This is a genomic window from Eisenbergiella tayi (genome assembly GCF_001881565.1).
GTDB lineage: Bacteria > Bacillota > Clostridia > Lachnospirales > Lachnospiraceae > Eisenbergiella > Eisenbergiella tayi.
On the sequence record NZ_MPDJ01000005.1, the window covers coordinates 296284 to 353954 of the forward strand.

Here is a 57671-nt window from a genome sequence, read left to right on the forward strand (position 1 = left end):
AACGGTTCTATCCTAATTTTACACTCATTGAGGGAAAAATGCACCCACTTTTTGAAATTTTCTTTACGCAAAGTGGATGTTAATTTCAGAAAGTGGATGTTAGTTTAAATATTGACCTCCCGTATCTGCTATCATCCCCTCTGCGGGTATGTATAGTAACAGCATTCGCGTATTTAAGCCTTCTTCGGCACAGGGCAGCTCCTCACTTTAACGTCTCCGACAGAGTGCTGCAAATAGACGGTACAGCCTGAACAATATCTTGTATCCTCCGCACCAAATCCTCTCTGTCCAGTCTCCCGAAATCGGTTGTATCCAAAATTACCTGCGGACCATTTGCCGTAAAAGAATCCATCCCCCTCTGCGTAATCCCTTCCACAAAACGCTCATAGGATATCTGTACCGGGCTGTTTATTTCTTTGCTGCCCGGGTAACAGTCATTCACCACATGGCCCGGATGCCTCCCGGGATCGCGGTTCCTTTCCAAAAACCTCTGATATATAATCTTATAATCCCCTGTTAAAGTGACCGTAATCGCCTCATATTCATATTTTTCCAGAATGGTGAGCAGACCCTCTTTTGACACATTCTCAAAATTATTTTCCAGGATAAAAGGCCGGGCGCTTTTCATAAGTTCTTCCGCCAAATCATACATGATCTGCATGCTGGCAATCCCCAGCTTCACCTTCTCTTCTCTCGACCGAAAGCCAATCGTATCATACATGCATTCCTTGATCCTGTCCTTCGAAATCACGGGCAGGCCGAAGGCTTCTGCCAGGAACCGGGCCATAGTACTCTTTCCCGAAGCGGGAATGCCTGTTACAAGAATACAGTACATTTTTTAGTCCTCCTTTTCGTCCGCCACATCACAGGCAAGCCCCATCTCCTCCGCCTGTGTCAGAAAATCCTGTGAAACGTCTGCATCGGTTATCAGCAGGTCATAATCCGACGCTTTACAAACGGAATGAATGGAGGTTTTTCCTATTTTTTCCGAAGGATATACGCCGATATTCATGGTGCTGCTCTCCATAACCGCTTTCCCGAATTCCACGCCTGCGCTGTCATGGATAGAAGCTCCGAAGTCCAGGGAAAAGGCTGTATGGGATAAAAATGCTTTGTCGATCCGGATATTTTTTACCATCCGGACGGTGTAATAGTCATGGCAGTGCCCGCGCGAAGACATTTCCCCTCCTAAAAAAATAACCTTACAGCATTCCTTTTTCCGTAAAACATCCGCTATGGTCACTGAATTTGTCAGCACGGTAACCTGCAGGCTGTCCGGTATATTAAGCGCCATATAATAGCCTACGGAGGAGGTTGTGATATATACTACTTCCTGCTGTCCGATATATTCCAATGCCTTTTTTGCCACGATCAGATAATTCTTTCTCACCTCCGGCAGATCTTTTGGGGTATAGGTTTTCTCCGGGTAAATGCCTTTCGGCTCCGCCGGCAGAGCCCCGCCATGGGTCCTCCGGAGCAGTCCTTTTCTTTCCAGTTCCCTTAAATCTCTTCTGGCACAGTCCGCGGATACCCCGTAGATTTCCTGGATTTCAGATACGATAATCCTGCCTGTTTCATTCAGCCTTCGTACAATATCTTTCTGCCTTTCTTCCATAAACATGATGCTTCCCCCTCTTATCTTTTCCTGTTGACCTATATTTTCCTGTTGACCTATATTTTCCTGTTTATCTATGTTTTCTTAATTAACCTGTATTTATCTATTTACATACGTCTTCTTACTCATTTTCTTATTTATTCTTGTTTTTTCTTATCTATAATTTATTGTACTCTTTTTTTATACAAATAACAATCCTCTGTCTCCATTTTCACCGGAAAACAAATGCCTGTTACCATTTATCCCAGCCCTGCAAACCAGCCATATTTTCAATAAAAAACCGGGCGGAACGACTGTTTTCACAGCCATTTCCGCCCGTTCCCTGTTATTTTACTCATATCCAGATTCTGAAGCACTTGATTTCAAAAGGCCCGAAATCCGCATGGATCGTATTTCCTTCTGTCTTTCCGTCATATTCTTCCAGAAGATTGCAGGCCGCGTATGCACGGACTGGATAATCGGAAGTAATCTCAACCGACGCCCGGCCGCCTGTGATCTCATGCATATGAACCACGAAGCCGTCACCGTCCTCCGCCTGTTTCACCGCATCAATTTTCACCGCATCGCTGTTCTTCTTTATGAATCTGCCCACCTGTTCCTTTACGGCACCGGCTATGCACAGCGCCGGCTGGTTCAGCAGAATGCCCTGGGTAAAGGTTTCTTCTCCCAGGCCGCCCGCATGGGGAAGAAGTGCGTAGGTAAAGAAATGCTCGCCCATATCCGCTTCGGTATCCGGGGATTTGGCGCTCTTTTGCAGAGAAAGCCCCATCACATTGTCTTTGATGCCATAGCCATATTTACAGTCATTGAGCAGGCTTACCCCGTAATTGCTCTCAGACAGATCGGCCCACTTATGCCCGCAGACCTCAAACCGTGCCCAATCCCAGCTGGTATTCCAGTGGGTGGGCCGTTCCACGAAGCCATACTGGATATCATAGGAAGCCTTGGTTGCGCGGATATCCACCTCAAACAGTGTCTTCAGCAGACGGTGGTCCTCATGCCAGTCAGCCTTCGTGACAAAATCAATCCGGCGGTTATCGGCATAAACAATCATGTCCTGCTCTATTTCCGATGCGCGGTAACGGTAAACAAAGCGGATTACCATGCGCAGCGGCCCGTCCTCCAGGCAGCGGATATCACATGCCGGAATATCCTCATGCTTCTGTGTATAGTAAATGTCAATATCCCAGGCATCATAGTTCATAGGCTTATCTTCATAGATACGCAGTATATTGCCCTTTCCTTTTAACACCTGCCTGCTGTTTTCTTTATCCCAGAGGCCGGTAAAGGCTCCGCCCTCTTCCCATTCGATTCTGTAATAAGGCGTATCCAGGCAGCGTTTTCCCAAATCCAGGGCAAAGGGGCTGTCCGGTTCCTGTGTCTTTTCCCGGGTAAACCGGATAACGGAAGCGGATAACGGTTTTATTTCCGTTTCCACCAGCCAGCCTTCGGAAATCTTCTGCGCAGGCAGAACCGCACCGTCTTCATCGGTGAAAATACCGTCTCTGTCCTCCGGAATCACCACCGTTTCTTTGCAGTCAATATCCGCAAAGCGCATCAGGCTCCAGCTGTCTTCCGCCGTGCGGCATAAAACATCGGCCGCCTCCTTCTGCATGTCGCCCACTTCGTTCCAGAGCGTTTCGTATTCCCTGGCGGTATCCTCATAAACCTCATGGATGGAAGAACCGGGAATAATATCATGGAACTGATCCCGCAGAACGGTTTCCCAGCAGTCATGCATGCGCTCTGCCTGATACGTTCCGCCGGCAAGGCCGGAAAGCACGGAAAGCCATTCCAGCTGTCCCAGGGCATTTTCCATCTTCCGGTTATTGCGCTTGTTGCGGGCCTGGGAGGTATAGGTCCCCCTGTGGTATTCCAGATAGAGCTCCCCGTCCCAAAGGGGTACATAGCGATCCGTTTTCTCCACGTTTTCATGGATTTTTTCAAAAAATTCCTGGGCATTTGCGGTTTTGATATTCGGCATGCCGGGGATACGGTTAATCGCCCGGATATTTTCAATCATGCTTCTCGTGGTTCCGCCGCCTCCGTCTCCGTGTCCATAGGAAATGAGAACCTCCCGGCTCAGATCTTTATTTTTGAATTTACGCCAGGTGCCGATAATGGTTTCGGGAGTGATTTCTCCATTGTAGGTAGAGCCTCTGCCCGTTACGGACATGCCGGGGGAAGGTACGTCCACAAAATATGTCAGCATTTCCGTCCCGTCGATCCCGCGCCACCGGAACAGGTCGTTGGGTACGGTATTATACTGGTTCCAGCTGATTTTCGTTGTCATAAAGGTATCCAGGCCGCACAGCTTCATAATCTGAGGAAGTGCCCAGCTGTAGCCGAACACGTCAGGCAGCCACAGGAAATGGCATTTTTTTCCGAATTCTTCTTCGATAAAACGGATCCCGTACAGGAACTGACGGGCAAGGCTTTCCCCGGAGGTCACGTTGCAGTCCGCTTCCAGCCACATGCCGCCGTCCGCCTCCCAGCGGCCTTCCTCTACACGCTGCTTAATGCCCTCATATATTTCAGGGCTGTCTTTTTTCAGGAATTTATATAGCTGAGGCTGTGTCTGCAGGAAATGATATTCCGGATACTCCTCCATAAGCCGAAGGACCGTGGCAAAGGAGCGCTGCGCCTTCTCGCGGGTATGCTTTAACCGCCACAGCCAGGACACATCGATATGGGTATGGCCTGTGGCATATACAGTAACCGCGCTGTTTTTGGGCATGCCGTCCAGCGCTGCCTTCAGAAAAGCCAAAGCTTCGGCCCCTGTCTCCGGCAGGCGGTCTTTATCCCAGTCCAGAATAGCCATCGTTGCGTCCAGTGCCCTGGCAAGCTCAGTCCGGTCCGTACTGTCCTCGGCAAGATAGGTAAGGCTTTCCGCAGCGGCGGAGGCCAGATAGTAAAGCTCATCCAGATTGTTATCCAGATAGCCGATCTGTGCTTCCGCAATCCGGTGATACTGGGTACGGACGGGGCCGCCGCCTTCCAGTCCCGACCAGAGCAGGAAGGTCATAAGAACCGTCTGTCCGGCAAAAGGCGTAAGCACCACTTCACGGTGGTTGGTGTCCACTCCCTGAAAGGGCTGCCCGTTTATGTACAGAAGGGCCTCAAAACCGCTGTTTCCGCCTCCTCCTGTCCTGCCGAAATTAAAATACCCCATGACCTTGCAGCCTTCTTTTTCTTCGGGTATTGTAATTTCCCTCTGCAGCCAGATATAGCGGTCGCGGCCTGCAAATTCATCCCCCAGCCGGATTTTATCACCGGCAAAAGCTTCCGGACAGCTTGTATACACTTCATCAGCATCAAGCCCTCCTTCCTTTGTGTAAAACCAGTCTACGCTCTGCATCCCGGTCCATCTGCGCCCTTCCAGTTCTGCGGCGCGCTGTCTGAATTTTTCCTTTTCAAAAAACATGCTTCCTCTCCTTTTTCTTTCCTTTTTATTATTTCTAAGACGGCTGTCCGGCCATATGCCGTACAAGCGCCCTTTTTACCTTTCCTACCACATCTCCCCCGTTTTTCTGCTGCTGCATGATCAGCAGAGTCATCTTTTCCCGCGGATAATTAAAAAAACAGCAGCCAAGCCAGCCATCCCAGCAGTATTCTCCCCTCAGGCCGGGTGAAGCCGCCATGGACGGCTCCTTCAAAACCCGCATAAGCCAGCCGTAGTCATACCCCTTCTGCCCGAACCAGCGCTCAAAAGCCGCCTGCTGCGGCTGTGTCAGCCCCACTGTCATCATCTGTTCCACGGATTCCGGCTTCAGAATCCGGGTTCCGTTACCGCTTCCTTTTTCCAGAAGCATCCCGGCAAAGAGGGCATAATCCTCAATGGTCGATACCAGTCCCGCCCCGCCGGATTCATAGGCGGCGGGTCTGTCCATCCGGTTCCTTATTCCGAGGAAGCTTCCCTCATAGGGCACGAGGCTGTTATCCTCCATCCGTTCATACGCTTTTGCCAGCCGCCGCTGTTTTTCTTCCGGAACAAAAAAACCGGTATCCTTCATTCCCAGAGGGGCAAATATTTTCTCCTCCAGGAATTCCCCGAAGGTTTTATGTGCCGCCTTTTCTATAACAGCTCCCAAAATATCCGCGGAGATCCCATATTTCCAGGATGAGCCCGGCTGAAAAAGCAGGGGAATCTCTCCCGCCCGTTCCGCAAATTCAAGGGTTGTCATGGGGTTATCCCCCTTCAGCCTTTCCTCGGCTTCCGCCAGCAGCTTCCTTGTTGCCAGCTCCGTGACCGTATCGTCGTCCCCATAGGTCAGGCCGGAAGTCATCGTGAGGAGATCGGAAATAAGTATCGGCCTGTACGCCGGTTCCGAATGATCCCCGCACCAGACCCTGGAATTTTTGAAGCCGGGCAGATACTCGCCTACCGGCGTATCCAGCTCCAATTCCCCGCTCTCCGCCAGCAGCATGGCTGCGGCGGCAGTAACAGGCTTCGTCATAGAGTATAAACGGGAAATGGTATCCCTGGCAATTGTTATTTTATTTTCCCGGTCCGCATATCCTTCTCCAAGCCAGCAGACCTCTTTTCCATCCTTCAGAAACAGCAGGCTTACGCCTCCCACTTCCTGCCTGTCTACCGCTTCTTTTAAGATATCGCTCCATTCTTCTGTTAATTTACTCATTGTCTGCCTCTTTCCTTATGTTCTTTTTTATCCCGGCGCTCTTTCGTCCTCCCGCTGCCTTTTCTATTCCTCAACACCGTTTCTGTACTGAGAAGGTGTTATGCCCAGTTCTTTTTTGAATTTTCTCCGAAAGCTGGAGACATTTTCGTATCCTACCTCCAGACAGATTTCCTCGATAGGCTTTGAGGTATTCCGCAGCAGCTCCTTCGACTTATGGACACGCAGATTCCAAAGGTAGTCCGAAAAATTTTCATTGAAATACTTTTTGCATAAATAACTCATATAGGCAATGCTGACATGAAATTTTTCTGCCATCATCGCAATGGATAAATCCGTGGATGTATAGGACTGTTCGATAAATTCCTGCAGTTCACCGCTCTTGATTGTCAGGTTTGACAGCTCATTCTCAAACAGAGTTAACAGCAGCATAAAATGGTTCCGGATATCTTCGCTTTTCTGTTCATACGTAAAGCTTCTGATATAATAAAGCGTCTCAAAATAAATATTATTATAAGCGCTGAATTTGATATTCTGCTGGTTCATGCTGGTTATGATCGTCGTCAACACCTCCGTAAGCACGCTTCGGGAATAAAATGCAGGGAAATCCGACTGATCCAGGGTATGGAAAAATTGCCGGACAGCGGTTCCTGCCTCCTGGAATTTCAGCTGGTTCAGAAGGGAAGCGAAGCTGCTCAGTTCCTGGTACGGATATTTATAGGTACTGTCGCCCTGCACATCCATTTCGTCGAAAAAAGCGATCTCACAGGTTCCCCCGTAATTGCCGGCCTGCATCGCATTCGCATACAGGTTCGGAATGTCCAGCGGCGAGGATGAGCCGTTGCTCAGCGCAATTCTGCAGCCGGAATCTTTATAATAATCATTCAGAAGGTATTTTAATACATTTATCTTATCCTGATCCTGACCGCCGTAATAAATCAGGTAAGAACAGTATTCCGCCGTCATTTCCAGCCGGATGCAGAAGGAATCATTATTGGGAAAGGTCCGCAGGAAGAAGTTCCGGAAGTTCCTGGTTACATAGTCCATCCCTTCTCCGTTTTCCGGAGAAGATATTTTGATTACAAACATTAAGCTGCCCGGTTCCCCGTTGAAAAGTCTGTCCATATTTTCCGATGTTATCTCTTCTCCGTTTTCATTTACAATGGTGTCAAGAACGGACTCCTTCATTATACTGTGGTATTTGTCAATCTTTTCCTGCAGCTTCTTCTGCTCCAGAAGTGCCGATGAGAAAGCGGAATCCAGCTGAGACACCAATCCCCTGCTGTCATTATCCGCACCGATAAACTTCTTGCTCAGCCGATGCAGCGGGGAATAGGTGAGCCGCATACCAAACAGGATAAGCAGCAGCCCCACGCAGCCTGCTGCGGCAAAAACCATATACATGTTGATAAAGGCCTTGCTTGCATATTGAAGCAGGATATCCTTGGAAAAGCATACGGTTAAATATAAATTGGAATGCAGGGGGAGGGTATAGATGATTTCATCCCCTTCGTCGTTTTTCTGCAGGCCGAACAGATTCATCTGCCCCGCAAGCGGGATCACACGCTGTTCACCGGATGCGGAAATGATATTGTTTTCCCCATCCGTGAGATATACCCCTGAAATTTCCTCAGACAGCATGTTATTAAACCTCGTGATGATCTCGTCGGCATCGATTATGTAGAATAATTCATATTTTTTGTTTGATACGCTGGGAAACAGCAGCAACAGGGAAAGATCCTGATTTTTCACATAAACAATGGAGTTCTTATTATCATGGCCGTATCTTCCCACCGGAATTTTCAGTGTTTTCTGGTTCAGAGAAAAATAGTACTCCCCTTTTGACTGGTAGATATAGTTTTTGCAGGCCAGGATATTTCCTCCGTTATTCTGGATATAAACGATATCGGATACGAGAGGATTGGCACTGACAAATTCACGCATGTCACTGATGCTTAAGGAGCTGTACCAGGTGGATCCGGGGGAATGGCGCAGCATTTTCAGATTGGAATTATTGCTGAGGTTGTAATGGATATTGAATACGTGATCCAAATCATTATTGAAGCTCTGCTGAAAAAGGATGAGCTTTTCCTGTATGCTGGTATCCCTGCTTGTGGAGTAGGCTGTCCTCAGCTGGTTTCTGAATGCTATGAAAAAGCAGAGCAGAAGGAAGCTGAGGAGGAAAAAATAGGATAGGAAGTATTTCAATAGGGTGTGGTAGTTGATTTTTTCAAAACGTTTCCTGATTTTCTCCATGCGGCTTCCCTCATTTCATTGATTGTCGGAACTTTTTATTTGTTGTGCGGAGTGCGGCCCGCTGCGGCTGCATCCCTTCTGCCTGGCCCGGTGTTTCCCGGCGCGTAGGTCCGGCCCCTATGGGGACCTTAGAGGGGACGCTTTCGCTCGGATAAACACGCAGCGGTACTAGGGTTGCAAAAAACGCAACCCAAGGACCGGCGAGTTTATGACGCCCCTTACAGGTTCCCCATAGGGGCCGGACCTACGCGCCGGGAAACGCCGGGCGGGCAGAAGGGATGCAGCCGCAGCGGGCCTGGGGGGATGGAAGGCTGTAGTTAGGGCAAAAAAGTGATAGTGGTATAGTGTGATTATAGGTTAGCAGGCAGGGGTTTGTAAAGGAATGGAGGAAGGCGGTTGTCATTTTTTGGGGCTATAATCCGGGGGTAAAGCTTTTGTGGGGGTTAGGGGGTGTATCTGCATGTATAGGTGCCTGGAAGGAGGGGCTTTTGGGGGAAGCCGTCTTCGAATTGCCAGGATTGGGGGAGGCGGATGGTGCCTTTTAGTTGTGGGGGGGGCTGGATGTTTAGTTGGATTGTGTCGGGTGGGGCGGAGGGGTGGGGATTTTGGGGATCTGTTGGGGGTGTTCGGTGCCATTTTATTGTTAGTTTGCCGGAAGGCGCCTGGTAGGCGGCCTGGGCTTGGGTGAGGGGCTGGATGAAGTTGGGGGCCAGGAGGATGTAGTCGGGGTCATCCAGGTGGGGGTTGGGGTTGATTCCTGTTATTGCGCGGATGAACCAGCTGCTGATGTCTCCGAAGAAGTGGTGGTTTTGGGAATGGGGCTGGGCTTCGGGGGGGAGGAAATCTTCCCATAGGGAGGTGGCTCCTCTGGTTATCCAGTTGGCGTAGGACGGGTAGTCTTTTGTGGTAATCATTTGGTAGGCAAGGTCGGCGTGGCCGTGGTCCGAGAGTACGTGAAAGAGGACACGGAGGCCAAGGGCTCCTGCGTTTATGTGGTTGCCGGCCTGGTGGATCAGCTGGAGGAGGCGGGTGAAGGCGGCGGGGCGTTCGGCTTTTTTGAACAGGCCGTAGTGGATCGCCATGGCCTGGGATGTCTGGCAGGCGCCTGCGGCTGTCATGGTGGAGAAGTCAATGAGGTATTTCCGGAAGGACTTTTTGAGTTGGGTCATGAGGGTGTCTGCGTAGTGGTATTCGGGTTTTCTGTTCAGTCGTTTGAACAGGTATTTGGCTTCTTCCAGGAGGTGGACGGCTGTGGCGGTGGAGGTGACTTCAACGGGGGCTTTGTGGCCTCCTCCGCTTTTTCCGGTTTCGCACCAGTCGCCGAGGCCTGTGTCGATGAGTCCTTTTTCATTTCTGATTCCGGAGAGGTAAAAGAGGTAGCGGAAGATAAAAGGGGTGGCTTCTTCGGCTGTTTGCAGGTCTCCGCGGAGTTTCAGCAGGTAAAATGGGATTTCTGTGATGACCTGATCCCAGGCGGGGCCGCAGCCGAAGCCCCAGCCTGCGGTGGGGACGATTCCGGGGAGGCTGCCGTCGGGGGCCTGGGAGAGTTCCACGTTATGAAGCCATTCCCGGAGGGAGTCTTCTGCGGCGAGGTTCATCAGCATGTGTTCGGCCGACAGGGCGGCGTCTCCTGTCCATCCGTTTTTTTCGCGGTGGGGACAGTCTGTGGGGAACCAGAAAAAGTTGGAGATTGTGGCGTTTCTTGTCATTGCCTGCAGTTCGTTGGCTATGGGGTCGGAGCAGGAAAAGCTTCCGATTTCCTGAAAGTCTCCGCCCATGACATGGTATGTCAGGAGATCGGGGAGGGCCTGGTCCTTTTCAATTCCTTTTATATAGGCGTATCGGAAGCCGTAGTAGGTAAAGGAGGGGATGTAGGTCTCTTCCTTGTCTCCGCGGCATATGTAGGTGCTGTTCTGTACCCGGTCGGTGTATGGGAAGTCATATTCGGGGAACATAAGGTTCTTTTTTTCCAGAATGCCGTCATGGTACCATTCGGCATAGGATATCTGTATTTTCTGGCCCGGTTTTCCCTTTATTCTGAGTTCGCATACTCCTGCGGTGTCTGTGCCGAAATCATAGAGGTAACCGTCTTCATAGGGTATGATGGAAATGGCTTTTCTGCGTTCGTAGGTTTTAATGGGTGATGCCTGGCATAAACGCATTTCTCCGCGGGGAGGGGTCACTTTGAGAGCCGGGTTCCATGCCGCATCCGAAAAGGAAGGGGAACACCAGTCGTCAATGGAAAGTCTTGCGTCATAACAGTCGCCGCTTCTGAGTTCATTTTCCAAAAGCGGTGAGGGATGTGTGCGGAAGGTGGTGTCGCTTTCTATGGTAAGGCATTCGCCGTTGTCCAGTGTCATGTCCATGCGCAGGGCCGTCATGGGGGCGCTTCGCCATCTGGCTTTGTCAAAATCCCATACAAAACCGCCATAGGCGTTCTGCATGCCGTTTCCGAGGATGATGCCTATTACATTGTCTCCCCTGGTTAAATAGGGGAGTGTGTCATAGCGATCATAATAGATAACGTCGTCCGGGTTACTGATGTATGGCGCAAGTATGGATTTGGTGATTTCGGTTCCGTTGATAAATACCTGGTAAAAGCCCAGCCCGGTAATGAGCAGCTCCGCCCTCCGGGGCGCTGCGTCCAGGGTAAATTTCTTTCGGATATAGGGTGCGGGTACCTGATGGTCAAAATCCGCGTAATCCGTTGATGCACTGATAAACTGCTGTGGAAAATTCATACTTATACCCCCCTGCATATCGCAGGCCTGTCTGCGATACTGCTCTGATAAATCGTTTGGAAGTGTCTTTCTTCCAAACTTCCAGACATGCCGCCTGCGGCGGCATAAACAATCTGTGAGAAGAATGCCTGTCCTTGGCATTCTTCCGTGTGAAACATAGAAAATCTTAGGCAGCGTATTTTGCCGGCTTAGATTTTCTTTTCACACTTCTCACTTTTCTCTTCCTTCTTATTTATTTACTATGATACATCCTTCCGCATCTCTTTTCCATGAAACGGAAACTGTACCGGCGCTGGTCCGCAGGAAACCTTCCGCCCATGTCAGAGCTTTTATATCCGCCGGATCTACAAAAAGGTCAGTATATCCGCAGCTGCCTTCCTTCTGCCTGATGCCGAGGATTTCGGTAAACAGCAGCTTCACCACGCTCCCGAACATGGGATGATCATGGGAATCACTTCCCTCCCATTTTTCCCATAAGGTGGTTGCGCCGTTTTTCATCATCTCTGCAAAGGAAATCCTGCTGCGGTTGGCAAGCATAGTAAACGCCAGATCCGCTTCTCCCTCCCGGAAAAGCCGTTCCACTAAAACCGGAGTTCCGAAGATACCGGTATCCAGCCTTCCCAGTTCTTTATATTTCGTAATCAGATTTTCCTTTGTCCGGGCCGTTCCAAGTCCCAGATTTAAGGCGAATGCATTGGCGGCCCCGATTCCGCCGCAGAAATCTTCCGTCTGTCTGTCAAAATAAGTATTTACCACCGCATCCCTGGCCTGACGGAGACGTTCCTCCAGCCATTCCGGTTCCTTCTGATGCAGAATCCGCGCGGCTTCTTTCGTTTCCTGCAGTCCCTGTATATAATAATACGTATTTACAAATGCCGCCGGTATCATCTCCGGCTCCGATTCCGGGGCACACCATTCGCCCAGGCACCAGCCGCCTTCCTCTTCCCGGACAACCAGGCCGTTTTCACAGCGGGTATTCATGTATTCCAGCCAGCGGACGATTGCCGGATAGCCTTTCTCCAATAAGCTGCTGTCCCCGTATACCCGGTAATAATTCATGGGGATGACATAGACCGCGCCGCCCCAGCCTCCCGGCCCGCCTCCTCCGCCAAGAAACGGCGCCGTATGCGGGATGTGTCCCGTATCGGCTCCCTGGCTGTCCAGGATGTCCTGATACCATTTTTCATAAAGCTTTCCGCTATCAAGCAGCAGCATGGCGGTTTCCGATGTCAGCTGGCCGTCCCCCGTATACCCCAGCCGCTCCCGGTGCGGACAGTCGGAAGGGATACCGTTATGAAAATTATTGATCTGGGTTCTTATGTAAGCATCATAAAGCCAGTTTAAAACAGGATCCGAGCATCGGAAGGAAGACAGCACCGAAACATCCGAGCACACCACCGACGCGCTTACCGCCTCCCCCGGCCCCTCCACTTCAAAATACCGGAAGCCGTGCCAGCAGAATTTAGGATGTACTGTCATAGAAGAGCCGTTACAGATATAACAATCCTCCTGGATCTGCCTATTCCCTCCTGCAGACAGGAAATCCAGCCCATGCCCGCTCCCGTCAAGCTCCTCACTATACCTTACCCGTATTTTTTCTCCTTCCTTCCCCATACAGCGGATCGAAACCCATCCGGCAATATTTTCCCCGCAATCATACAGCTTCCTGTCACCGTTCTTTTCCAGCAGCACCGGTTCCATACTCCGCAATACCCTGTCCCCGGGACACGTCTGCTCCGTGAGCACCGCCTCCGGTGCATGAGCAGGCCGCGCCGGTTTCCACTCCGATAAATCGGCACCTTCCCTGCACCAGTCCTCCTGCACCAGCCTGAGATCCAGCGTCTCCCCGCAAAACAAATTATTTTCCGTCACTTCCCCCGGCTTCCAAAGAGTTTCCGGATCGCTCTCCAGGAAAATTTCTTCTCCATTCTCCTGAAGCATCGTCAATTCATACCGCAGTTTAGGAAATCCAAAAATAAATTTCCCCTCATCCACCCGTTTCGTCTGATGATACCAGCCATTCCCAAGCTGAACCCCAATAACATTCTCTCCCTTTTTCAAAAAAGGAAGCAAATCAAACGTCACAAACAGACAACGATACCCGGTACGTTCCTCCCACACCGGATAAGTCGTATCACAGCCAAGCACCGAAGAATAATTCGTCACAGCAGGAATAAACTCCTGATCCCCCACCCGTTCCCCATTCACATATAGCAGAAAATACCCCAGCCCGCAGATCTCAATCTTCGCCTCCCCCGGAATCTCCTCCAAAAAGAAACTCCTCCTGAAAAGCGGAGCCTCACACAAATTATCCCCCTGTATCCAATGCTCATTTTTCATCTTTTCTTTCCCTCCTTCTCCAGTACCCCTGCCGCGCCGCCCGGCCCCTGCCTGCTTGCCTCCGGTTCCGTCCTCCGCCATGCCATCCTGCTCTTTGCGTTCCGCACGCGCCGGCTTCGGCCAGGCAGTATCCCCTGAAGGGGCCGTATAAAAACGCCGGTCCTTGTACCGTGTTGTATGAATATTACAGTAATGAGTGCTTGATATTCCTGTCAGCGCAAGGCGGAGAAGGGAGGCGATGCGGTGGCATCGTTGACCGACGACAACGCGGTGCTGGCAGGAATAGCGAGTACTCATTACTGTGATATTCATACAACACGGTACAAGATTGCGTCCTCTGCAATCTTAGTACCGCTGCGTTTTTATCCGAGCGAAAGCGTGCCCCAGAAGGGGATACTGCCTGGCCGAAGCTGAGCGGCACACAAAGGGCCAGGCAATGCGGCGGAGCACGGAACCGGAGGCAAGCAGGCAGGGGCCGGGCGGCGCGGCAGGGGTACGCTCATCCCTTCACCGAGCCAATCATGATTCCTTTGACAAAATGCTTCTGCACCAGCGGATAGAGGCATAAAACCGGAACCGTGGATACAATAATGGAGCTGTACTTCAGCGTCTGCGCCAGCTGCGTCTTCCTCATGATTTCATCCGGACTCATGGAGCTGGTTATCTGCAGAGTCATCTGTGTGGAAAGCAGCAGCTTTCTTAAAATGGACTGCAGCGGCAGAAGCTGCTGGGAATTAATATAAATCAGCGCGGAATAGAAATCATTCCAGTGTCCCACAGCATAAAAAAGCGTGATGACCGCCAGTATGGGCTTTGACAGCGGAAGAACCACCTTCATCAGATACTGCGCCGTGTTGGCCCCGTCCAGCTGCGCCGCCTCCAGCAGTTCATCCGGTATACTGTTTATAAAATAGGTCCTGGTGATAATAATATTGAAAACGGAAACCGCATTGGGAATCACCATCGCCCATATCGTATCTATCAGATGCAGTTTATTCACCACCAGGTAAGTGGGAATCAGCCCTCCGCTGAAATACATGGTCACCATAAAAAGAAGCATGAAAAACTTCTTCGGCACAAAATCCTTCCGTGAAAGCGGATAAGCACCGCACACGGTCAGAACCATATTGATGGCGGTGCCCAGTACTGTATAAAGAATGGTATTCGCATACCCCGTCCAGATCGTTTTATACTTTATGACTTCCTCATAGGCAGCCAGCGTAATTCCCCTGGGAAAAAGAACCACATGCCCCTGCCATACCTCCGAAGGGTCACTGATCGAAGCGATCAGCACAAACCAGAGCGGCCACACAAAAATCACCAGCAGCACCAGCATGATAAGCAGGTTGACAATATCAAATACCTTATCCGGATCTATCTTTCTTTTTTTAACTGATCTTATTTTATCCATACCTGCTCCTTTACCACAAGCTTTCATTGGCAAGTTTTTTTGATAATTGATTCGCCGCGATGACCAGCGCCATATTAATCACGGAATTAAACAGCCCCACCGCCGTGGAATAGCTGTAATTATTCTGAACCAGGCCGACCCGGTACACATAGGTATTGATAACATCGGAGGCGCTCATATTCAAATCGTTCTGCAGCAGGAAGACCTTTTCAAATCCCACGTTCATTAAAGATCCCATCTGCAGAATAAGCAGCATGATAATGGTGGACTTGATACCCGGAAGATCAATGTGCAGAATCCTCTGTACCTTTGTGGCGCCGTCCATAATCGCCGCTTCATGCAAAGCCGGATCCACACCGGATAAGGCCGAAATATATATGATAGAGCTGTACCCCATGCCCTGCCACACACCGCTCCACACATAGATACTCTTAAAATACTGAGGCTTGCTCAGAAAATCCTGGGCTTCCCCTCCCAGCGCAACAATGATCTGATTGAAAATCCCCGTATTTTTATCCATAAAAATAGCGATCATACCGCAGATAACTACCGTGGAAATAAAATAAGGAGCGTAAGAAACCATCTGCAGCGTTTTTTTCAGATGCTTGAGCCTTAAATAATTTAAAAGAAGTGCGAATATAATGGGAATCGGAAAACCAATCAGCAGCGTATACAGACTGATTCCAATTGTATTTTTCAATAACAGGGAAAAATTGAAGCTTCCGAAAAACCTTTCGAAATATTTAAGCCCTACCCAGGGGCTTCCAAAAATACCAAGCTTTACTTTAAAGTCTTTAAATGCCAATATCACGCCGCTCATGGGGGCATATGCAAAAACAATAAAGTACATGAGAACCGGCAGAATCATCAAATACAGAATCCAGTTCTTTTTAAAATCATCTATGAGCCTGAGCCGCAAGGGCCTCACCAGCTCCGGGCGGAGATTTTTCTCCTTCCCTTTCGTGCCTGAGACAGGTAATTTATTCACGTCCGTGCATCCCCTTCCATGTGTTCCGGCTTTTTCAAGCTAAGAGGAAGCCGCGGTGAAACGGCTTTCCTCTTAGCTTCAGCATTTTTATTTACAGCCTGCCTATTTTGCATTGCTGAAAGCATTCTGATAAATTTCAAACAATTCAGATGCTCCCATCGTATTCATTGTGGATACATAATCATCCCAGCTGTCATCCAGATCGATAGCCCCGGTAATTACCTGTGCGCCATACTGGTTGATGTAGCTGTCAAGATCTGCTTTTAAAGATGCTATGGTTTCTGTTTCTTCTGTAGTATAAGTCATGGCAGGAAGTGTGAGCTCGCCATAATCCAGCATTTTCGCACGCTGTGTAATCAGATAGGATTCATCAGGGTCCGTAATTCCGGTAAACCAGAAATCAGGCTGGATACCAGGGAAGGCTGTCTGATATTTCAAGGTTCCTTTTTCACGTACCGTTGCAATATCGTCACCGATAGGTCCCCCGATATTCCAGGACCAGGTTCCGTCCCCATTATCCACATAGGAATTTCCTTCCACACCGAGCCAATATAATTCTCCGCCTTCCTGAGTGTAAAGCTGATCCGCCCAGGCGACCAGTGTTGCCGGATCGTCACAGGCATCCGTAATCATCATGCTGCCGTGCATAATACCTGTGGACTGTGGATAAACCTGACCTGCAAAAGGGGTAAGCGTCTGGTATTCTTCGTCCTGATCGCGGCCTGCAAACTGGAAGGATGCAAGAGCGCTGAAGCATCCCAGCACATCCCCGGAGCTTCCCATTGCCGCAATCTGATCATAATTCTGGGTAAAACTGGCAGGGTCAAGAAGCCCTTCCTTATAAAGGTCAGTAAAATATCTTAAAAATTCTTTGTAGCCTTCCTCTGTAGGGATATATACAAGCTTCCCGTCCTGAATGGCAAGCCAGGTATCCGAATCCAGGTTATATCCAAAATAAGGAAGGTAATTCCTCAGATAAGACATGCCATCCGGTACTGAAAGAGGAATTTCATCATTAGGATCCCCGTTTCCATTGGCATCCTGCTCCTTAAATGCAGTTAACACCTCATGAAATTCATCCAGGTTCTTAGGCTCCGACAATCCCAGATTATCCAGCCACTGATAGTTCAGCCAAATATGGAAACCGGCTTCCAGCTCCGCTCCGGTATTCAGCGCGGGCATTTCATATACATGGCCATCCGGTGCGGTTATGTAAGGCCACAGCTCTCTTTCATCCAGCAGGCTTGTAAGATTGGGCGCATAGGTTCTGATATAATCTTCCAGAGGGACAAACACACCCTCGGCTCCGTACTTATCAATATCATTTTTCTTCAGACTTGAGAAAATAAAGACATCCGGGTAATCTCCTGCGGAAAGGATAAGCCCTTCTTTTTCCGACGCATCCTCCTGAGGAATACTGTTTACATCAAAGGTAATATTGCTCTGTTCATTCAGATGCTTGAATGCATCCACCTCATCCATGGGTGTATCACCATTAATAATACATAACATGGAAAAATTCTTTGTCTCCGCAAGCGGGAAGGTTATCCCTTCTGATTCCCCTGCCGCTTCCTCGGGCACCGCCGCTGCAGAAGCCGTTTCCGTCGTCCCGGCTGATTCCGTAGTGGTGGTTCCCGTAGTTTCCGATGCCTTGTTTCCGCAGCCGGACGCCAGTGACGCCACCATTGCAGAAGCAAGCAGTACTGCCAACACTTTTTTCTTCATAGACCCTTTTCCTCCTATACATTGGAATATCTGGCAAATTTTCTTTGCAAGGTTCATTATAGGAATCCTTTCTATATATAACAAGGACATAACTCTTTTCTTTTATTGGAAATATGTGCCTTCTGAAACCCTTGAAAACAGGGCATTTCTGCGATTCAGGAAAATCGGACAGTACAATATTTCCATCTCTTTATGGAAATATTGCACCCTGCGGGATGGTTTTGAGTAATTATGGAATTGAACGATGTCCTGGCATCCCATGAAAAAAGCCCAGCCGGTTTAAAGGCTGGACTTAAAGTTATATGTTTTATTTTTTCTCTACTGCAATCCATATCTCACAGGTATAGCCGGGATCGTCCACATCAGGAGAGGGATACACTTCAAAATCCGTACCGCCGCAGGGCTGGTATTCGCTCGCCGGAAAAAACTCACTGCTTACCTGATGGTACAGCCTGGTAAACGCCTCCGGCATTTTCCCCTCACACCGGAACACGGCATAGGTATGCGCCGGTATTTCCTCTACGGTCAAATCCGGTTCCGCAACCGGTTCTCCATTATAATAACCGCCAATGGCATAGGGATAATTGCTGTCAGCCGCATCCTTTCCAAAACTGGCGCCGACGATACACTTCCCGAAAATGTTATCCTCCGGGATATATCTGGCCAGCGTCTCAATCGTCCCGTCCGCCCCGCACTGCTGCCAGAACTGAGCGAGATCCGAGCCGGGCAGCTCCTTTTGGGCGGAACATCTTACCTTTCTACATACGATTGGGAATGCATCCTTTATTTCAATCCGGTAGTCCGTCATATGACCTCCGTCCATGGTTAATTTCACAAAAAGGCGGGAAAAGGATTTCAGATTGGCCCCGTTTCTTACCTGGGAAGGAGAGACACCATGAAAACGAGTGAATGCACGGCTGAAGCTTTCCTGTGTATCATAGCCATATTTCACTGCAATATCCAATACCTTCGCATTCGTAGAAGCAAGCTCATTTCCCGCAAGAGTGAGCCGGCGCATGCGGATATAATCTCCCAGCGTATAGCCGCACAGGATACTGAAAATACGCTGAAAATGGAAAGGGGAGGAATAGGCCTGCTTCGCAATCTCATTATAATCCAGGTCTTCGGTGATATGAGCTTCCATATAATCCACAGCTTTTTGAATTCCGCTGATCCAATCCATTTTCTCTGACTCCTTTTCTGCAGCAGCATTACATGAATATTACAGTAATGAGTGCCTGCTATTCCTGTAACACTGTGCCGACTATGCAAATATAGGGACTATTTGTTCTGTGAGCAATTCCATTATCGGGACCTGTCTCCGTATAAAACAGGAAGTGACTGCTACGGTCAGCGCCTTCCGGGGATTTACCAAAATGATATTTCCGGCGTCGCCGATGGCTGCATAGCAATGGTTTCCGCCGATTTCAAGAAGCCACCACAGATAACCGTAAGGCATTTCTCCCCAGCGGCTTTGTTCCCTTGTACTCTCTTCAATCCAGGCGGATGATAACAGCCTTTTGCCATCATATACACCGCCGTTCCTGTATAATTCACCGATTTTAACCATATCCCGCGGTCTCAGACACAGGCCCCATCCTGCGGTATTCACACCCTTAGGATCTATTACCCAACCGGTAGGATGGCATTCCTTCAGGAACGCAAAATGTTCTTCTTTATTATGCAGGACGATATTGCGGGGCTTTTTTATTCCCAGAGGGGTAAAAAGCCGTTCTGCGGCAAAATCGGCTATCGGCATTCCTGTAGCATTTACGAGAATTCCTGACAAAATCTGCACGCCAACTGTGGAATACTTGAATTCGCCGGTGATACCGGCCCGTCCTCCTAATAAGTCCAGAGCTGCCTGTACCCAGTCGGGGCTGGAATACACTTTGGTGTAGGGCTCCGATTTGTATTTGTATGGCGCGGTCATTGTCAGAAGGTTTTTTATGGTGATATCCTGAATTGTTTTTTCTCCGCGTTTAAGCTTATAGTCGGGGAAAAAGTCGAGGACTTTTTGATCGGGGCTTTTGATATAGTTGTTATCTATGGCTATGCCGATGAGGGCTGATAAGATGCTTTTGGTTACTGACATGACGTGGGTGGTGTTGTCAGGAGTGTAGCCGTTGAAATAGGCTTCGTATATATTTTGGCCGTTTTTATTGATTGCAATGCCTGTAATATTACTATATTCGGTTGTAATCAGAGCTTCAAGGGCCTTGATTTGTTTATCCATTGTTTCCTCCGATGGGATTCGTTCGGTATAGGGTTATAATCAGTGCCGAATTCATTATAGGAGGAAATGAGGAGAAGGGCTTGACTTTTTGTGCGCTGAGGTGTTATGAGGATGGGAATTGGATAATAGCCGGCTTTACCATGTTTTTCCCAATCCCGCTTTACATATTCCTGCACAAATCCTACCTTTTCGTAAAAGGGCTGGCCTCCCGCAACACAGGAAAGTGCACCTAACTCTTTTGTTCTGCGCATAGCTTCGTATAGTGCTGCTTTTGCCAATCCCATTTTTCGATAATCCGGATCGGTACACAGCGGCTCCAGGTAGGCTTCCCTGCACTCCGGTTCATACCACATACCACAGTAAACGGCATAATCTCCATTCGGAGCCTTTACCACAAGATTGAGTTCCGGCCGGAAGTGAGGGCCGGACTGCATTACCCGGCGGGTATCAATACTGCAGTCCGGTTCATTGGGATGATCGAATCCCCTCCACATAACCCGATTGATTTTTTCCAGATCATTTTCTTCCTGAAGGCTGACGATTGAGAACCCCTCAGGCAAAGGGCATTGAGGAACCTCTCCGGAAAGATCAAAAAAACCGGCCCAATCGCTGTCGGCTGCCATGTGATATCCCTGCCTGATTAACAACTCTTCCATTTCCGTGTCGGTATTATGCAGCCGGCTGACGCGGAGGGTTCTTGTTCCATCGGCATTCATTACTGACAGATTTTCTTCTGCATAATGTAAGAGCTCTGGTTTCAGGAATGCGTAATCAGGGTTGATTTGAAGCATAAATTCACCCAGGAACCATTCTAAAGTCGCAACCGTTACAATTTCACCATTATCTTCCCAAATGCCTATCCTTGGGAAAAGGAGCCATGGGGCAAGGCTGTGAGTGTGCATATATTCCCATTCTGAGGGATAAAAGTTGCCGTCTGCATTGTGGTATTGGTGATTCTTGATTAAGAATTGATGGATGGGTTCGAAGTCACTTAATGGTTTGTAATTTCTTACTGTTATGTTCATGTGTGTTTTCCCCTGTATCCTTTTGCGAATTGATAATGTGTATTTCTGTAATCTTTTGATGCTTTATTATGTAATTAAAATATAGTAGTTTGAAAGAGATAGAACTTTTGTGTCGATTTTTTGTAAGCGGTGAATCACATGGCGCATAGACTTTCCCCATCGCTTACACATGTTCAAAAAATTTAAACAGTCAGGGCTGGATGTTCTTCAACCGTTACTGTTTCAACATCTATTAATCCAGAACAGTGCTCTTTTATGAAATCACTCCATGGCAGTAATTGTTCCATACCATCAGGCCTATTTTTGTGACCCGGCATGTACAACAACAATGTATAGATATATTGGAACACGTTCAGATTGTTTGCTTTTGCAGTCTCTACGAGACTATATATGATGGCACTTTCATTTGCACCTGCGACTGATGCATGAAATAGGGAAGCCTTTCTTCCGATTGCATAAGATTTTGCCATCCGTTCTGCTGTGTTGTTAGATAATTCGCAGCACCCATCCTGCAGATAAGTGCATAGACTATCCCTGTGATTTTGGGCATAGTTCACCGCTTTAGACAGTTTACTACTCTTGGTAGTGTTTAAGGAGTCAAGCCATTTCCAGAAATTATCCCATACTGGAACTTCCTTCTCGAACCGTTTTGCTTTTCGTTCCTCAGGCGATAAATCCTTAAATTCCCGTTCCAGATAGAAGAGTTTATTACAATAAGCAACTCCTACTTCTGCCGGAATGTACTTCTCAAGATTATCCTGTGGAATATCAGGCTCTTTGATGGCTATTGGTGAATTGATATCCAGCAGCTTCATAGTTTTCTTCTTTTCTGCAGGCAGCGCTTCATAGAACTTTCTTCTGCAGTGGGCCATGCAACATGCAAGCAATACATCAATTACCTTATTGTAGCCTTGATACCCATCGCACTGGAGTAATCCATGGAATCCTTCTAAAAATTCCTGTGGATGAATACCTCCCCGCCCTGGCTGATATTCATACAAGACGATTTTAGGTAAGCCATCTGTGCCGGAAGTGTAAATCCACATATAAGATGTAGACTGTGCTTCCTTTCCTTCTTCACGAAGTACCTGACAGGTAGTCTCGTCAGCGTGTATTACTTCACGCTTGATCAGTTCCCTATGAATAAGATCATAGATAGGGAATAGATAATTCTCAGCTACGATAATACACCAGTTAGCAAGGGTTTCTCTTGGGATTTTTGCTCCCAGTTGCGTAAATACGGATTCCTGTCTGTAATAAGGAAGCCCCATAAAGCACTTGCTGAGCATAACAAAGACTACTGCAGAAGCAGAGGCAGGGCTGTGTGGAATGAATGCACTTGGTACTTCTCCTTTTTTGAAACTGCCATCGTGATCCTTTTTACACGCAGGACAGATCAGTACCTCCTGCATATATCGTACTCTTTCAACAATAGCAGGAGTAATACGGATTTCTTCCCTGACGAAGGTAGGCTTCATGGGAATCATTTCTGAGTTGCACCATTCAGAGAAACGTTCTGCTTCCGGTACTGGACAGATGATTTCTTTTACAGGAAGATTACCATAAAGTTCATCTCTTGTAGCTTTTGGCTTACGGTCTCTCGTATAGCTTTTTCCCCAAATAGATTCCTTTTTATCATCAGATTCCACTGTTTCTTCTTTGTTGGAAGTTCTCTCACTTTTCACACCGAAGAATTGTCGTCTGAATTCACTTAAGGTTTCCTCAAGATTTGCTTTCAGGCTATGTAACTCATCAATCATGGTTCTTAATTCCTTGATGGTTTCTTCCTGATCCTTAATACGAGATGCCTGTGTCTCGATAACCATTTTTAAGAGTTCATTTTCACTTTGTGCTGACATCTCGTACCTCCTGATTTTTTCTTTCATCATACCTAAAATCAAGGGGTTTGACAAATGACGGCGATATCACATAGGGTCATTTTGACGGTGTATGACTTACTGGGAAACAGTGTAAAATCACTGGTTTCACAGCATTTGTGGAAGTGTTATCCACATCAATGTCCTGAAACAGAAGGCAATACACGGATAAGTTTCCGGTTCAGGGTATTGATGTGGACAACCACAATTAGTTGATAAAATCGAGGGCCCATAAGTTTTTTATTTTCTCTATAATGCACAAATCAGAAGACTTTGTTACTGTTTTTTGGTACAGGACGGATTGCTTTTGGCTGTTCTATGGACAGCCCTTCTCAGCCATCGAAACTCCTGTCTTGTAATTGCTTTTACCTCAGCAGCATTTCGAGGCCATTGAAACCTGCCCTCACTGTCCAGGCGTTTATAGATTAAGCAAAACCCATCCTTGTCGAAATACAATGCCTTGATGGTGTTACACCGCTTACCACAAAACAGATACAGTGCATTTGCATAAGGATCCATCTGATAAGTGTCCCGGATAATTGTCATGAGGCCGTCTATGCTGCGTCTCATATCAGTTTTTCCTGTTACCAGGTAAATCTTGGCAATTCCGGAAACATCACCTAGCACAGGAACGGCAACGCAGATATGGTATTTTTGATTAATTCCTGTGTTGCACTATTGGCAATCTCAACGGTTATTCCCTGAATGCTTAGGCGAACAGCTACAGTGTTATCTGTAATACTGGAGGATGCTGATGGATTATTGTTAGTCATGATAGAAGGAACATCATCCATAAACAATGGGACAACTTCTTGGACATCATTCCTCTGTCTGGAAAAACTATTTTCAGGAATGTCACAGGCTTTCTTTCGAAGCTGTTTTACGTGATAGTAAAAAGTAGGTGATTTTATTTTGTGTTCCTGCATCCATTGTGCATCGGATTTTCCACTTGTGCGACACTGCTGGATCAGATCGAACCAGCGGCGTTCTGAGACTGTTAAGTTTTGAGGATATCCCATTGGGGTACTAGCTCCATTTCTTGATAGACTGTGAAGTAAAAAGTTCAAGCTCAGGAAATATATATTTATAGTGAAAAGCTCAATCAATAATTAACTCTAGATCCTGATTCATTTACTTCATGTAAATAGATTATCTCATATCAGGAACGACCTCGGGAACGCTATGTTATTCATCGCTTACGTTAATTTATAGGTAAGCGCAGGATTTGACGCCTACTTCGGTTCCAATGATACCATCATAAATGAAGAAAAAATAAAGGGAAAAATAGAATAGTATTGCCGGAAAGCGGCAATACTATTCATAGAAACAAACGTCGTATTTTGAAAAAACTGTCATACAAACATAGGTAAAACCAAATCGTGGAGTGCCGAAAAAGGAAACCGGGTACATACCAATTTATGACAATACACAGTTATATAGACAGTCTCGTCTCTGGCTTATTAATATTCTGTTGCCAACTTCATTAATTGATTTTTATCAATCGTAAAAACTTATACAATTTATTTCCGTGTTTTGAATCGTCTGGTTTTTTAGATCTTAAAACAAACATAAAAGACACGTGTATTTTCATCGACCAAATGCCGTTCTTCTGGCCGATGTGATTTATTTATAATTCGTGTCATCTGCGGCGATATCTCAATCATACCTAATTGAATTTGCAGCCATCTGCTCATATCCTGCGAACTTGAAATAATATACCCTGTTGGAACAGATGTTATCTTTACTAGCATTACATATGGATATGTATGAAGGAACGCAAGACGACATCCCCGCATTACTAATCCCGTTTTAGCGGCTAACGCTGGAGCAGCATATGTATTTTGATACCCCAACTACTTAATTATGTTTGCATTCATAAAGTCCTTATAGATTTGGTCGGATTTGACTTCGGCAAGTCCAGCGATTCCGTTAAACACATTTATTTGATTTGCACGTAAAACTGTGCTGATATTATCTCTATTACACATTATATTTTAACTTATTGATTTTCTGTTGCCAAAGTGTTGCCATATATCCGTATCAAAACAGCTTTTATTCTATTATTAATACTCTATTTGATTGTTATATTTTAACAGTTTTACTAGTTCTTTTCCTGCTATAACATGAATTTCAAAATTCAAATTAGCTTTAGCTCTCTTCACATAATTATTGAAAGGTTCCGTGACTTCTTTTGCCGAAATAAAAATTACAATAGCTTTATTCCCAAAATAAGTAAATGGCCTAACCACCTGATATACTATATTTTCTGTTACTTTTTTCAGAATTTCAACACCAGATTTAACCGGAATGCAAAGATAATATGTTTCCATATGTGATTTTCTTTGTATAGGGAGTTCCATATCAGCTATTTCAAACACTCCATGAGGTTTTTTACTTTCTCGATTAATAACATGTTTATCAATATTGATTATAATATTTGCAATTTTTCCTCTAAGTATTTCATCATTATATCCTTCCACAATGTTTATATCTCTAGCTGTTATATCTACGGCTGATGAATTGGAATAACCATTTATATAATCATTTATATAAAACCATGATTTATCAAATGTTTCATTAACACATGGTAATTTCATCATCCTAACTTTATTTATTTTTTTTAATTTCATCCACCTTAAGCAGTTTCTCAAGTACACCATTTTGCTGTCTTCATATAGTTTATTGTAAACATCTTTATTATCAGACAAATATTTTTCAAAATATTCAACAAAATAATTTTCATCTAAATTATATATATTTATCATAGCCCAAACATTATTTATAATAACATCACTGTTCTCAATATCTGTAATGTTACCTATCCAACTGCCTGAAGTACTGTTTTCTACTAGATGCTGATAAGTTTTATATATATTGTAAATAAACATTTTTAATTTTACATTTGTTTTTGTAGCATCTTGGATTTGAGTAAAATTCAAACAAAATCTCTCGATGATATTCATACATCGCTTTGCCAAATCATATACACTATCAAAATAATGTTTATCTTCGGACTCAAGGTATTCTAATAATGCTTGTTGATAATTTAACAATAAATATATAATTGGATTATAATTGATATTCGATTTTTCTCCGTTATTACACAAAATCTCCAACGCAGAAACTAACTCCCTACCTCTACTCTCGAAAAAATAATCATCTTCAGAACATCCCGATATCATTAAATGCTTAATTTGTATCCTAACAATATTTATCTGTATATTCATCTGATAAATCATTCGTGACATATCTTCATATATCCTATTATAAACAATTTTATTATAAAAATAATGAAAAGAAGAATAATAAAAAATAATCTTATCAAATCTCAATTTATCTGAAATGCATTGACTAATTCTCATCAAGTTAATTTTATCAATTGGATCTAAAACACACATTTCTATAACATCATCCAATAAAAATTCGAATTCCGTTAATTTTTTTAGTTCTCCCCATTGCAAGTCACGCTCTTTGTATAAAGTAAAATTGGTATGCACTAGTGTTTCAATTTCAGCTATAATCTCATTCTCGTTCATATAATTTTTTCCATCCTCTCATCTTTCAACATTTGTCTTTTCTCATATATCAATTGTGCATATTCCTCTTTACTTAGACATATAGCATCAATAATTATATTTATATTCATTTTTTCAAATGTTCTTTGAATCAGCTCTTGTCTTTTCAAATATGACATATATTTAAAATCATTTGAAACAACCAATAAATCTATATCCGAAATATCCTTATATTCATTTGTCAAAAATGATCCTCGCAAAAAACAAGAATCACAATTAAAATATGGCGTTTTTTCTAAAACACTTTTAATTTCATATAATATTTTAATAGGCATATGCATTCCTTAAATAGTATTTCATTTTTGTCCAAAATCTTCTATTTTCTTGATGTTCCACCTTTATAAATAAATTGGCAACATTTTCATCTTATACATACAGAGAATATGTATCATATAAATGCAGCAGGCAATCTCAAAGATTACCTGCCATATACAATAAATTATACACTCAGGTATCACTCAAACTCGCAAAATAAAAGTTGTTTCTATACAATTTTGTATGGGCAATTTGACTTTATTTTTCTCCAACTGTTCCATTCCTATGGTCTATTCAAACTGGTGTTATTATTTTAATCTTTTTTCAGAAATAGCTGACTCTTATCATATCAACTAATTAGCATTTTCACTTTCCACTTCTTGGTAATCTAATTTTGACTCTATATCAGCTTGCACCATTTCATTATATTCAAAATTAATAAAGCCTTTAAGTGCTTCTCCCTTTTTAACTCTCCTAAAGTTATATGAAATATGTTCCTTTTCTATCTTAGGCGGAGTATTGTCAACTATGATTAGTTGATTACTTTCTGAAAGTTCAACTATATAGCTAAAGATTTCATTATAAGTTTCTGGATCAACACTATCTTTTACCTCCGAATTAGTTCCAATATTATTACTTACTGTATCAATCATTAATAATCCAGGATGACAATTTTCTTTCTCCTCAGCATTTAACTCTAAAATAGCTCCAATATACGCAATTTCCATGCAAAGCAACAAACAACCACTAGTATGTTTTAATACACTTATTCCACTATAATAGGGGAGATAGTTGTCCGTGCTAATATAACAACTGTCCGCCTGAATATCTTGAAAATTAAATCTGTACATTAATTGACGATAACGTGTATTTATTTTTTGTAAAATATCTTTTTCTCGCTTTGCAGCGTTTTGTAATTCATTTTTCTTTTTAACCAATACATCTAAATTATCTTTTAGTTTTTTTAATGCTTTAGTATGTACCTCAATTTCATGATGAATATCAATTAAAGAATTAACTTTATTTCTTTCCTCTGTAATATCTTTAATTAATGAATTATATGACTCAATTTCCGATAAATATGGAATTTCCATATTTTTTTTATATTCCATAAGTGCTGATTGATATATTTGTTTTTTTTCCTCAATTTTAGATATTACTTGTTGAGTTTCTATTAGAATCAACTTTTCTTTATCTAATAATTTTTTCAGAGTTTCAAGCTTATTGTCAATTTGCCTTATTGCAATTTCAATATCCTCACTACTATTTACATCTTCTTTAATTACTACTATAGAATGGCATAATGGACACCTTTCACTATGGCTAGATATTTTAATTTTTTTCATCGCTTCAAGCGTTGCAGTTAATTTCATTTTTTCTTCATTATAATCTGCCTGAAGAGTAAGTTTATTCATAATTGAAAGTTTTATCTTGCTTACATACTGTTCTTTCTCATTTATTAAACTATCAAACTTTGAAACATCATTCTTTAACTCAAGAAATATATTTGATTGTTTATCTTTTTTCATTTCAATTAATTCAGTTTTTTCATTAACTAAATTTTGAATTTGTTTACTATACGTTTCTTTTAAATCTACTAGTTGTATAAGTACATTAGCCTCTTTATTTTCAAGATAATTTTCTAAACCACTTTTCACTTTTTCTTTTTCATTTATTTCATTTTGCGTAATTTGAATCTCTTCACTAATCTGTTCTAAATCAGGAATAAGCAAATCATTAATTATTTTAAAAACTTCTTTATTTTTTCCAGAGACAAACGTATTATTATTTTTCAGAAAGTTTATTGTTCCTAACTCACCCTGATTTATAAACATGTATCTCATTACATCCCTAAAGGATATTTTTTCTTTAATCAGATCCTTACTTCCAGCTTTTCTTTTAAGAATACTATGCAAGGATATCTGTAATTCTTTTGCAAAAAAATCATTCGCATCATCTGAATCTTTTTTCCACGGTGAATAATCGTTGTATTCTTCAAATGAACATAAAAAAATATTTATTAAATTCTTATCTGTTTTCAAGTCACGTTTAACTGTATATATTTGTTCCGATATCGAAAATTCTAAATAAACCTCATTACAAAATTCATCCAGCTCTTTTTGAACTGATAAATCTATCAATTCCGGTTTTCCTCCTAAACAATATACAATAAGCTTTAATAACAAAGACTTGCCGGAAAAACCATCACCTTTTATTATTATCAAAGAACTATTAAGTAAAAATGTCCTTTGATATTCTTCACCTTTTATAATTAGACGACTAAGTTCTAATCTACTTTTCATCTCTGCTTAATACCTTTCTATGATTAGCAACACTATATTTTATAGTGCTATTAATTAAATTATATTTATCAACTAACTTCTCAAAATACTTATCTTCTAGCCCTTCTACTAGATTCATACCTGACTCGGATAGCTTGAGATATAATAACGTTTCTTTATTAGTGTTTTCTACATTAATATCTATTAAATTTTGATTTCTCAAAATAATACTGTATTTCCTCAAAACCTCTTCATTAATTAAATAATGATCCTGATAGTATTCGTAATTTACTTCATACTCCCTTTTCTGATTCAGTTCAACCAAATCTAACATAGTATAATAGTAATTTAGTTCTTCAATATTAATTCCTTTTTTTCTACGCTTAAATTCACTCAAAATAACCAGCATTTTAATACAATCAAGATATTCGTTTTGATAAAGATACTGTAAATCTAATGGTAACAAATTATTCTTCAAAGCGCTTATCCCCCCACCAGACTTCCCTTTCTCCTGTCTTCTCATCAGCCAATACATGTATAAATCCCTGTTTATTTATATCATTTGGTAAATTTTCATCATTAATTCGCTTTTTCAATTTATTCAAGTCCAACTCAGACAATAATTTATGTACTGCTTTCCATAATTCTTCACTATCCTTATTTTCCTCAAATAGTGTTGTAAAACATCTCTGATATTGCATATAAGACATTTTTAACATATATTCAGCAATAACATCACTATCTTTAATACCCGATTTCTTTAGCCATCTAAAATATTGTTCTGCCGTAAAGAAGCAATCCTTGCTATAATTTATTTTTCCTGTTCCTATATCTTCGATTCTAAGTTTTTTGCAAAACAAATTGTTTTCCAGGTTAATTTTCTCTTCAACATTAGGTAAATCATCAAGTTCAATTACACTCTCATCAGAGTTTTCATACTGATCTTCAGATGCGAAATCACATATTAGTTTTAAAAGTTTTCTTATTTCCTCTTGGTGCGATGATTTACTTGGATCATAAGATATTGTTTCTATATTATAATTTTCTTTTAAAATTCTCCGTTCTTCTATTTTGGGATTTGCTAATATAATGTAATGCTTAGACTTAAAAAACTGATTATTCTCTTTAATTATGTTTTGAATAAACACATCATTAAAGGAAAACCCTATAAATAAAAATGTTTTCACGCCACTAAAAATAGAAAACAAATTTTTGTATGTATCATTCTTATACAATTCATTATATTTATCTCTGCTCAGAACAATACTACTTTCATCACTAATATTTCCATGTAAGTGAAAAATTCTTTTACTTTCTTTTTCTGCTAATAAATTCTGTATATTAGCACTTACATCTTTTAAATTGACTGGCACAAATGGTGTCACTAAATATTCATGGATTAAATGATCATAATTGGTAGTAAAAATTGTATTAAAGTTGTATTTTGCCAAATCACAATAATTATTTTCAATATTACTAATATCCTTTGGAATGCACTGCTTAATCTTATTTACTACAAAAGATTGTATATCCTCTTCGCTCCTAAGTGCATACTTTTTTATTGATGCAACTGCTTCCCAATAATCATATCTCTTCAAATTAATATCAATGATATTCATGAAAGAAGTACCTTCAATATCATCCATACCCGACTCCAACGCACACTGTAAAATCAACTCTCCCCAATCGGGAATATTAAATGGTATGGATAATCCTGCTCCTATAAATGGAATAACATTATTATCTTTGTATTTTTTCTGTAACTCATTAATAAAAACAGTCTCTTGCATTTCTTTCACCTACCCTACTTTAATGTAATAATTATACCTTCTTTAGTATCACATAGCAAATGGAATATCAAGAATACAGCACCGAAAGGCGCATTAAATTATACTGGTCTTATATTTGGGAATTCTCAAAAAAAATCTTGTTATCCACTTTTTTCTGATTTCATGCCCTGTTTTAGAAAAGTTATCCACATCCTATAGCTATAGATTCCCTTCTTTTCCTTTTTTGTGGGTCTTTTTTTGAATTTTATCTTCCCATCAACCACATCCTTTGCTATAATTAACTCAGTTTTCAGATATGCTATGCATATCGTTCTGAGATATATCTTCTCTTGTTAGTTGTTGTCCAAAGCTTGCTAACAACTCAGAAGATATATTTTTTTGGCTTTTTTTGATCTCATTTCTCTTTAAATAGAACCATTCATACAATTGTTTGATCATGTCCGATATTTGCAACATCAAGTAGTGATTCTTTAAGGCATTATCATTCCAACTGCATGCATGGGTAATGTCTCCCTGCCAATTCTTCTGACGGTTAAATCCCTCATTTTCTATTTTCCACCGTTTTCTTCCTGTTGCTGCTATTTTTTCTGCATTCTTTGAAGTAATCTTTATGCTGGTCAACCACTGGAATTCCGTTCTTACTACTTTTTTCTTTACTTTCTTTTCTTCCCAGTATTCAGCACATTTACCGGCTTCCCATTATAATCTATTTCGTTCATGTATTCTGCATGGCCAGCTACTTCTTTTTCGCTGATATTCTTATATTCCTCCTGAATGCTCGGTATGCTCCCTGCTTTATACCTAATTATAAATTCCCACCGGTTCTCCCTGCATATATTCATAACGGGTTCTGATGCATACAGGAAATCTGCCAGTAACGTGATGGGTAGTCTTGGATATTTCGCCTTTATTTTTTTCGCCAGTCTTTCAATTGCTTTTGTTTCGCAGTCCTGTTTCACCTCTTCTGGACTCATGTTTTTCTGCCGTTGTGCATCTTCCCCATTATTTTCAATAAACTCACTTCCTATGCTTACGATCACTTTCTCGCCAAAATAAATTTTCGTCTCCAGCACATCACAGTGGTAGTTCACTGTTTCTTCTTCTGTCCCTCTATAAAAATGTCTTTCCAGACATTTTTGATTTATCTGGCGGCTGCCCGAATAGGTCTGTGTTGCATCTACGATCACAAGCCATCTCTTTTGAAATCTTGCTTCATCAAAGATCCTTCTTCTGATCAGGTCATATACCAGTGACAGTTGGATCCCCTGGATCTGATTGGGGGCAAGCCTATCCAGATATTCATTTACGGTCACTCCATAGGGAAGGAATTCGCTTCTTTCTTCTCCCAGGAATTCCAGAATATTCCCCGTCACCTGCCCACTTTTAAATTCATAGGTCATAGCTCTTACACTGGAAAGCCCGGCGATTCCTTTATAATAAATGGTTCCGAGCATCACTCTATTGTTATATAGGATATAACTCTGGTCTCTTGGATCTGATGTTTCCGAAAACTGTTCAAATAGGTCGGGACAGAACTTCTTTTGGATCCGATTACATTCTATCATGTTCCTTTTGATTTTCCCTTAGGTAGTCACCTGCCTCCTCTACGGTCATTCCGTCGATTCCCGGTGCTCCCTTATTTTCCATTACTCTCTTAAAAGCTCTGTTCAGGTTGTCCTTATTTAGTATCTTCTCCAAGAGTTCCGGCTGTGCACTGTCTCTTTCCTTCCATATCCGGCGGAAAGAACGGTGCGCTCTCACATACCCTTCACGTTCCGCGCTATCTCTTTGTGAGCAGCTATCTTTGTTTTCTGTACCCAATGTTCTTTCCTCCTTTCCCGGTTGTACTAAAGACTCCTGTTGATTCGGCCCTTCCTCTCGAATGGAACCCGTTCCCTTTGACTACTACGGCCTCTGCTGACTTCTGTACGTTCAGCACTACCTCACGATAATGGTTATCCCTTTCGGGACATTCCGCACAGACCTCCCCGGGTACCACACGTTTCTTTCTCTCCATCCATCTGCCACATTTACCATACATGACTCTGTGTAGTTATTGGGCTTTGACTTGTCGTGCAGCCTTACCCTCATGCATCGCCTGATGTGATTTCTGTTAGTCAGACCAGAGATTTGCCCATGGGTTAGTATGTTCCCCACATCCGGCTTCCTTCAGATTCCACCTCACGATGGACACCCTTGCCTTCGGCTATATCCTTCCCACTACCGGGCGGATTCCGGACTTGCACCGGTTAGAAACGTGTGCCGCCGGGCGCACACGTAAAAAAAGTCTTGCCAAATTGATTTCACTCAATTTGGTAAGACCTTTTTCTTTGGTTTAAATATCTTTTACTTGCTAACCACTAGCAAACTTAGAATAAATGCCTTTTTACCAGTGCTATCAATTTGTTATCAAATAGAGCCATGAACCTCGATAAACTTAGTGTTTATACGGCTTCCCGGCTCTCTGTCTACTATTCAAACTCAATCGTAGCCGGCGGCTTCCCCGTACAGTCATAAAGCACCCGGTTCACATTCTTCACCTCATTCACAATCCGACTGCTGACCTTCCCAATCAGCCCCCACGGCAGTTCCGCGAATTCCGCCGTCATAAAGTCCGTAGTCGTCACCGCGCGCAGCGCAATCGCATAATCATAGGTTCTCTCGTCCCCCATAACCCCGACAGACCGCATGTTAGTGAGCGCCGCAAAATACTGATCCGGCTTCTCCTCCAGATCCGCCGCCGCGATCTCTTCCCGATAAATCGCATCCGCATCCTGCAGCATCCGAACCTTCTCTTCCGTCACCTCTCCGATAATCCGTATAGCCAGTCCCGGCCCCGGGAAAGGCTGCCTGCTGATCAGCTTCTCCGGAATTCCCAGTTCTCTTCCTGCCGCACGCACCTCATCCTTAAAGAGCAGCCGCAGAGGCTCCACGATTTCCTTGAAATCCACATAATCCGGAAGCCCTCCCACATTGTGGTGGCTCTTAATAACCGCAGATTTACCAAGACCGCTTTCAATCACATCCGGGTAGATCGTCCCCTGTACCAGGAAATCCACCTTCCCGATCTTCTTCGCCTCTTCTTCAAACACCCGGATAAATTCTTCCCCGATTATCTTTCTCTTATCTTCCGGTTCCACGGCTCCGGCCAGCTTCTCATAAAAACGCTGCTGGGCATTAACCCGGATAAAATTCAAATCATAGGAGCCATTAGGGCCGAATACCTCTTCCACCTCGTCCCCTTCGTTTTTACGAAGAAGGCCGTGATCCACAAACACGCAGGTAAGCTGTTTTCCCACCGCTTTTGACAGCAGCACTGCTGCCACAGAGGAATCCACGCCCCCTGAAAGCGCACACAGGACTTTTCCGTTTCCGATTCTCTCACGCAGCGCCTGTATACTCGTCTCCACAAAGGAATCCATTTTCCAGTCCCCTGCACAATGGCAGACGTCAAACAGGAAATTAGCCAGCATCTTCTTTCCTTCCCGGGTATGCACCACTTCCGGATGGAACTGCACGCAATACAGGCCTTTTTCCACATTTTCAGCCGCAGCTACCGGACATACCGGAGTAGTTGCTTTTATTTCAAATCCCGGCGCAGGCTGAGAAATATAATCTGTATGGCTCATCCAGCATACGGAAGTCTCCGATACATTGGTAAACATCTTCCCCGTTGTATCAAAATGCACTTCTGTTTTCCCGTATTCACGAACCGGAGCCGTGGATACGGTACCGCCTAAAAGATGGTTCATCAGCTGGGCGCCGTAGCAGATACCCAGTACCGGAATCCCCATTTCAAAAATCGCTTTATCACAGGAAGGAGAATCATCGCCGTATACGCTGTTAGGGCCGCCTGTAAAAATAATGCCTTTAGGATTTCTTTCACGGATTTCCTCCAGGCTCATGGTGTAGGGGTGAACCTCGCAGTAAACGTTGCATTCTCTGACTCTTCTGGCAATCAGCTGATTATACTGTCCGCCGAAGTCCAGAACTATCACTAATTCTCTTTCCATTTTTCCTCCATTCTACCGCCATGCGGCGTGTTCGTACTTTTGGATAAAATTGCAGGTAACTTTTTTAAGTAAAATAAGTATCATATAAAAATTCATTTCATTATAAAATACTCATTGCTGTTTGTCAAAACCTTTTCATTCCCGTATCTTCCTTATTTTATGTAATTTTTCATCCTTCGTCTATTTCCATCCGCACAGCTGTCATTCTTTCGTACAAAAACAGACAGCAGGTTTATTGCTCCCGCTGTCTGTTCATAGCCGTTTCCCATTTATGTCCCCGGTACCGCCAAATATAGCAGATTGCCCGGAACACCCAGTCGATCACCATAGCTCCCCATACGCCCAGCAGCCCCAGGCCGAACTGGTATGTAAACAGGTAGGAGGCTCCTACCCGGAAAATCCACATGGAAAGGATGGCAATCACCATCGTCCATATAACGTCTCCCGCCGAACGGAGCGTATTGGGCAGTGTGAAGGAGGGCACCCAGAAAAGCACTACCATAATATTATGGAAACGCATCACATCCGTTGCCATTTTTGCGGCTTCAGGCCCCAGGCTGTACATTTTAACCAGCACGGGCATGCTTACATACATAATCACGGAAATTACCGCGGTAACGCCAATGGTAATCGCCATCAATTTTCTGGTATAATATCTTGCCTGTTTATATTCCCCAGCTCCCACACATACAGCCGATACGGATACCAGCGCCAGGTTTATTGCCTGTCCGGCCAGGATATTCCAGGATGCCAGCGTATTGGCGACCGCGTTGGCGGCAATTGCCGATGTCCCCATAGTCGCAACAGCGCTTAAAACCATGATTTTTCCCAGCTGGAACATGCTGTTTTCCATGCCGTTGGGAACGGCGATATAAAGAATCTTTTTAATCAAATCTCCATTGAACTTAAAACGAATCTGTCCGCAGAAATTAATCGGCTTCTTCGGATTAAACATCATGCAGAAAATTACAATGGCTCCCACAAACCGGGAAACCGTGGTGGGGATAGCCGCTCCTGCAACGCCCCATTTCAGGCCGAAAATACATATGGCATTTCCCGTAATGTTAATCGCATTGATTAACAGGGAAATCCACATGGTTACTTTGGCGTTATTCATGGAGCGGAATATGGCGGCACAAGAATTATAGATTGCCAGTCCCGAAAAAGAGACTGCTGTTATGATCAGGTAGGTTTTGGCGGACTGCATTACATCCGTATCGATTTTTCCGAATATAAGGCGCAGCAGCTGGTCGTGGAAGCCGATGAACAGCACGGATATCGCCAGGGCCAGCGTTGTGGCAAACATGATGATCTGCCAGGCCGCCTTACTGGCTTCTTCCGGATGCTTCTGTCCCAGGAAATGCCCGGCTACCACCGCGCCGCCCGTGGCAAGCGCTGAAAAGATATTGATCAGCAGGATATTCACGGTATCAACCAGAGACACGCCCGATACGGCCGCCTCCCCTACAACGGAAATCATAATGGTATCCGCCATACCAACCGCTATCGCCAATGTCTGTTCAATGACCAGAGGAATAATCAGTTTTTTCAGATCCTTATTTGAATAAAGCATTCCTATTTTCCGCCCCTAATTTTTTCTTTTGTACCTTACAAATCCTTTTCGCTTTTTTAACAGGATTATTACTTGTTTATTGTATTCCGTTTTGTGACTGGTGTAAATACTTTTCTCTTGTTGCCAGTCCGCCCCGGATATGGCGCTCGGACTTGTTCACATCCAGCACCTTTCTGGCTTCCCTGGCCAACGCGGGATTAATCTGAGACAGGCGTTCCGTAACATCCTTATGTACGGTAGACTTACTGATGCCGAACTGTTTTGCGGTTTGGCGCACAGTGGCATTGTAATCAATAATATAGTTGGCAATATCGATTGCTCGCTCCTCGATATAATCTTTCACGGATTTCCCCCGGAAAACTTGTTTTTACAATGTATGCGGGTATGAAATCCAGTATGTCAACTTTTCAGGACGCGAAAATAAAAACTGATTTCCGTTTATCTTTTCTCCCATTCCTTATAGGCGGCTTCCCATGTTTTCCGTGTAAAAGGGCGGACGGGATCTCCCGTACGCTCTGCATATTCCTCAGCATATTTCAGGAAAAAATATAAATGCTCTCTTCTGGCCTGCAGTTCCCGAATACGAATATTACTCCAGACAGGAACTTTTTTATATTGATCACTTTCTTTGAATTTTTTTATAAATTCATCCATATTATAAGGAGCTCTTCGCTCATCTATTGTAATTCCTTTCTCATCAGCTTCTATCAAAGTATAGGGGGCCCCCCTTTCGCAGCTGTCCATGGGAAGGCCGCAGGAACCGGGATTTATAAATATCTTTTTCCCTTTTTGTATAAACCATTGTATATGTGAATGTCCGAAAATATATACCCCATCTTCCAGCTTATCACACTGTCTCTGAAACTCTTCATTCCCAGACAAATGCGTTCTGATATCCGACAGAAGCTGACTGTGTTTTAATTCCCTTTCGTTATACATAAGAGGAATGGCAGGGCAGCTGAATTTACTCAGTTCCGCATTTCCTATGATATCCTGTGATGAATGAGACATATGGAAAACAACACCGCTTTCCTCATCCCGGAACTGTTTTCTTTCCGGAAGCCTACGCAGAAACATCTTGCTTTCATCACTGAGAGCCTGTGCGCACCAGCAGGAAATATGCATCTGGCCGCCTTCCCAGCGCCCTTCATCCTCTCCCTGCATTCTTTCGATGTATTGCTCCTCATTCCCCCGGATAACAAAAGCATTATCCATACAGGCTATGCGCTGTACTGCCTGTTCAGGAAAAGGCATGCTCAGACAGTAATCCCCGGCAAAGAGAAAAATATCGGCCGATTGTTTTTCGGCATCCGCCAAGACAGCATCCAGAGCATCCATATTTCCGTGAATGTCAGATATAACTGCATATTTCATTCTTCTTCATCCTCCCCTCCTTCCATCTCCTCCTCACCTCCCGTCAGCCGCAGATATATCTCCTCCGCATCCATATCCACCAGTTCCTCCCACGAAACCGTATCCTCCCACACCAGCCTTGCCTTTTCATCCCCCAAAGCCGCGATACCAGCCACCGCATCCAGCAAATCTCTTTCGCAGTCCTCCAGCATTTTTTCAAACAGCTCCCCGGTAACGCGCAGCATCTCAGAAGCCTTCTCCGTGATTTTATCGTCGGATCAGCCTGTAAAAGCGCCGGGATCGATGTCCTCCAATATAAAATCATAGTTCTCCGACATGTTTTCCAGCGTGATCCAATAATCATTGACAAACCCGTATTTATTCAGTGCACTGCCCAGTTTCATACTCAGCCGCCGTAACTCTTTATCTTCTTCCATAACTCCCTCACCCTTTCCGCAATCCCGCACTCTTCAAGAATTTCCGCCCCTGCTTTAGCCACATCCGCTACCCAATATGTCTCATGCCGGTACTCCGTTTCTTCCAGACATCCTTCCGACTTCATCCGTTCCAGCTGCCCCGCGGTGAAGCTTTCAGGAAGGATATCCAATATTCCCCCTTCTCCGGCCGCATCCAGCAATTCCCAGAGAACTGAAGTATTATGGCGTCCACCCAGCACTTCTCCCTGAGTGCTTACATCACACTTAATCTCCAGGCTTACCGGAATCTTTTTCCACGCATCCACTCCTTCCGCCGTTTCCATACGTTCACAGTATTTTTGTGCCAACGGCTTCAGCGCATAGCTCACCATTGCTTCCCTGTCCAGTTCCAGCAGCCCTTCCAATGCCTCCTGCTCCCGGTATGCAAACTGCCAGTCATAAAAATACGAAGCCGAATCATCAAACCACAACCGGCATAAGCATTTCTTCTCCGCTTCCGTACCTATGGCATAAAAATACAATTCCGAAACAAAAAACAAACCGGGATTCACCACACAATACCACTGGTTCCATTTACGCAGAAAACCGCACCCACACAAAGTCCTTACCGTCTCTTTCTCCCGTCCCGCAAAATACCTTTCCGCCTTCTCTTCCAGTTCTATTTCCGACCAAATAACAGACCCTTTTTTCACAACAGGCCGCAGGCTTTTGACAAAAAACGTAAATTCCATTTCCGTAATCCCTGTTTTTCCGGCCAGATAAGACACTATATCCATCAATGCATCCTTCAGGTTATCCGCCAGCCGCCCCTTTTCTTCCACAATATTCATAAGCAGAACCGCCCCGGATTCCGTTTTCAGAAAATCAGCCCAGTACCATGGTTCCTCCCGGTGCCCAATCTCCAGCAGCCGCAGCTTGGTATCCTTATCCACATTGCCGTAACGGATATATTCCCGCACGGCCTTCCAGTCTTCCCTGTCAATATCCTCCATGCTTTTCCGGAACTCTTCCACCGTCTCTTCATACCGGTATTCCTCTTCCTCGTCTTCCTCCGATTCCTCTTCCCATTCTATCTTATCCTCGTCCAGCCAGGAGGAATATTTGTTCTCCTTTTCCGTCAGCTCCCCACTGAACGTTATCGCCATCTCTTCCTGGCTTTTTTCTATCTCATACAGAAGCTCCTCAAAATAGAACACATTATTCTGCACCGCTGCCAGGCACATCTCTCTTCGATAATACCATTCCAGATAACCGGTAAGCTCTTCCCTGTGCGCCGCCGCATAAATATTGCCTGCCTCCTTCAGTGAAACAGGCAGATCCCCCAGCTGAAAAGGCAGCCCGTTTTTCATCATCGCTTTCAGATAGAGAACAATTACTTCCTCCTTCCCCTCATATATCCTGCGTTCTATAGCCTTTCCCGCGGCCTTGGGAAATTCCTTCAAATCCTCCGTACTCATATCCTCCGAAGCTGTTTCTACATCATCCAGCAGCTTTCGGAACTTCTCCGCAAACCAATCACGGAAAGGTTCTCCCCAAATCTCCCGGTACCCCTGCAGCAGTTCATAATAAGAATAGTACTCCCGCTCGTATTCAAAAAAACACCTGTCTTCCAGAGAAACCGCCCTTTCCATCACCCTCCGGTAATATTCCATATCGTTATCCGCCTTAATACTGAGTTCCAGCAGACTGCTGCAGCATTCAAAATAACAGCTGCCCCGCAGCAGCATATCCCTGTACTGGGCAAAGTTCCGGCTTATGTACTGATGAATGAAGTCTTTTGCCGAAGGGTTCTGGAATCGTACCCGCAAAGCATTTCCGGCTTCCGGCACTGTCTCCGTACAGATCACTGTCTTTTCCAGTTCTGCGATCACGCGTTCAAATTCCCGATAGAGACTGCCTTCTTTTTCACCGGCCACAGCCGCCTGATAACATTTATGGGCATCCGTCAGATTCACCGGAAGGGGCATCAGATCCATGAGCATGAAAAAGATTCTCGCCTCATCGGAAAGATTTTGAAAAATCTGTTCCCAGAAATCTTCCGGCTGACGGAGATACTGCAGCAGTCTGTATGCACACTCTTTCGGCTCATCCTCAGGACGGACGGAATTCAGGTACATCTGGATGATCCGGGGATTATAATAGGAAGAAAGCACTGCCTGATCATGAATCTGATACAGTTCCTTCATCTGTTCCCAGGTCAGAGGGGCTTTCCGAAGGTGTCCCAGATAGATCCGCACCATTTCCGTATTGGAATAAGCCTTCAGCCTGCATTCCAGCTTATGTCTTTCCAGAAGGCTCCGTAGCTCTTCATTCTGCCGCATCCCCTGTTCCAGCACATATTCTCTCGTTGTCATGATGAGGATGAAATCCGTGCGTGTCCGCACGGTTTCTATCAGCCTTGCAAGCCGTCTTTCCTCTTTCCCCGTCCCGTATGCGTTCAGGAAATTGCTTCCCCAGAAATCATCGTAAACGACCACCTTTTTCCCCGGCATATCCTGGGCCTTATACAGATCTCCCACCGACTCCGCCCACAGGTAGGTATCGAAGCCCTTGCGTGACAGCCAGAATATAGCCAGCTGATTTGCCAGCGTTGTTTTTCCGATCCCAAGCTCTCCCGATATTATGATTGCCCGGTTTCCTGCCAGAAGTCTCCTGGCCTCTTCATATACGGCGGTTTCCACAAAAACCTCCGCATTCTGCTTCGCCTTCTCCCATTCCAGCCTGGATTCCGCCAGCAGTTCCCCGTTGACCGCATCTCTTATGGTCCGCTTGAGCACATCTGTATTCTGAATCCACAGCTTATAATATTTTTCCTCTGCCTGGGCATATCCGGCGTCATTGCTTCCCAGATAGCCATTCAGATCCTTTCCCGTCACAATATCCTCATCGGCAATAATATAAGGATGGAACAGCTCCCGGATTTTCTTTTTCTGTTCCGGGCTCACATCTCTGGACAGCACAAGAATATACCGGTCAGGCTTTATCCTGTCCGCTTTTTTCTTCTCTTCCCTCAGTTCCTTCCAGCGCAGGGCGCTTTCACTGGCCCACCGCTTTGCCTGCATGACAATGCATTTCCCGTCAGGCGTGATGCATCGGGCGTCCATCCCCTGATCCGGCCCTTCCCGAAACGCTTCCAGGCGTATCTTTTCCCGCACCTGTATCATATCTCTGGCAAATTCCTGGAACTCCACAGGCTCCAGCAGATGGTGAAAATCGTAATTCTTCATGCTGCAGCCTCCTTTCCCGCTTCTTTGGCGCCGCATTTTACCTTTTTCCTTATTTTACCTTATAATTCCCCCATTCTCCACCTTTCCCTGCAAAAAAAGATACGGCAGTCCCGTAAGCCCACTGCCGCCGTCCCTTCCTATGGGCGCACAAAAAACTCCCGAAGCGCCGCCGCCCCGGGAGTTTTTTCCCATACCACAGAGAACAAATCCCCACATTTCTTCCCTGTGATGAGTTGCCTGTTAATGAATAAGCCTTGCTATAGCACCTTCCACAATACCCCATAAGGAGAAATCCTGTCCGCCGTATACCAGCATCCAGTTGTTAATGGTGTTCCCGAAGAAATAAGAACCGAAGCCAACCAGGAATACCATGATAATACCGCTCAGGGCCGCGCCTACGATACAGCCTCTGATACCGCCGGTTGCATTGCCGATGATGGATGCACAGCCTATTTCAAAGAAGCAGGTGAAGGTCAGAGGGATGATAACCGTAGGGAACATCCCTGCCGTCAGGATAATGGTTATGGTGGAGGTAATCATTGCCACGATAAACCCGATAATCAGCGCGTTGGGCGCAAAATTAAAGATAACCGGGCAGTCCAGGGCGGGAATCGCACCGGGGACTATCTTTTCCGCAATACCCTTGAAAGCGGGTACAATTTCGGAAATCAGCATACGAACGCCGAGAAGCATGATGGTAACACCTACGCCAAAATAAATGGCCTTAGTAAAAATAAAGGTGAAAATTCCGGTTGTTCCGCCCGCATAGCCCCACACCTCGCCGGGCACAAGGCCATTAGCCTTCAAAATAAAGAACATGACGATATAGGTCAGGCAGATGACGATGGAGCCTGTTATGGATACCTCACGCAGGAAACCAAGGCTCTTGGGGAATTTGATATCTTCCGTGGAATGCTTCTTGTCCCCGATCAGTTTTCCGAGATAACCGGAAATCAGGGAAAGCACGGTTGTGGGATGTCCTATGGTAAAGCTGTCGTCCCCGGTTACTTCCCTGACAAGAGGACGCATCAGGTTCGGGGATATTACCATATAAGCCGCCGTAAAAATAGTTGCCAGGCCGATGAGCTTGCCGCCTGTCAGGCCTGCATCCACACCGGCTGCGATAAATACATAAGGGAACCAGTACAGCATGTGGCCGGTAAGGAATACGGATTTCCATTTGGTAAAACGGGCAAAGAGCAGGTTAAAGGCAAAGGCGATCAGCATAACAATACCGATCTGGGTGCCGTATACGGACATATCGATGTCCGGCTTGCCGTTTGCCGCCGGCATCATCGTATTAAATGCCGCCGCCAGGCCGTCTATGGAATTTCCGGTAATAATCCCGGTACCTTGTGACAGCACAAAGAATCCGATTGCCGTCATCATGGTTCCCCGGACAATCTCACTGAACTGTTTTTTCTGCAGGATAAGACCGATCATTGCAATCAGGGCCAGGAATATCGCTCCCTGTCCGAATATTTCATTGATAATAAAATTCAATACAACCATAATTCTCTCTCCCTCCTGTTGCTTATTCTATTTTTCCAGGCTCCGGAAGAACTCCAGCGTTTTCTCCGTTACTTCCTTCTTATTCACAAAGTTGCAGATAGTCACGACGGGTACGGTGCTGCGTTCCGCAACACGGGCCGCGAGCTCCTCCGATGTAAAAATGACATCACAGGGCGTTGACGTACATGTGCCCACATCTCCGCAGAAGATTTCCGCTTCCAGATCATTTTCCTTTAATACTTCCTGTATTTTCATTTTCAGGAATAAGGATGATCCGCAGCCAAAGCCGCAAACGGCCTGAATCTTAATCATTCCCATGCTTTTTTCCTCCTTTCTCAATCGTTTCTCATACTCAGGCAGGCACATCTGTTTCCCCGGACATAATCCGGAGCACTTCCTCCGCGCTTTCCGCCCTGCTGATCTGCTCCATTTTTTCCTCCGCCAGCAGGGTTTCCGCTATTCCGGACAGGGTGTCCAGATGGGAAGTGCTGTCCGTACATCCCAGACATAAGACAACGGACACCGGGTCATTGGGTGAACCAAACTCAACCGGAGATTCCAGGGTTATCAGCGCTACATCACTTTTTAATACCTCCTCACAGGGAGCCGCGTGAGCCAGCGCAAACCCGGGCATTATTACAATATAGGGACCCAGCTCCCTGACAGACTGAATCATCTTTTCCACATACGCGGGCCGGATGCTTCCTGCTTCCACCAGAACCGCTCCCGCCTTACGGATAGCCTCCTCCCAGTCAGCCGCCTTTTCTTTGATGCGGATATGGCTCTTATTGAGTATTTTATCCAAAGACACGACCTCCTTTTATTCGTTTTTGTACATTTAGCATACCATTTTCAGAATCAAGCGCCTAGTTCATGATCTTTCAACAACAATTGAAGAAAACTTGCCTTCCTTATTCGGCTTTCTGCCTATATAATGAAATCATACTGGAGCCTTTGCAGACTCTCCGGCAAAAATCCGGCCGTCCCCTATGGACTGCAGGCCGGGCAATTGCCGGCATTACTCAAAACTACGGAAGGAGGTACCCCGTGAACAGGCAGACAAGCAAGCTTCTGAACATACTCTTAAATTCACCCGGACAATATTTTCATTATGAAGAGCTGGCGGCACGTTTTCAGGTGAGTACCCGTTCCATACGCAACTACACGCAAAGCATACTGGATTTCCTTGAGGATCTGCATATGCCTTCCGCTCTTACCGTTTCCGAAGGAGGCATCGCCTTTACCGGAGGAGCGGAGGAAAGCAGCCTTCTGCTCCAGGCCGCCGTGGACAACGACTTCTATCTCTACCGCCTGTCCCCGGAGGAGCGAAGCCATATCATCCTGTTAAATCTGCTGATCAGCGATGATTACTGTAATATTTATGATTTATCGGAAAAATTCAATGTGAGCCGGACTACTATATTGAAGGACATGGAACAGGTCAAGGCCTTTCTGGCAAGGTATAACTGCACCTTTGATCCCGCGATGAACCGGGGCTACCTGCTCCGCCTGAGAGAACAGCAGCGCAGGGACATGATTGTCCGTATTATCCAGACGGCCATGGGCGCTGTCTTTTCCCTGCACAGGGAAGTGAATGTCTACGAACGTTTCCTCTATGAGGAATGGAGCCTGGAAACCTATTTCCCGTTTCTGAGGCAGCTGCTTCTGGAGATGGAGCATCAATACAATCTGGATGTATCCGATGCCTGTTTTGAAGAACTGCTGCTGACGCTGGCTATCATCACCGTCCGCATGGAAAAGGGGTTCTGTATCCAGGAAAGTACCCTGGAAGAAAAAACCTTCCAGAACCTCCTTGTATATGAGCTGGCCGAAAACATCCTGAAGGAGCTGGAAGACCGTTACCGCCTGTCCTGCAGCGAAGCGGAGGTGCAGTATCTGGCGTCCAAGCTTTATTACTGCCGGTTTTATGCCAGCGCGCCCATTGAGGATGCCCAGGATGTGAAGCTGCATATGGCGCTGACCAGCTTTCTCATGATGGTCAGCAGCCAGCTGAATATTCCCATCTACGAGGACGCGAAAATCGTCAATCAGCTGGAAAGCCACCTGCGTGATATTGACAAAGCCCATGCGGAGGGCGTCCTTCTGGAAAATGATTATACGGATCAGATGATCGGGGAATATCCGGAATATTACCAGCTTATCTGCCGCCACCTGTCCATCCTGGAGAACATCTCCGGATATTCCTATACAAAAGATGACATAGCCGTCATTTTAATCTACCTCGTGGTGGCAGTGGAAAGGCATTTCAAAAACGATATCCTTCCCAAGGTGATCGTCGTATGCCATACCGGAATAGGCACAGCCAACTTTCTGGCCGAACGGCTGAATACCTATTTCCACATCCGCATCATGGCGGTTACCTCCAATCACCGGCTGGCGGATGTCATGAAAAATTATGACTTTGATGTGATCATATCCACCATCACCCTGAAGGAACCGGAAGATTTGTGGATAAAGGTGTCCCCGATGCTGGAGGATGAGGATATCCTCAGGCTGCAGAAGCTTTTCATGGATATCAAAAGAAATAAGAAAAAGCTGGGTACGCCCAACCAGCTCCGGCTGCCCGCGCCGGGCATCCGCACCGTCCTGCGGGAGGAAAATATCCTGTTGGATGTCTGCTGCACGGACTGGAAGGAGGTTATACAGAAAGCCGCGGAGCCTCTTCTTACGGCAGGAAGCATCGACACCCGTTACATCGATGCCATGATCCGATCCTATGAAACCAACGGCGCTTATTTTGTTTACTGTCCCGGCGTGGCTCTGGCCCATGCCGGCCCGGAGGACGGGGTGCGTTTCTTCGGCCTCTCCCTCATCCGTCTGAAAAAGCCGGTTTCCTTCGGGCACAGGCAGCACGATCCGGTCGCCTGGTGCATCTGCCTGGCCATCCAAGAAAAGGATGAGCAGATCCAGGAGGTGCTGCGCCTGATGAATCTGCTGGGGAATCCGGAAAAACGGCCGGAGCTGGATGCGATTGCCTGCAGCGGGGAACTGCTGCAGTATATTATGGAAAACGAATAGGAGGAATGAAATGAACAGTAAGAGCTTTGATTATCTTACCCATGTAACAGAAATCCTGGAACGGGTAAAAAACACCCAGTGGGAGTCCATGGATGCCTGCGCGCAGAAAATGGCGGATGCGATTGCGGATAAGCATTCCGTTTTCGCCTTCGGCGCATCCCATGCGGGGATCCTGGCCCAGGAGCTGTTTTACCGTACCGGCGGCCTGGCGGTCTTAAATGCCATCCTGCCGTCGGAATTCATGCTCAATACCCGCCCCGTAACGCAGACCAGCTCCATGGAGAAGCTGGACGGCTATCCATCCGTCATCCTGAAGCACACCCCCATCCATGAGGGCGATGTTCTTTTGCTTCATTCGGTGTCAGGTCGCAACACCGCCGCCATTGAAATGGCTTTGGAGGCCCGTAAAATGAGCGTCACCACTGTCGCCATCACGAACATGGAGTATACCAGCGGCGTCACCAGCCGCCACAAAAGCGGGAAAAAGCTTCATGAGGTCTGTGACATTGTCATTGATAACTGCGGCGATTTTGAGGATTCCAGCATGCTTCTTCCCGGAATGAAGCAGAAAATAGGCCCCACCTCCAGCGCCGTCGGCTGCACCATCGTCAATATGATCGTGATCCGTACCGTGGAGCATCTCATGGAAAAGGGAATCGAACCGCCCATTTTCCACAGCGCCAACGTGGACGGAGGCGAAGAATTCAACAATGTCCTCTTTGAAAAGTACAAGGATCAGATCCACTATATGTAATCCTTCTGTAAGTCTCAAAAGAAAAAGGAGCTCCGTCAGGAAGCTCCTTTTTCTTTCATGATCGTATGCAGCGTTTCCACCAGCGCCTCCACCTGGAACGGCTTTGCCAGATGGGCATTCATCCCGCTTTCCAGGGATTTTTTCATATCTTCCTCAAAAGCGTTGGCACTCATGGCCACGATGGGAACCGTTCTTGCATCCGGCCTGTTCAGCGCCCGTATCAGCCTGGTGGCTTCCAGGCCGTCCATCACCGGCATACGGATGTCCATCAGGATCAAGTCATAATAATCCTCTTCGCTTTCCCGGAACGTATCCACGGCTTCCTGGCCGTTTACCACGGAATCCACCAGGCACTTCTGCATCTCCAGAACCGTCCGGGCGATTTCCAGATTCAGCTCATTATCCTCAACCAGAAGCACACGCTTTCCTTCCAGCTTTGTCTTTTCTTCCTTCGTCTCTCCATTTACCCGGTTTTCCGGCATGGTGCCCTTCTCCTGCCGCAGTGAAAAGTAAAATTCACTTCCTTCTCCCTCTTCGCTGTCCAGTTCGATCAGGCCGCCCATCATCCGAACCAGACGCTCACTGATGGCAAGTCCCAGCCCCGTTCCGCCGTATTGACGGGAGGTATTGTCATCCGCCTGTTCAAAGGAACGGAAAATACGCTGCTTATCCTCTCCGCTCACACCGATTCCGGTATCCTTAACGGAAAACAACGTATTTATGCCTCCTCCCGGCAAGGGCTTCTGAAGCATTTTCAGAGTGACGCAGCCTCCCTCCGGAGTAAACTTCACCGCATTGCCGAGAAGGTTGATCAATACCTGGTTCAGGCGGAGGCTGTCTCCCCTGACCCATTCCTCGGGTATATCAAGCTCCTGCTTAAAGGAAATCCCCTTTGCCTGTGCCTGGGGCTCTATCAGATTGGCAATACCGTCCGCCAGCTCCTTCATGCTGAAGGAACCGATCTCCAGTTTCATTTTACCGCTCTCTATTTTGGACATATCCAGGATATCGTTGATCAGGCTCAGCAGATACTGGGAGGAACGGTCGATCTTCTTAAGGCAGTCCTCCACTTTATCCGGCTCTTCCTTTTCCCTCATGGCAATCCCTGTCATACCGATGATTGCATTCATAGGCGTACGGATTTCATGGGACATGCGGGAAAGGAAATCACTCTTGGCCCGGCTTGCCAAATCGTATTTTTCCCGGTTGATATTGCTCTCTATAATCTTGGATATTTCCACAAACTCTCTGCTTATCTCTTCCCGGAAGGTGCTCTTTTCCTCCGTCGTCCCGTAAACAATACAGCCCGCATATTCGCCGTTATCATACATGGGTACCACAAAACAGCCGGCTCCGGCCGGAAGCATATAAAATTCTCCCGCCCTGTCGTTCTGCTCTTCGCTGCCCACTATCCGGTACCCTTCATTCAGGCCCGCCGCATACCGTTCGTACTCCTCTGCATTAAAATAATGCACTCTTCCTTCTATCCGGCTTTCCGGATTGGTATGCCATTGATACTCCGGATGTACCGTATGATATTCAGGCTCCGCCCTGGAAATCACAATATCAGATAACCCATAATGAGTTCCCAGCTTCACCAGAAGTACGGACAGGATACCCGCCACGTCATTGCTCTTGTCAAAAAAGTTGAACACCAAAGGCACCATGGGGATGCCCCTCTGATAAGTGACGCTGACAATTTCATCAATTTCAGGCTTCCGGCGCGCACGCTCCAGCTGTTCACGAGATAAATCCTCATAAAAGGCAGTTGCCCCGTCCCGGGTTATTTTCGCGTATGCCAGCGCCCATTCCGCCCGGTCAAGAAGATCTGCAAAGCCCTCTCCTTCCTTTATTTCAGCCACACCGGAGGAGAGCTGGAGACAGAATTCCGAATCCGGGAAAAGCCTTGCCAGGCCGTCCCGCAGTTCCCTCAGAAAATCCTCCGCATCTGTACGGTTCCCGTTTTCCAGCCAGACCAGGATTTCATCTCCGCCCTCCCGCACCGCCAGCGGAACCAGACGGCCTTCCCCGATCAGCCGATGCTTCATATCCATAACCATGGCGCCTATCTGCTCCAGAATGGCGTCCCCGAATACGATACCGTATTTTTCATCCAGATCCCGGAATTTATCCATATCCAAAAGCAGCAGGGAACCTGTATTTCCCTCCTCTATCTGCGCCGTGATCAGCTTTTCTCCGATATTGCGCTTATACAGCCCGGTAACCGGATCCCTTCTCACCGTATCCAGCTCCATCAGCTCCCGGATTTTCTTTTCATGGATATTCTTTATGCTTCCGATAATTTTGGAACGTTCCCGGTTGGAGTCGTAGATGACCTTTCCTGTCATCTCCACCCAGGAATAGCCTTTATCCTGTTCGCCCAGCCTGGCCTGAAACACCAGGTTGATTTCCCCCTGCCCTTTCAGCGCCTCGCGCACCAGCTCCCTGTCATCCTCATGGACAACCTCCTTCTCCATACGGAGCAGGTCTTCCTTGGTGTAATGGCATTCTATCGTGCTTTCCCCGTTATCCCCCTCTTCCTTTCCGTCCACATTATACACATCCAGGGAGCCCTGGCGCACATCGTAGGCATAAAGGATATCCGTACTGCTCTGCAGGGCGATACGGTAGCGTTCCTTTTCCTCCATCAGGCTGTACTCGGCTTCCTGCTGTTTATTCGTCAGCTCACGCACCACCTCATAGAGTTCATCCACCTCGGTGATATCGCTCATCTGATAGCCGGAAAGCTTATTTTCCCTGCTGTCTCTGATGCATTCCACAAGCCTTCGGATAGGCTTCGTAAGATTGGAGACAATCACATAAATGGCCACAACGCCGAATCCCAGCCCCACCAGAATGGCGATTAACAGATTCCATATAATTTTATCCCCGATGCCGAACAGCGTATCCTTTCCTTCGATACCCGCCACCACCCAGGTTTCTTCCGCAAAAGGCGTATTGGTATTGTACAGATGCAGCCTGCTGATATTAGCATAGGCATCCTTCCCCCGGACCTTGATGCCGTACAGGGAATCATAGCGGGTCTTCTCCGCAGTCAGGGCTTCCTCCTCCAGCGCGGCCGTTCCCGTCACTACAAGAGGGAGAAGAGTCCCATCCTCCGTATATTTGGCCAGCATGTAGCTTCCCTGGTTCTTGCTGCTCAATTCCCGCACCGGCAGCAGCTCCGCCATATACTTCGTCGATATTTCCACGCCCATGACTCCGTAAACCGTTCCCTCATAAATCAGGGGCACGGAATAGGTAATCATGCGGTAGCTGTCGCTGCGGGAATTTCCTTCCATGACGAAAGGCTCACTCCAATAAGCCAGATTCGTGAATTTCGTATCCGGATAAAGCTTTGCCGCTTCGTAGGGCTTGTAAAAGAAATTATCCCACGCCTCAGCGCCGCTTTCCCCGAAATGAAAATCCGTGGTCCAGAGGGTATCAAAGGGAATCCCTTTTTCATGGGAAAAACTGCTGCTTCCTCTTTCAAGGAGGATATCGGAATAATCCGGAGGTGTCCCCTCCGGATCCGAATCGCGGAAATAAATTCCCTGGCAGACAGTATCGTCCCCTCCCACCTGGTCATTGGCAAGAATAAGGAACGAGCCTGTTACCGTATTTTTACGCATCACAGACAGACAGGTGTCAACCATAGCCTGTAAAAATTCCTTCTGCATGCTGTTGCTGCGCAGAAACTTTTCCGGTGTCCGCTCCCTGTTCTGAACAATCCTTTCCATGGTGCTGTTGGCTACGCTTACCTCTTCCTCCAGATCCGACCAGCGCTGGACCATGTTGTTTTCCAGAAGAATTCTTCTGTTTTCCACCGTCTGGTTCAGAATCCCCACGGAATATTCTTTTAGAAGAAAAGGCGTCCCGCTGAAAAAAAACGTTCCATATGAAATCATGGACTGCACCACCATGACAAGAATCAGGGGCACAATAAACAATTTAAAAATCGTTTTTTTCTTGATTGTCATTTATTCTCTACCGCTTCCTGCAGCTTCCTCTCAAAGCCGGTAAACCATTGATCAAAAGCTTCCTCTGAAATAAACTCCGCTGCTGCTTCCTCCAGGCTCATTCCCGCATTCAGGCTCTCTACCACAGCCGCCCTGTCTGCGGCCGCTTTATCGGAAAGGTCATATTCCAGAACCTTTCTCGCCGCGGCTCCGCCCTGGAAGGCTTTATTTGTATACATGATACTGCTGTTTACCGTATCAAAAGCTGCGATCAGGGTATCAAAGGTCTTGGGCACAACATCCAGATCCTTTTCCTGAATCACCTTATCCAGCACCTCTTTCGAGTTGGCGTCTTTCTTCACAGGCAGATAACCGGAAGCACAGCCAAACACAAGATTGTTTTCCGACTGGGTAAACCACTTGAGGAATTCGGTGCAGGCATATTCCCTCTGCCTGTCGGAGGCGGTCACCACCATACCCGCGCCCTGCTGTACCGCATAGGCCTCTCCGCCTTCAAATACCGCCGCGGGAAGGATGATATAATCTATGGGATAGGTTTCATCCTCCAGTTCCACCTCATCCGGGAAATACATGGCAGAGGTAGTGGAACCTGTATAAGAGATGATTTCCCCTATTTTCACATCATCGGAACGGAACCTGCCGTATGAGCTGAAATACCCCTTTACATAAGGCACATACCAGGTATCCCATATCCGCTTCATCACATCCCTGTCTACCTGAAGCGTAACCTGCTGATCCTTAACCTTGAAAATCTCAGTCCCCAGCTGCATGGAACCGATAATAAATAAATTCGCCATGGCATCCCTGCCGTAAAAAGCCTTTCCGTCGTTTTCTACCGCAGGAGTCAGGCTGTCCGTCCACTCATAATATTCCTTTGCCGTTTCAGCCAGCCCCTCCATAGTGGAAAGAGAAGACAGCTCCGCGCCTGTGGCAGAGGCAAATTTATCCCAGTCCGTCTTATCCAGCATTAAAATCTCACTGGATTTGGCCGTAGGGAAAATAAAAAGCTGGTTTCCTTTTCCTATCCGTCCTTCCTCTACATAGGAATCCACATATTCACTTATTTCATCCTCAGTCAAATAGGAAGAAAGATCCGCCAGATAGCCCATCTGCTGAATCTCATAAGCGGTATCCGCATAGCTGGAAAAAATGTCGGGTGCCTCATCGCTGCCCACTTCCTTTTTCAGGGCCGACCTCACCGATTCCTCCAGCTGATTCACATCCCCTTTGCCGGTGCTCTTGACAAAAATTCCTTCTTTCATTCCCACCGTATCGTTAAATTCCTTCACCAGGGAATCAAAGGCCGTCTGCTGGGCCCCGTTATAATAATGCCAGATTGTAATGGTAACCGGGTTATCCGGATCCAGCTTCACCTTATTCTTAGAACCGCAGCCGCCAAGCAGCATCGCAGCCGCAGCAGCAGCCACACAAACCAGAACCCAAAACCTCTTCTTTTTTCCTGAAAGATTTTTCATAGCCACCTTTTCCTCCAAACCCTGATTAAGTTACCTTATCCTAGCATTATACATGATTCAGAAGCAGTTTGCATCCTTTTCACATCTATTTTTCCGGCAAAAAAGATGATATACTGATCTTTACATACTTTTTACATACAATTGCCCCGCCGGGCAGAAAGGAACTGCCATGAAAAACAGGAAAAAAACAGCCCCGCCGGCTCTGGAATGCACCCGCTGGAGCGGCGTTTTGGAAGAAAATAATATCTGGAAGGAGTATCCCCGCCCCGCTATGGTAAGGGACTCCTATTGGAACCTGAACGGGACCTGGGACTACCGCATCTCAACCGATTCCGGTATTCCGCCGGCATACGACGGCACAATCCTCGTCCCTTTTTCCCCGGAAAGCCCTCTGTCAGGCGTAAAACGCCAGCTTCTTCCGGGAGAATACCTCTGGTACCGGCGGCGTCTTACCCTCCCCGGTGACCGGAAGGGAAAAAGGGTGATCCTCCACTTCGGAGCCGTGGATCAGGAATGCGTCGTTTACCTGAACGGCAGGGAGGCCGGTTCCCATGCCGGAGGTTACCTTCCTTTTTCTCTGGATATCACAGAGTACGCCGGTGACGACAACGAACTTCTCGTCCGGGTACAGGATTTCAGCGACAGCTCCTATTTCAGCCGCGGGAAACAAAAGCTGGAAAAAGGCGGCATGTTTTATACCGCCCAAAGCGGAATCTGGCAGACCGTATGGCTGGAGCTGGTACCTGAAAACCATATTGTCTCCGTGCGTTTTACCCCGGATTATGACGCCGCCTGCTGCCATATCCTGGTGAAGGCCTCAGGCTCCTCCTCTGCCCGGATCCGGTGCGGTATACGCCCGGAAACCGAAGAAGATGCCCGGCGGCGCGACGATCCCTCGCTTCCCGCGGCTTCCTGCGTACCTTCCGATACGTTCTTCCTGACTCCCGGGAAAGAATATACCCTTCCTCTTCCGGATTTCACTTCCTGGACCCCTGAGAATCCTTTTTTATATCATGCGGATCTGGATCTGGATGAGGATCACGTGGAATGCTATTTTGCCATGCGCAAATGTGATATCCAGACTGACGCCGCAGGCCTGCGCCGGATCTTCTTAAACAATGCCCCCTATATGCAGACAGGCGTGCTGGATCAGGGCTACTGGCCTGACGGGCTTTATACCGCTCCCTGCGACGAGGCCTTTCTTTTCGATATCCGTTCCATGAAGGAGCTGGGCTTCAACATGATAAGAAAGCATATAAAAATAGAGCCGCAGCGCTGGTATTACCACTGCGACAGGCTGGGCATGCTCGTATGGCAGGACATGGTATGCGGAGGCACCTCTTACCGCCACTGGTTCGTCACTTATATGGCCACTCTTTTCAACGCCCTTCACTGGTCCGTGAATGACGGGAAACAGAGCCGCTCCCTTCTTTCCCGAAGAGAAGAGGAAGGGCAGAAGCTTTTTTACAGCGAAACCAGGGATACGATAGAAGCGCTTTATAACCACCCCTCCATTGTCTGCTGGGTGCCCTTTAACGAGGGCTGGGGACAGTTTGATGCCCTTAAGGCCGCTGATTTCATACGAATCCTGGATCCCGGGCGGCTCATCGACCATGCCAGCGGCTGGTTTGATCAAAAGGGAGGCGACCTTTGCAGCCTGCATTACTATTTCTTTTCCCTGAAATTCACGCCGGAACCGGTCCGTGCCCTGGCCCTCACCGAATTCGGCGGCTATTCCTGGAAAATCCCGGGCCACAGCTACAGTGAAAAGCTGTATGGCTACGGCAAATATGACAGCAGGCAGGCGCTTACGGAGGGCTATCGCAAGCTCCTCACCTCAACCATCCTCCCCGCCGTGGAAAAGGGGATTTCCGCCACAATCTACACACAGCTTTCCGATGTGGAGGAAGAGGTGAACGGACTTTATACCTATGACCGTGAAATTCTGAAGCCGGATAAGGAAACCGTGATCCAATTAAACCAGGCCATGAAGGATATCATAAACCGGACAGGCACTGTGTAACAAAAAACCGGAGCCTTTTACCCTGGTGATGCCGCCAGGCAAAGCTCCGGTTTTTTCCGTCCGTTTTACTTCCGCTCTGCTGTGTCAGGCTCGCTTTCCTTCCACATTTTACGGAACACGGGAATATACATGATCAGGCTGAAGAGCATGAATGCGGCACAGATGAGGATGAGGCTGTTGGCCGCTGCGGCGCCGATTCCCGGAAACAGAAGAAGGACGAACAGCAGGACATACAGGACAGCCGTACATACCTTGCCGAACCACTTCGCCCCGTCCAGCTTCTTCCCCCTGGGAAGCAGGAGCAGGCCCATAATCCCCATAAAGCCTTCTTTTACGATAAACAGGACGAGAACTGCGCGCATCAGCGGATAACGGATGGCAAAGCAGATCACCAGAGCACCCTGGGTAAGCTTATCCGCCAGGGGATCGATGAATTTCCCCAACTCCGTTATCATGTTGAATTTCCTCGCCACCTTACCGTCAAACATATCGGTAAGCCCCGATATTCCCACGAGCACGGCCGCCGTATAATAATCCGATACACTGTCAGCCTGCACATAAATCCAGGTAAAAACTGGGATCAGAAGAATCCTGAAATACCCCATAAGGTTGGGGATGGAGAAAATTTCCTTAGCTGTTATTTTTCTTTTTGTCATTTTACCCCCTTGTCCGCTATCGGGGAAACCGTTTCCTTTCCCGCCCATAATAATGGGCCGGAAGCCAATAGCTGTTAGTTCCATTATACCTTTTGTCTTTTTTATCCGCAATTGATCCCTGAAAAATGAATAAAAAATTAAGAAGCCGGGATTCTTATTTCCTATATTGACTTGTTCCTTCCCCTGTGCTATTCTATACAAAATTTCATATGATTTCAAAGGCTGTGACAAGAAACAGTACGTATTTTGGATTTTACAGAGAGAAGGCGGCAGGTGCGAGCCTTTATTGAAAAAATACCGAACCCCTCTTCGAGCCGTGAGCCGAACCGTTTTTACGCAGTAAGCATCACCGGGTTCTCCCGTAACAGAGAAAGGTATCGGGATTTATCCCCTGTACCGTGAGCGCGGAATTTTTCCGAATTTAGGTGGTACCACGGACCTGACCGGTTCGCCCTAAGCCAATCCCTTTTACCCGGGACGGCTCAGGGCTTTTTTTATTTCCCTGAACAGATGTTAAGGGACAGGATTAATCCTCCCCTGGCAGCCGAAGCTGTCCCTCCCATCCAGCAAAGGAGGTTATTTATCATGAAACTTGCCAACCTGATCGGGGAGCGCTTTAAAGAGACTCCTTCCGACTGTATCATCGAAAGCCACGCGCTCATGCTGCGGGGCGGCTATATGAAGTATGTGGCAAACGGAATTTATTCTTCCCTGCCCCCGCTTCGGCGGATCACCAAAAAGATCGAGCAGATTATCCGGGAAGAAATGGATGCCCTGGACGGGCAGGAGGTACAGTTCCCGGTAGTCCTCCCGGCCTCCCTCTGGCAGGAATCGGGTCGGTACGAATCCGTGGGCAGCGAGCTGCTGCGCCTGAAGGACCGAAATGGTTCCCCGCTGGTGCTGGGGATGACACATGAGGAAGCGGCCGTACAGCTTGTCAGGGATTATGGCTCCACCTACAGCCGTTATCCCTTTATGATTTACCAGATCCAGACCAAATTCCGGGATGAAGCCCGCCCGCGCGCCGGCCTTATCCGGGTGCGCGAGTTCACCATGAAGGATGCTTATTCCTTCCATACTTCCACGGAAGATCTGGAAGCTTATTATCTTCGCTGCCATCGTGCCTATGAACGGATTTTTGCCAGGGCAGGCATTCCGGAGGTTCTGTCCGTAGCCTCGGATTCCGGCATGATGGGAGGCAGCCTTTCCCATGAATTCATGCTTCTCACACCCGCCGGCGAGGATTCCATTGTCCTCTGTTCTTCCTGCGGCTACCGGGCTAATATGGAGGCGGCGGAATGCATCACGCAAAACTGCACGGATGCTGCTCCCGAACCTCTCACACCGGTAGAAACACCGGATATCCACACCATCGAAGAGCTCTGCAGCTTTCTGGGTATTACCGCCGCGGGGACCTGTAAGGCGGTCGTTTATCAGAAAAACCGGGATGACTCCTATGTCGTGCTCTTTCTCCGCGGGGATCTGGATGTGAATGAAACCAAACTCACCAATTACCTTGGGGAAGAGGTCCACCCGGCCCTGATCCATGAAGACAGCGGCCTTCAGGCAGGCTTTATCGGCCCCTGCGGACTGGACGGCAGCTTTACCGTGTTATTCGACCGCTCTCTGGAGGGCGCCCTCAATCTTGCCTGCGGCGCCAACAGGGAAGGCTTCCATTATACCGGCCTGTGTATGCGGCGTGACTGCCCGGACGCCTTGTATCATGATTTTGCAAAGGCCGTGGAAGGCGGCATCTGCCCCGTTTGCGGAAAGCATACCCTGACCATATCCAGGGGGATTGAGGTGGGGAATATCTTCCAGCTGGGCAGCAAATATACCCGTGCCATGCATATGCAGTATACCGACGCGGAGGGTGTGTCACACTATCCGGTTATGGGCTGCTACGGCATCGGCGTGGGACGTCTGGCGGCCTCCGTCTGTGAAGCCCGTCATGACGGCAGCGGCCCGATATGGCCCGTCACCATCGCCCCCTGGCAGGTCCACCTGTGCTGCATGCGCAGCGATAACCGGGAAGTCCGCGAAGCAGCGGATAAGCTGTATGACGGACTGCAGAAAGCCGGCATAGAAGTCCTGTATGACGACAGGAACGTGAGCGCAGGCATCATGTTCTCTGACGCCGATCTGCTGGGGATTCCCGTCCGTCTCATCATGAGCCCCCGGAATCTGAAGGAAAACTGTGTGGAAATGACCCTGCGCCGGGACAAAAACGATACGGGCAGGTATTCCATGGAGGAAATCATTCCCCGGGTAGAGGAAAAAATAAACGAATTAATGGCGGAGCTCCAGCCCGAAAGCTGAAGTCCGCCATCCGTACCCCTTATCTATAGGAGGTTTTCAATGCCTGCCCCAGTATTCTGGGATCCTTGTTGTAAGGAGTAACCGGGCAGATTCTTTTATTGGTGATTCCCAACAGGGAGTATACGGCGATTCTGGCCGCCCTGACGGAATATTCCTCGGTAAATACCATATCCTCCGGAATTTCCACAAACTGGCTTATCATGGCAAAGTTTGTGGAACCTTCCGGAACCACCTTCGGCCTGTCGCTCATTTTCCTCGGCTGGAACTGGGAATCAATATAGGGCATCATGCAGGGGATCACATTAACCACGCTTTCCATGATTTCTTCCATATCGTCCTCAAAATGAAGGTGATGCAGAAGCTCCGTAAGCATTTCCCTGCCGGTGCATTCCCGCATGGGCTTCTTCACATAATCTCCCAGATTATTGGTATACAGCCCGTATCCCCAGAAAATAGTCTCATCCTCCGCCTGGGCCTTGAAATGGGGCTGGGCCGCCACTACAATGCTCATCCTCCATCCGGAATCCTTAAAGGTCATCAGCGCGCCGCTGCCGGGT

The 57671-nt window shown here is 46.4% G+C and carries 40 protein-coding genes, 2 pseudogenes and 1 other annotated feature (1 of these 43 running past the window's edge); of the genes and pseudogenes, 4 read left to right on the top strand and 38 right to left on the bottom strand.

Annotation, left to right across the window (positions count from 1 at the left end):
* Positions 1–202: 202 nt before the first annotated feature.
* The 34 genes and pseudogenes from BLA28_RS19450 to BLA28_RS19620 all read right to left on the bottom strand — a co-directional run bounded on the left by BLA28_RS19450 (position 203) and on the right by BLA28_RS19620 (position 43673).
* Positions 203–835, bottom strand: a complete 633-nt coding sequence (locus BLA28_RS19450; RefSeq protein WP_069157661.1) for an AAA family ATPase — start codon at positions 833–835, stop codon at positions 203–205.
* 3 nt (positions 836–838) lie between these two features.
* Positions 839–1621, bottom strand: a complete 783-nt coding sequence (locus tag BLA28_RS19455) for a DeoR/GlpR family DNA-binding transcription regulator (RefSeq protein ID WP_069157662.1) — start codon at positions 1619–1621, stop codon at positions 839–841.
* Positions 1622–1949: 328 nt separating this feature from the next.
* Positions 1950–5039 carry an alpha-mannosidase gene (locus tag BLA28_RS19460; protein WP_069157952.1) on the bottom strand — a complete coding sequence of 1030 codons (3090 nt, stop codon included), beginning with the start codon at positions 5037–5039 and terminating at the stop codon, positions 1950–1952.
* A gap of 34 nt (positions 5040–5073) precedes the next feature.
* Positions 5074–6255: a serine hydrolase domain-containing protein gene (locus tag BLA28_RS19465; RefSeq protein WP_069157663.1), complete on the bottom strand. Its 1182-nt coding sequence runs from the start codon at positions 6253–6255 to the stop codon at positions 5074–5076.
* Positions 6256–6318: 63 nt separating this feature from the next.
* The gene (locus BLA28_RS19470; protein ID WP_069157664.1) at positions 6319–8508 is read right to left on the bottom strand and encodes a helix-turn-helix domain-containing protein; all 2190 of its coding nucleotides are present in this window, start codon (positions 8506–8508) and stop codon (positions 6319–6321) included.
* A 443-nt stretch (positions 8509–8951) separates the two neighbouring features.
* Positions 8952–11249 carry a family 78 glycoside hydrolase catalytic domain gene (locus BLA28_RS19475; protein WP_169897272.1) on the bottom strand — a complete coding sequence of 766 codons (2298 nt, stop codon included), beginning with the start codon at positions 11247–11249 and terminating at the stop codon, positions 8952–8954.
* Positions 11250–11477: 228 nt separating this feature from the next.
* Complete coding sequence (locus BLA28_RS19480; protein WP_169897273.1) at positions 11478–13520, bottom strand: family 78 glycoside hydrolase catalytic domain; 2043 nt, start codon at positions 13518–13520, stop codon at positions 11478–11480.
* 568 nt (positions 13521–14088) lie between these two features.
* On the bottom strand, positions 14089–15000 hold the full coding sequence (locus BLA28_RS19485; RefSeq protein ID WP_069157667.1) for a carbohydrate ABC transporter permease: 912 nt from the start codon (positions 14998–15000) through the stop codon (positions 14089–14091).
* Positions 15001–15010: 10 nt separating this feature from the next.
* Positions 15011–15988, bottom strand: a complete 978-nt coding sequence (locus BLA28_RS19490; protein WP_069157668.1) for an ABC transporter permease — start codon at positions 15986–15988, stop codon at positions 15011–15013.
* A gap of 102 nt (positions 15989–16090) precedes the next feature.
* Positions 16091–17713, bottom strand: coding sequence for an extracellular solute-binding protein (locus tag BLA28_RS19495; RefSeq protein ID WP_169897274.1), 1623 nt, complete (start codon positions 17711–17713; stop codon positions 16091–16093).
* Positions 17714–18020: 307 nt separating this feature from the next.
* Positions 18021–18896: an AraC family transcriptional regulator gene (locus tag BLA28_RS19500; protein ID WP_071699296.1), complete on the bottom strand. Its 876-nt coding sequence runs from the start codon at positions 18894–18896 to the stop codon at positions 18021–18023.
* 81 nt (positions 18897–18977) lie between these two features.
* Entirely contained in the window at positions 18978–19949 is a 972-nt protein-coding gene (locus BLA28_RS19505) for a serine hydrolase domain-containing protein (RefSeq protein ID WP_071699297.1), read from the bottom strand.
* Positions 19916–20974, bottom strand: a complete 1059-nt coding sequence (locus tag BLA28_RS19510; protein WP_081365632.1) for a GNAT family N-acetyltransferase — start codon at positions 20972–20974, stop codon at positions 19916–19918. The genes BLA28_RS19505 and BLA28_RS19510 overlap by 34 nt, the downstream gene beginning before the upstream one ends.
* A gap of 182 nt (positions 20975–21156) precedes the next feature.
* A complete protein-coding gene (gene tnpC / locus BLA28_RS19515) occupies positions 21157–22833 on the bottom strand; it encodes an IS66 family transposase (RefSeq protein WP_143131507.1) in 1677 nt (558 codons plus the stop codon).
* A gap of 294 nt (positions 22834–23127) precedes the next feature.
* A complete protein-coding gene (gene tnpB, locus BLA28_RS19520; RefSeq protein WP_278336441.1) occupies positions 23128–23478 on the bottom strand; it encodes an IS66 family insertion sequence element accessory protein TnpB in 351 nt (116 codons plus the stop codon).
* Positions 23472–23870, bottom strand: coding sequence for an IS66 family insertion sequence element accessory protein TnpA (gene tnpA, locus BLA28_RS19525; RefSeq protein WP_071699300.1), 399 nt, complete (start codon positions 23868–23870; stop codon positions 23472–23474). The genes tnpB and tnpA overlap by 7 nt, the downstream gene beginning before the upstream one ends.
* A gap of 1044 nt (positions 23871–24914) precedes the next feature.
* Positions 24915–26387 (bottom strand): hypothetical protein, encoded by a 1473-nt coding sequence (locus tag BLA28_RS19530; RefSeq protein WP_071699301.1) that lies wholly within the window; start codon positions 26385–26387, stop codon positions 24915–24917.
* Positions 26384–26701, bottom strand: coding sequence for a nucleotidyltransferase domain-containing protein (locus BLA28_RS19535; RefSeq protein ID WP_071699302.1), 318 nt, complete (start codon positions 26699–26701; stop codon positions 26384–26386). The genes BLA28_RS19530 and BLA28_RS19535 overlap by 4 nt, the downstream gene beginning before the upstream one ends.
* Before the next feature lie 333 nt (positions 26702–27034).
* Positions 27035–28984: a hypothetical protein gene (locus BLA28_RS19540; RefSeq protein ID WP_071699303.1), complete on the bottom strand. Its 1950-nt coding sequence runs from the start codon at positions 28982–28984 to the stop codon at positions 27035–27037.
* Complete coding sequence (locus BLA28_RS19545) at positions 28974–29441, bottom strand: hypothetical protein (RefSeq protein WP_071699304.1); 468 nt, start codon at positions 29439–29441, stop codon at positions 28974–28976. The genes BLA28_RS19540 and BLA28_RS19545 overlap by 11 nt, the downstream gene beginning before the upstream one ends.
* Positions 29431–30753, bottom strand: coding sequence for an ABC-three component system protein (locus BLA28_RS19550; RefSeq protein ID WP_081365646.1), 1323 nt, complete (start codon positions 30751–30753; stop codon positions 29431–29433). The genes BLA28_RS19545 and BLA28_RS19550 overlap by 11 nt, the downstream gene beginning before the upstream one ends.
* 282 nt (positions 30754–31035) lie before the next feature.
* A complete protein-coding gene (locus tag BLA28_RS19555; protein WP_071699306.1) occupies positions 31036–31374 on the bottom strand; it encodes a hypothetical protein in 339 nt (112 codons plus the stop codon).
* A 32-nt stretch (positions 31375–31406) separates the two neighbouring features.
* Positions 31407–32318, bottom strand: a complete 912-nt coding sequence (locus tag BLA28_RS19560) for a transposase family protein (protein WP_143131509.1) — start codon at positions 32316–32318, stop codon at positions 31407–31409.
* A gap of 1 nt (position 32319) precedes the next feature.
* Positions 32320–32574, bottom strand: a pseudogene (locus BLA28_RS19565) (group II intron reverse transcriptase/maturase); the annotation flags it as partial.
* 650 nt (positions 32575–33224) lie between these two features.
* On the bottom strand, positions 33225–34766 hold the full coding sequence (guaA, locus tag BLA28_RS19580; protein ID WP_071699310.1) for a glutamine-hydrolyzing GMP synthase: 1542 nt from the start codon (positions 34764–34766) through the stop codon (positions 33225–33227).
* A gap of 232 nt (positions 34767–34998) precedes the next feature.
* Positions 34999–36339 (bottom strand): MATE family efflux transporter, encoded by a 1341-nt coding sequence (locus BLA28_RS19585; protein WP_009251769.1) that lies wholly within the window; start codon positions 36337–36339, stop codon positions 34999–35001.
* Positions 36340–36415: 76 nt separating this feature from the next.
* The gene (spoIIID, locus tag BLA28_RS19590) at positions 36416–36682 is read right to left on the bottom strand and encodes a sporulation transcriptional regulator SpoIIID (protein WP_009251770.1); all 267 of its coding nucleotides are present in this window, start codon (positions 36680–36682) and stop codon (positions 36416–36418) included.
* A 95-nt stretch (positions 36683–36777) separates the two neighbouring features.
* The gene (locus BLA28_RS19595; protein WP_071699311.1) at positions 36778–37713 is read right to left on the bottom strand and encodes a metallophosphoesterase family protein; all 936 of its coding nucleotides are present in this window, start codon (positions 37711–37713) and stop codon (positions 36778–36780) included.
* A complete protein-coding gene (locus tag BLA28_RS19600; RefSeq protein WP_071699312.1) occupies positions 37710–37937 on the bottom strand; it encodes a hypothetical protein in 228 nt (75 codons plus the stop codon). The genes BLA28_RS19595 and BLA28_RS19600 overlap by 4 nt, the downstream gene beginning before the upstream one ends.
* A 33-nt stretch (positions 37938–37970) precedes the next feature.
* A complete protein-coding gene (locus BLA28_RS34435; RefSeq protein ID WP_278336442.1) occupies positions 37971–38096 on the bottom strand; it encodes a hypothetical protein in 126 nt (41 codons plus the stop codon).
* 2255 nt (positions 38097–40351) lie between these two features.
* Positions 40352–41392: pseudogene (locus tag BLA28_RS34805) on the bottom strand (nSTAND3 domain-containing NTPase); the annotation flags it as partial.
* Between the two features lie 204 nt (positions 41393–41596).
* Complete coding sequence (locus BLA28_RS19610) at positions 41597–42868, bottom strand: PTS ascorbate transporter subunit IIC (protein WP_044965951.1); 1272 nt, start codon at positions 42866–42868, stop codon at positions 41597–41599.
* A 27-nt stretch (positions 42869–42895) separates the two neighbouring features.
* Positions 42896–43186 carry a PTS sugar transporter subunit IIB gene (locus BLA28_RS19615; protein ID WP_009251775.1) on the bottom strand — a complete coding sequence of 97 codons (291 nt, stop codon included), beginning with the start codon at positions 43184–43186 and terminating at the stop codon, positions 42896–42898.
* Between the two features lie 34 nt (positions 43187–43220).
* Positions 43221–43673 carry a PTS sugar transporter subunit IIA gene (locus BLA28_RS19620; protein ID WP_069157681.1) on the bottom strand — a complete coding sequence of 151 codons (453 nt, stop codon included), beginning with the start codon at positions 43671–43673 and terminating at the stop codon, positions 43221–43223.
* A 242-nt stretch (positions 43674–43915) separates the two neighbouring features.
* Here BLA28_RS19620 and BLA28_RS19625 point away from each other — a divergent pair, with 242 nt between their 5' ends.
* Complete coding sequence (locus BLA28_RS19625) at positions 43916–45907, top strand: BglG family transcription antiterminator (protein ID WP_069157682.1); 1992 nt, start codon at positions 43916–43918, stop codon at positions 45905–45907.
* 10 nt (positions 45908–45917) lie between these two features.
* The gene (locus tag BLA28_RS19630; RefSeq protein WP_069157683.1) at positions 45918–46661 is read left to right on the top strand and encodes a sugar isomerase domain-containing protein; all 744 of its coding nucleotides are present in this window, start codon (positions 45918–45920) and stop codon (positions 46659–46661) included.
* Between the two features lie 35 nt (positions 46662–46696).
* On the opposite strand, the gene BLA28_RS19635 is transcribed toward BLA28_RS19630, so the two are convergent.
* Positions 46697–50641 (bottom strand): ATP-binding protein, encoded by a 3945-nt coding sequence (locus BLA28_RS19635; protein WP_081365634.1) that lies wholly within the window; start codon positions 50639–50641, stop codon positions 46697–46699.
* Entirely contained in the window at positions 50638–52116 is a 1479-nt protein-coding gene (locus BLA28_RS19640) for an extracellular solute-binding protein (protein WP_071699314.1), read from the bottom strand. The genes BLA28_RS19635 and BLA28_RS19640 overlap by 4 nt, the downstream gene beginning before the upstream one ends.
* 169 nt (positions 52117–52285) lie before the next feature.
* Here BLA28_RS19640 and BLA28_RS19645 point away from each other — a divergent pair, with 169 nt between their 5' ends.
* Complete coding sequence (locus BLA28_RS19645; RefSeq protein WP_071699315.1) at positions 52286–54139, top strand: glycoside hydrolase family 2 protein; 1854 nt, start codon at positions 52286–52288, stop codon at positions 54137–54139.
* Between the two features lie 65 nt (positions 54140–54204).
* Here BLA28_RS19645 and BLA28_RS19650 read toward each other — a convergent pair whose 3' ends face one another.
* Complete coding sequence (locus BLA28_RS19650; RefSeq protein ID WP_009251782.1) at positions 54205–54795, bottom strand: CDP-alcohol phosphatidyltransferase family protein; 591 nt, start codon at positions 54793–54795, stop codon at positions 54205–54207.
* Positions 54796–55010: 215 nt separating this feature from the next.
* Positions 55011–55254, top strand: a binding site (T-box leader).
* Positions 55255–55380: 126 nt separating this feature from the next.
* On the opposite strand from BLA28_RS19650, the gene BLA28_RS19655 reads away from it, so the two are divergent.
* Positions 55381–57114 (top strand): proline--tRNA ligase, encoded by a 1734-nt coding sequence (locus BLA28_RS19655; protein ID WP_071699316.1) that lies wholly within the window; start codon positions 55381–55383, stop codon positions 57112–57114.
* Positions 57115–57133: 19 nt separating this feature from the next.
* On the opposite strand, the gene BLA28_RS19660 is transcribed toward BLA28_RS19655, so the two are convergent.
* On the bottom strand, positions 57134–57671 hold the end of the coding sequence (locus BLA28_RS19660) for an oleate hydratase (RefSeq protein ID WP_071699317.1). It continues 1190 nt past the right edge of the window; 538 of the gene's 1728 nt are visible here — the last part of the coding sequence; the start codon falls outside the window, past its right edge; its stop codon occupies positions 57134–57136.

Excerpts from the sequence above, each read along its gene's own strand:
- BLA28_RS19560 (WP_143131509.1), bottom strand. The coding sequence starts at position 32,318 with ATGATAGAATGTAATCGGATCCAAAAGAAGTTCTGTCCCGACCTATTT.
- BLA28_RS19495 (WP_169897274.1), bottom strand. The coding sequence starts at position 17,713 with ATGAAGAAAAAAGTGTTGGCAGTACTGCTTGCTTCTGCAATGGTGGCG.
- BLA28_RS19460 (WP_069157952.1), bottom strand. The coding sequence starts at position 5,039 with ATGTTTTTTGAAAAGGAAAAATTCAGACAGCGCGCCGCAGAACTGGAA.
- BLA28_RS19505 (WP_071699297.1), bottom strand. The coding sequence starts at position 19,949 with ATGGATAAACAAATCAAGGCCCTTGAAGCTCTGATTACAACCGAATAT.
- BLA28_RS19485 (WP_069157667.1), bottom strand. The coding sequence starts at position 15,000 with ATGGATAAAATAAGATCAGTTAAAAAAAGAAAGATAGATCCGGATAAG.
- BLA28_RS19530 (WP_071699301.1), bottom strand. The coding sequence starts at position 26,387 with ATGAACGAGAATGAGATTATAGCTGAAATTGAAACACTAGTGCATACC.
- BLA28_RS19635 (WP_081365634.1), bottom strand. The coding sequence starts at position 50,641 with ATGACAATCAAGAAAAAAACGATTTTTAAATTGTTTATTGTGCCCCTG.
- BLA28_RS19500 (WP_071699296.1), bottom strand. The coding sequence starts at position 18,896 with ATGGATTGGATCAGCGGAATTCAAAAAGCTGTGGATTATATGGAAGCT.
- BLA28_RS19630 (WP_069157683.1), top strand. The coding sequence starts at position 45,918 with ATGAACAGTAAGAGCTTTGATTATCTTACCCATGTAACAGAAATCCTG.
- tnpA (WP_071699300.1), bottom strand. The coding sequence starts at position 23,870 with ATGGGATATCCTCAAAACTTAACAGTCTCAGAACGCCGCTGGTTCGAT.
- BLA28_RS19640 (WP_071699314.1), bottom strand. The coding sequence starts at position 52,116 with ATGAAAAATCTTTCAGGAAAAAAGAAGAGGTTTTGGGTTCTGGTTTGT.
- BLA28_RS19475 (WP_169897272.1), bottom strand. The coding sequence starts at position 11,249 with ATGAATTTTCCACAGCAGTTTATCAGTGCATCAACGGATTACGCGGAT.
- BLA28_RS19455 (WP_069157662.1), bottom strand. The coding sequence starts at position 1,621 with ATGTTTATGGAAGAAAGGCAGAAAGATATTGTACGAAGGCTGAATGAA.
- BLA28_RS19585 (WP_009251769.1), bottom strand. The coding sequence starts at position 36,339 with ATGCTTTATTCAAATAAGGATCTGAAAAAACTGATTATTCCTCTGGTC.
- BLA28_RS19595 (WP_071699311.1), bottom strand. The coding sequence starts at position 37,713 with ATGAAATATGCAGTTATATCTGACATTCACGGAAATATGGATGCTCTG.
- BLA28_RS19450 (WP_069157661.1), bottom strand. The coding sequence starts at position 835 with ATGTACTGTATTCTTGTAACAGGCATTCCCGCTTCGGGAAAGAGTACT.
- tnpC (WP_143131507.1), bottom strand. The coding sequence starts at position 22,833 with ATGTCAGCACAAAGTGAAAATGAACTCTTAAAAATGGTTATCGAGACA.
- BLA28_RS19650 (WP_009251782.1), bottom strand. The coding sequence starts at position 54,795 with ATGACAAAAAGAAAAATAACAGCTAAGGAAATTTTCTCCATCCCCAAC.
- BLA28_RS19550 (WP_081365646.1), bottom strand. The coding sequence starts at position 30,753 with ATGCAAGAGACTGTTTTTATTAATGAGTTACAGAAAAAATACAAAGAT.
- BLA28_RS19645 (WP_071699315.1), top strand. The coding sequence starts at position 52,286 with ATGAAAAACAGGAAAAAAACAGCCCCGCCGGCTCTGGAATGCACCCGC.
- BLA28_RS34435 (WP_278336442.1), bottom strand. The coding sequence starts at position 38,096 with ATGAAACTGGGCAGTGCACTGAATAAATACGGGTTTGTCAATGATTAT.
- BLA28_RS19600 (WP_071699312.1), bottom strand. The coding sequence starts at position 37,937 with ATGCTGCGCGTTACCGGGGAGCTGTTTGAAAAAATGCTGGAGGACTGC.
- guaA (WP_071699310.1), bottom strand. The coding sequence starts at position 34,766 with ATGGAAAGAGAATTAGTGATAGTTCTGGACTTCGGCGGACAGTATAAT.
- BLA28_RS19510 (WP_081365632.1), bottom strand. The coding sequence starts at position 20,974 with ATGAACATAACAGTAAGAAATTACAAACCATTAAGTGACTTCGAACCC.
- BLA28_RS19465 (WP_069157663.1), bottom strand. The coding sequence starts at position 6,255 with ATGAGTAAATTAACAGAAGAATGGAGCGATATCTTAAAAGAAGCGGTA.
- BLA28_RS19470 (WP_069157664.1), bottom strand. The coding sequence starts at position 8,508 with ATGGAGAAAATCAGGAAACGTTTTGAAAAAATCAACTACCACACCCTA.
- BLA28_RS19655 (WP_071699316.1), top strand. The coding sequence starts at position 55,381 with ATGAAACTTGCCAACCTGATCGGGGAGCGCTTTAAAGAGACTCCTTCC.
- BLA28_RS19610 (WP_044965951.1), bottom strand. The coding sequence starts at position 42,868 with ATGGTTGTATTGAATTTTATTATCAATGAAATATTCGGACAGGGAGCG.
- BLA28_RS19535 (WP_071699302.1), bottom strand. The coding sequence starts at position 26,701 with ATGCCTATTAAAATATTATATGAAATTAAAAGTGTTTTAGAAAAAACG.
- BLA28_RS19540 (WP_071699303.1), bottom strand. The coding sequence starts at position 28,984 with ATGAAAAGTAGATTAGAACTTAGTCGTCTAATTATAAAAGGTGAAGAA.
- BLA28_RS19615 (WP_009251775.1), bottom strand. The coding sequence starts at position 43,186 with ATGGGAATGATTAAGATTCAGGCCGTTTGCGGCTTTGGCTGCGGATCA.